This is a genomic window from Pseudomonas sp. LBUM1649, assembly GCF_059716155.1.
In genome coordinates this window covers 5426878-5484394 of record NZ_CP166807.1, presented here as the reverse complement: position 1 = coordinate 5484394, position 57517 = coordinate 5426878, and the positions used below count along the sequence as shown (strand labels likewise).

Below are 57517 nucleotides of genomic sequence, written 5' to 3'. Positions count from 1 at the left end.
GGCAGTGTTTCGCTATGGAGGGTCAGCGGAATCAATCCTTGCCCGAAGCGTGACCCCGGGCAAGGGTGGCTACGGAGTTACAGGTAGTCGACTTCCAGGGTGATGGAGCCGTCGATAGCGACTTCGTCAGTCAGGTCCAGGCCGTCGGCGCGGGCAATTGCGGTGGATATTTCAAGGTCCATTGTCACGTCCTTGACGGCTATCGGGGTGGTTGTGTCGCTAACGGAACCGACCGAGAGCAGGGGATTTTCAGGATCCATCCAGTGGTTACGCGTCCACGTTGTGCCGTCATCGTGAGAGCTCAAGGTCAATGCCGGGACGCCGTTTGCCAATGGATTCGCCATTTTTATGTAAAACCCCCCGAGCTTTTGATTGCCATTGATAAAGCCCAGACCGTAGCTGTAGCTGTTGATCGACGTACCAGGCCGGTTATCGACGGTGCGCAGTTTGATCGGCTGCTCTGCATCGCAGTTGATCGACAACTGCAGCGTCTCTTTTGGCAGGTTTGTAATGCGGTCCAGATTTAGATCTTTCGCCGAAGTCTTTCCATGATCAACGACGCCACCGTTGGACAGGGTCGGCGTGCAAGCACCCGGCGTGATGGTACCGGTGACGGTCAGGTCAGTGCTGGACACTGCCAGCGCATAAGGCGCAATGCTGATCAGCGTGGTGGCGGAGAGTGTTGCAAAGTATTTTTTTATCATTTTTCATTCACTTCTACGGTTGTTGTCCTGACGGCCCCGAGGTGCTCAAACGCGCCCCGGTTTCAGCAGGATCGGGTTGGTTGTTACAGGTAAATAATCTCGATCGTCCCTGCGCCATCGAGGTCGATGGCACTGCTCAAATCCAGGTTGTTGGTGGGGGCGATGACGGCATCGACGGTTACGGTGGTGCGAAGGTTTTGGATCAGCACCGGGCCGGCGTTGCTGCCGGGGTTGTCGGTAAAGCCCAGGTAACTGGTTTTGCCGAGGGGGAGCGGGTTGGCGCTGGCAGTGCTCCAGGCCACGCCGCTGGTAGTGGAGTCGGTTCTATAGAGGCGGGCGAAGCCGTCGGCACTGGCGTCGGCCGGGTCGACGTTCAGTGAATACAGGCCGATCTTGTTCTGGCGGCTGTCAGTTCCCAGGCCGTAGTAAATGTCGCTGGTGACCGTGGCCGAGCCTGAGCGGTTGTCATGCATGATCAGCGCGAATGAAGTGGGCGCGTCGCAACCAACCCTCAACGTCAACGACCTGGGCGGCAGGCGGTTGCTCTTGTCGGCGTTCAGGTCGTTTTTCGACAGGGTGCCGAAGTCGACCACGCCGCCGTTGGACAGCATGGGTTCGCAGGCCGCCGGGGCGAATCGGGCACGCAGGGTTGCATCTTGGGTGCGCCCGGCAGCGACGGCATCGAACACACCGGAAGTCTCCCAGGTGACCGCGTCACGCACCTGCATTCCTTGCTCTTGAACCCAGGCGCTCAGCTCAAGCTGTGCCGAGAAACGGCGGCCCTGTAACGACGCGCCGGATTGTATGGGAACAACGCCATGCCCCGGTCGCCAGATCAGGTTGGACGCCGTTTCCTTGGGGGGCTGGCCGGCACCGGCAATCAATCCGATATCGACCGATTTTCCATCGAGTACTGCGTCACGGATACGTACCTGATAGCTGCCGCGTTCGGCAAAGCGAAAACGTTCAGCCGTCGCAGCCGTGGCTCGATAAAACAGGCTCATGTCGATGGGCTGTGAACAACTCAGGTTCAGGCTCAACTGACGTTGGCCCAGGTTTCGCTCCGGTGCAGAATCGGGACGAATCGCCCGGTTCATCAACCCGTAATCCAGCACGGGCTGGCTCAGGTTGAACTGACAGTCATCAGTGGACGCCTCGGCCAACGAGGGGAGCGCGCTCAGCGCCATGGCAACGAGGGACAGCAGCCAATATCGGGTCAGATTCATTGCATTCATACTCAGAGCGCTCGGCACTTGGCGGAGACGGTTTCGTAATACGCGTTGGTGTCGGCGTCGGCCGGCAGCTCGAAACGCAGTTCGCAGCGATCCAGCCCCGGCGCACTTATCCACAACGATCGGGCGTCGAGGACGTTGGGCAAAAACACCAGGCCGCCGTCCTGCACCAGGGTGACGAACTCGCCATCTTCGGTATTCACAGCCGCGCCACGCGGCAGTGGTGCACCGTTGGCTGTGGTGACTTTGAGCAAGGCGCGGCGGGTCAGGCTGATGCCGAACTCGACGTTGTCGACGGCACCGCGTCCGGCGGAAATCACCGCCAGCCCGTTGTGAATGTCGGCGTTGCGCGGCAGGGTTTTGGTGTCGACTTCCACCGGGCTGCGGCCATAAGCCGCCACTTGCGGGACCACCGCCTGACCTCGCCAGTCAGTCCAGACCGGACCGCTGGGCGTCGTCACTTTGATCGCACCCATGTCGCCCACCGAGAGCAGGGCAAAGGTGTCGCTGACCGGGTAAGGCGACAGCGTCACGCCACCGCCGTGCAGTACCGCGCCGCCACGGGCGCTGGCCTGATAGCTGGATTGCTCGGCGTCGGAACGGGTGTAGTTCAGGTCCAGTTGGCTGTAGCGCGGCAACAGCGAAACTCCGGCAGTGGACTGCACCTGTTTATCCCGTGTGTCATGTTCGAAGCCGACCCGGTACGCCAGTTGATCGCTGACCTGTTCACTCAGGCCCACGCCGCTGCGGTATTCGCCACCGGAGTTGCGCACCCAGGTGCGTGCCCGGCGGTTCTCGCCCAAGGGAATGCTGAGGTTCAGGTAAATGCTGTCATCGCTGCGGTTTGCACCGCTGACTTGCCATTCGGCCGTTGCCGAGACAGAAACCCCACCGATGTAAGTGCCCCAGGAGGCCAGGGCGCGGCTGTTGCTTTGCCCGTCGAACGAGCTGGACCGACTGAAGCCACCGCTGAAGGCGCCCAGCCACGGGTGGGACCATGACAGGGCTGCGCTTTGCTGATCGCGATAACGGGATTTACTGTCGCCTGCGGTGTTGTCGAACACCGCGTCTTCCAGTTCACGGTAGCCAAGGGTTCGGTAAGAACTGCTGGCATTGAGCGCCCACTGCTCGCTTAAACGGTGCGATACGTTCAGGTCTGCCTGAAGTCCTTGACTGGCTTGCCGGCCAGCGGCGTCGGCGCCGGTCAGCGTGGCTTGAACCTGGGTGACGGGCGAGGGCAACAGCCCCACACCGGCACCTGCCGCGCGATAGTCGGCGGCGCCGGTCAGGCCTGCACTGAGCAACACTTGCGGGGTGAGCGCACCGCTCCAGCCGCCACTGATCACCCATGGATCGCCACCCTGTTCATCGCCAATACTGCGTACCTGGCCGGCCGCCAGCGAATAGCCGGGTGCCGGCAAACCTATGCCGAGCATCGCGGCAGGGATGGTAAAGCTGCGCTCGCTGCCATCGGTTTCCTTGACGGTGACTTCTACGTCGGAGCGGGTGTTGAGGCGTCGTACGTTGGTCAGGGCAAACGGCCCGGCGGGCACTACCGTGGAATGGATCAACGAACCGTTCTGCCGAACCTCGACCTGAGCCTGACTGTTGGCGATACCTTCGATGAGCGCGCTCTGTCCTTCGATCTGCAGCGCTTGCTCATTCAGCACTTGCACGCCGGTGATCTGCGCACCGGCCAGCACCGGGTTATACAGATTGATCTGACCCGCCTGCAGCACCGCCTCATGACTGGCGAAGGTGCGTTGGGCGTAGGCCGCGATATGGGTCGTGCGGGAAACGTCGTCCTGCCAGGTCTGTACCTGACGGCTGCGCACGATCCAGTCGCCGGCATTGAAGCCGAGTTCGGTGTTGGCCGAGGCATAGCGACTCGACTGATCGCCAAAACGGCTGTGCAGGCCGGTGACGTCGTAGTTGAGCAGACCGGCGACACCACCGGTTTGATAGCCGGTGAAATCCCGTGCCGTGGGACGTATCGCATCGGTAGGCACGACCAGGGCCAGGGAAAGGCTCGCCGGATCCGGTTCAATCACGGTCTGCGGCGAGGAGCCGAGGAAGTCGTGACACGGGCCATCGTCCAGCAAGCGGGTGGGCGCATTCAGGTTGGCCGCATCGAGTAACGGGCGATCGAAGCACACCGCGCCTTCGCGATTGAACGTGACGTCGACCCGGCCATGCCGCTGGCCGTTGACCGTGAGGGTGACCGGGTGCCTTCCGGCGGTGAATCGCGGCGCTTGCATCAGCGACGTCGCGAGTGCCGGGTCGATACCGCGCTGCTGCAACGTGTCTTTGTCGAACGACGACGGTATCAAAATATCACCGTAGACGTCGGGCACCATCAGCGCGTGGGTCAGCAGCAACGCCACCGTGGTTCGCCGCCGCAACAGGTGAGGGCGAGCGCTGACACGATTAACGGGCACGGCTTCGCCATCACGGTAAATTGATACTGTGTTCATCGGGTTCACTTGGGTTATGTCGGCGTGCCGGCCCGTTCGCTGTGGCTCAGACACGCCTGTGACGACGGTTGAAGTGCCGCCGCCTTGAATCAGGCGCTCACTGTTGCGTTGTGGACGCTCTCAGGGTGGGTTTCAGGATTTGATTGGCGCCTCGTAATGCGGCACGGCGAAACCGTAGACAGTCGCCGGTTGAAAGCGCACCTGAGTGGCGGCCCCTTCAGGCGCCTTGATGCTGATGTGCTCACCGGGCAACACATAGGTTTTGGGCAACATCACATGGCCCGCCGAAGGCAACAATTGCACTTCCTGGCCCAGACGCACGACGTAAGGCGTGTCGTTGCGCACGCTCAATTGACCGTCTTGCAGCGACCATTGCAGGTCGGTCCACGGTGTGCGATTGGGCGCCAGGCCTTTGGGATGAAGGATGACTGGCAGGTTCTGGCGCACGGTCACGCCAACCCGTGCCTGCCCGGCCTGGGCCGCAGGTTTGCCTTGGGGTATGCCTTCGAAGATCACCCGCTTCAAACGCTGAGTGAGCAAAGGTTTTTCTGTTTGAAGGATGAACCGCACCAATTGCGTTTTCGAGGCTTCTACCCGCGCCAGCGGCGGCGTCACGAACACCAGGGACTCGCTGTCCTCGGCGATGTCTTCGATGGTGACGTGCATCAATGCCAGGTTGGTATCGGTGTTGGTCACGGAAACAGAGGCTTCGCCGTCGGCCTCGTCGACGATCACCACGGAAGTATTCGGCACCATGCCGTCGGCCTGAGCCTGCACGGTCAGCAGGAGGGCGAGTGCACCGACGCCGTAATGGAGCAGGTGACGCGTACCGGTTGAAAATCTGGTCATGACGTGTCCCGTTGAAAGTGCGAGTAAATGAAGCCGGGATCTGCGGCCCATCAATAGTTCAGCTGCACGGTGACGTGCCCGTCGATGGGGATTTCGTCGGACAGCGTCAGGTCGTTCGCGCGAACGATGGTGGTAAAGGCCGTCAGACGGGCGTTCAGGTCTTTAATGGCGATCGGTGTGGTCTGGTCAGTCAAAGACGCAAACGAAGTCAGGCCGGCATGCCCCAGGTAGGAAGACACTCGCCAGTTGGCGCCATCGTTGAGGGACATGATGGTTTTCACCGGAGCCCCATCGGCTATCGCATCAAACAGCCCGAACGCAACGCTGCCCAGGTTCTGGTCGTCATTGATGACGCCTAGCCCGTGACTATTGGGGTGAAAAGCGGAAGAACCGTCGCGATTGTCGATGGTCGTCAGGGTAAACAGCGTGGCGGCTTCGCAATGCACATCGAGGTACAGCGTGCCGTTTTGCAGGCTGGTGGGCTTTTCCGAATTCAAGTCTTTGACCGTCACTTTGCCGTGGTCGACGACACCGCCACCGGACAGGCTGGGTGTGCAGGCGCTGGGAGTGATCAGTCCGGTGACGCTCAACTCGGTGCTGCTGGCGGCATGGGTTGCGGGGGCGCAGGCGATCAACAGGGGCGCCAGTAGAGCAAGGGAGTATCTATCCATGATGGGTCGTCCTTTGAGTGAGCGGGCAATGACGTGGTGGCTGGCGTTGCCCGCTAAATGACGGAGAGGGTTACATGTACTTGATCTGCAGCGTCGCAGAGCCGTCGAGTGTGACATCGTCGGTTAGGGTCAGGCCTTTAGCAGGCGCGATGTAAGCTTCTACGTCCACGTTCATCGCCAGCGTCTTGGTCGATACCGGAAACCAGCTTCCAGTCGAGGTGTCGCCGACTGCGGCCCAGCTACCAGGATCAAGCGGCAGAAAGGAATGGTTTCTCCACGTTTTGCCCTCATCGAATGAAACAATCACTCTTTTTGGGCCACTGTCAGTAATGGGGTTGGAGAAAGTCACTATGAACGAGCCGAGTTTTTCATCGGCACTGGTCTTACCCAGGCCGTATTCATAGGGGGTCGTCGCGGAACTGGAGCGGTTGTCGAGTAGCGTCAGTGCAAACGTTGTTGCGGCATCGCAACCCACATCCAACTGCAATTGTTTCATGCCCAAATGTGTGCGGCGGTCCTGGCTGAGATCCTTGGCCGATGTTTTGCCAAAATCGACGGCTCCGCCGTTGGATAGAACAGGGGTACAGGCGGCCGGAGTAATCACGCCAGTAACCGTCAGGTCGGTACTGGACGCCGCGAACGCCGACGATGCGCCGGTCAACAACAATGCAGCGGTCAGAAGGGATATACGTTTGTTCATGTGGAACGCTACCTCGATGAAAGATTGGCGGGCTGTGCCCAGTGTTGGTGGGCGCAATCTATCGATCGATGTAGCCAGGTGGAATGCAACTAATACGAAAACGGGCGGCTCGGCGTATGAAAGTGTGTTGGCCCAGTACAAAACGCTGCTTTGTAGTGTTGTCTGTAGTCCTTCTGCGTAACCCTTGTAGCCTGAAATCGTAGGGCAGTTCTTATTCTTTTATAGGATAAAGACCAACACCCCCAATGCGTTGGGCGAGGCGATTTTTCGCTCAAAATTGGTCGTTGTGGTGGGAACTGGACGGCGCTATTTTTCGCCCATTCCAGTCACCAAACAGGAAAAATCCGACAATGAGGGTAATTATTGCTGACGACCATCCCGTCGTTCGCATCGGCTTGCGGATGCTGATCGATCTGAGCAGGACGTGCGTGGTCGTGGGTGAGGCCGATGACCCGGACAGTCTTTTGCGCCTGCTCTGCGTCACGCCTTGCGATTTGTTGATCACGGACTTTTCGATGCCGGGCAATGAGCAGGCCGACGGCCTGAAAATGTTGGGCACGGTTCGACGGCGCTATCCTGCGACACCCATCATTCTGGTCACGATGCTTGCCAACGTCGCGACGTTGCGGGCAGCGTTCGCTCAGGGTGTGGTGGCAATTGTTGCCAAAGGCGCGTCGGCAACGGAACTCCCCAAGGCGATCAAAGCGGTGAAAGAAGGGCGGCGGTTTATCAGCCAATCCTTGCGCACGGCGCTGGTTCAGGCCGATGCGGGTGCCCAATCAAGTTCCCCGGCATTGTCGGCCAAAGAACATGAAGTCGTAAGAATGCTTGCCAGCGGCATGACCGTCAGTGAAATCGCCGGATACTTCAAACGCAGCGTTTCAACAATCAGCAAACAGAAAAACATGGCCATGCAACGGCTGGGCATTTCCTCGGATGTGGATCTTTTTGCCTACGCCCGTGAGAGCGGCATCGTGCAATGAGCAATCGATGCGCCGGTGCAGGTGGGGTATTCCCGTCACGAATGCCGGTGGTCTTGCGGGCATTTGCAGACTATCGTGCAGGAAAATTTGCGAACGTTCGGAGCCTGCCCATGAGTGATGCCCACAGCGCATTGATCACCCAGTTCTACCAAGCCTTCCAGCGGCTGGATGCCGAGGCCATGAGCGCCTGCTATACCGATGACGTGGTGTTCAGTGATCCGGCGTTCGGCGAGTTGCGCGGTCGCGACGCCGGCGACATGTGGCGCATGCTCACCACCCGGGCCAAGGATTTTTCCCTGACATTCGACAATGTGCGCAGCGATGAACGCACGGGCGGCGCCCATTGGGTGGCGACGTATTTGTTCAGCCAGACTGGCAACACCGTGGTCAACGATATTCAGGCGCGTTTTGTCTTCCGTGACGGCAAGATCTGCGAGCATCACGACAGCTTCGATCTATGGACCTGGTCACGTCAGGCCTTGGGTGTCAAAGGCCTGTTGTTGGGATGGACGCCACTGGTGAAAAACGCTGTTCGCGCTCAAGCGTTGAAGGGCCTGAAGGCTTTCCAGGCCAGTCGCTGATAAGATCGCCGCTTGTTTCCTTTCAAGTCTTGATCGTTACGTGAGCACCCTCAACGAAAAACCTGCCGACGCCGACTCACAGGTGACTAAGCCGTGGTTCGTCTATCTGGTTCGCGCGGCCAATGGTTCGCTCTACTGCGGAATCAGCGATGATCCTGTGCGACGCTTTGCCACTCATCAAAGTGGCAAAGGGGCGCGGTTCTTTCTTTCCAGCCCGGCCGTGGCGCTGGTCTATACCGAAATTTGCCGCGACAAAAGCGAGGCGCTGCGTCAGGAACGGTTGATCAAAAAACTCAAGAAAAGCGCCAAGGAATGTCTGGTGGCCAGTGCTACCGCCGACTTATCAATCTGATTGATCAGTTCCCATCAGGCAGATCTGTAGGCTGCCTGCCGATTGCGCGCTAAGCTGGGGTTCCTATTCGTGCGGCGGAGCCGAGCATGTCCGAGTTGATCCTGCATCATTACCCGACGTCCCCTTTCGCCGAAAAAGCCCGACTGCTGCTGGGTTTCAAAGGGTTGTCCTGGCGTTCGGTGAAAATCTCGCCGGTGATGCCAAAGCCCGATTTGACCGCGTTGACCGGCGGCTATCGCAAAACTCCAGTACTGCAGATCGGTGCAGATATCTATTGCGACACCGCATTGATCGCCCGTCGTCTTGAGCAGGAAAAAGCCTTGCCAGCATTCTTTCCCGAGGGGCAGGAAATGATCGCCGCGTCCTTCGCGGCGTGGGCCGATTCGGTGGTGTTCCAGCATGCGGTCAGCCTGGTGTTTCAGCCGGAATCGATAGCGGTTCGTTTTGCCAATTTACCTCCCGAAGCGATCAAGGCGTTTATCGCCGACCGGGCGGGCGTGTTCAGTGGCGGCAGTGCAACCCGCTTATCCGCCGAGCAGGCCAGGCATCAATGGCCGACGATCATGGCGCGCCTGGAGCAGCAACTGCAACGCGAGGAGGGCGATTATCTGTTCGGCGAGCCGTCGATTGCCGACTTCGCTCTGGCTCACCCATTGTGGTTCCTCAAGGCGACACCGGTGACCTCACCACTTGTGGATAACTATCCGGCGGTGTCGGCCTGGTTGGCGCGGGTGCTGGGTTTCGGTCATGGTGCCCCCAGCGAGATGACCTCTGAAGAAGCCCTGAACGTAGCCCGCAACGCCACGCCTGCTGCGCTGCCGGATGAAGCGTTCGATGATCCGAATGGTTTCAAGGCGGGTCAGCAGGTGGTGATCGCAGCCACTGATTATGGTGTTGACCCGGTGGCGGGTGAGTTGTTGTTTGCCGGTAACGAGGAATTGATTGTGCGTCGTGAGGATGAGCGCTGCGGCTTAGTGCATGTGCACGTTCCGCGGTTTGGATTCCGCATCGAGGCCCGCTGAAAACCTATACCTGCACACACAACTGTGGCGAGGGGATTTATCCCCGTTGGACTGCGCAGCAGTCCCTCTTTTGGAGCCGCTGCGCGGCCCAACGGGGATAAATCCCCTCGCCACAAGAGTCTATTGCCCTGAAGAAGTTATTTCAGGGCAGCCAGAATCGCATCCGGGTCGTACCCGCGAATCAGCGTCCCGTTCACATCGATGATCGGAATCCCGCCGCCGCCCAATGCCTCATAGGCCTTGCGCGCCACGGCATCTTTCTCGATGTCGAATTCCTTGTACGCAATGCCTTTCTGATCGAGAAAGCGCCGGGTCAGCTTGCAGTAGCCACACCACTCGGTGGCGTAAAGCACGACGTTGGCCTTGGCCTGGGTCTGCTCGGACACCACTTGCGACGGGTTGAACACCCGCTCGATCTTGCCCCAGTGCTGATAGACCACGACCACCAGCAGGATCAGCAGGAATTTCTTCAATACGCTTCCGAGCATCAGTTGCGGCGCTTGAGCTGATCGGTGAGCGAAGTGGGCAAGCCCTTGATGATCAGCGTGCCGGCTTCTTCGTCGTACTCGATTTTCGAGCCCAGCAAGTGCGCCTCGAAGCTGATGGAAAGACCTTCGGCGCGGCCTGTGAAACGGCGGAACTGGTTCAGGGTGCGTTTATCGGCAGGGATTTCCGGCGACAGTCCGTAGTCCTTGTTGCGGATGTGGTCGTAGAAGGCTTTCGGGCGTTCTTCGTCGATCAGTTCCGACAACTCTTCCAGGCCCATCGGTTCGCCGAGCTTGGCCTGGCTGCTGGCGTAATCCACCAGGGTCTTGGTTTTCTCGCGCGCGGAGTCTTCGGGCAGGTCTTCGCTTTCGACGAAGTCACTGAAGGCCTTGAGCAGGGTGCGGGTTTCGCCCGGGCCGTCGACGCCTTCCTGGCAGCCGATGAAGTCGCGGAAATACTCCGAGACTTTTTTGCCGTTCTTGCCTTTGATGAACGAGATGTACTGTTTGGACTGCTTGTTGTTCTGCCACTCGGACACGTTGATTCGCGCCGCCAGGTGCAACTGGCCCAGATCCAGGTGACGGGACGGGGTCACGTCCAGTTGTTCGGTCACCGCGACGCCTTCACTGTGGTGCAGCAGGGCGATGGCCAGGTAATCGGTCATGCCTTGCTGATAGTGGGCGAACAGGACGTGACCGCCGACCGAGAGGTTGGACTCTTCCATCAGTTTTTGCAGGTGCTCCACTGCCACGCGACTGAAGGCGGTGAAGTCCTTGCCGCCATCGAAGTACTCCTTCAGCCAGCCGCTGAACGGGTGCGCCCCGGACTCGGCATGGAAGAAACCCCAGGCCTTGCCTTGTTTGGCGTTGTAGCTCTCGTTGAGGTCGGCAAGCATGTTCTCGATGGCGCTGGACTCGGCCAGTTCCGAGTCACGAGCGTGGAGAACTGCGGGCGTGCCGTCGGGTTTTTTGTCGATCAGGTGGACGATGCAATGACGGATCGGCATGGGCTTCTCGGCTGATTGAAGACGGGAGGGCGCGCTCCCCGAAAAAGCGCTCAGTGTACCGCAACCACTGGTTTTGGCGCGGTGCGAACGGCAATTGTGGGGCGACCCGAGGTGCTTATGCGTTTTTTTGCCGATTTAGAGCAATAAAGCTGACCAATTGGGTAGCTAGAGGCGGATATTTCCCCGTCTCTGTGCTAGTTTTGCCCGGTCTTACGCGTAGTCACTGCGTTAAGCGTGCATTCAGCATTTGTCAGGTCGAACCAAACCCTGATTTCGGTATCTATAACCCCGATCCCGTGGTTATTTGGCCGAGGGTGCCAGATCCAGAAGATCGGGCTCGATGGCTGACACTGCACTCTGCAATCCATATGAATTTGATAGGGAAGGAACACTACATGGCTCTTACTAAAGACCAACTGATCGCCGACATCGCTGAAGCTATCGACGCGCCGAAAACCACCGCGCGTAATGCTCTGGACCAACTGGGCCAAATCGTTGCCGATCAGCTGGAAAACGGCGGCGAAATCACTCTGCCAGGTATCGGCAAACTGAAAGTGACTGAGCGTCCTGCCCGTACTGGCCGTAACCCTTCGACTGGCGCTGCCATCGAAATCGCTGCCAAGAAAGTGATCAAGCTGGTTGTGGCCAAAGGCCTGACCGACGCTGTTAACAAGTAAGACTTGTTAAAAAAAACCGTGCGCCGGAGCGATCCGGGCACGGTTTTTTTGTGTCTGCGATTTTTCGATTCAGCATCGGGTTATGGAGTGATGACGATATCCGTAGGGGACACTGCGAAGAAAATATTGTTCTCGCAGCTCACACGCAGGCGGGCCTTCAGGGTGTTTACCTGTGGAAGCCCTACAGTGGCACGCCCATTATTTGGCCGATTGGAGGCCAGTGGCTGCTCCAGATAATGGTAGCCCCCGTCGGTTGACAGATGTACTGCCACTCTCGGGCAGGAGACAGGGGCCCCCGGTGTCAGGATAGTTGTCGCCTCTCCGATTTTTCCTGAAAAAGCATATCGGGGGCGGAAAGAGACTGGTCGTGCCGTACTATTCACCTGAACGCAGAGCCGCATTACTCAAGATGCTGCTTCCCCCGCTGAACCTGTCGATGGCCGAGGTTTCCCGGCGCGAAGGGGTCAGCGAAATGTCTTTGTCCAACTGGCGCAAGCAGCTCAGTTCTGAAGGAAGTGCAGTGTCCGAAAACAAGCCGTTCACCGAGAACTGGTCAGCCGAAACCAAGTTTGCTGTCGTCCTTGAAGCCGCCGGTTTGTCCGAGATCGACCTGGGCGAGTATTGCCCCTGTGGATCCTGGGTACGGCAATCTTTCTACCTCTTTCCCACCTTCGCCGTCGGCCGAACGAACCTTCCCCTCTCTCCCGGTGATTTTGAACGAAAAACCACCCCAGCCAGGCGACCAGTATCCAGGCAAATCCCGCGATTTGAATTACATCCTGACAGTGCGAGATCGAACTCATGCACGGTGGTCTCCATGAATTTCGGAGCGTTCACCGGGTCCTCATGTCCTGCATACCCATAAGCCGTATGTTTTTTTAGTATGCCTGGCTCTACTTCCAGGATGCAGGTATTGCCGACTCCTCCTGCAGCACCCCCGTTAAATGTATTGAGCATGAAGCCCGTATCGTAAGCGGCTGCGCCAACCACTCTTTCCAGGAGTTTTCTGTTTGCTTCGTGCCAGTCAAAATCATTTGTAGGGTCCTCATCCGGATTGGTGAGTATCAGTTTGTCGTTTTCATCAATCAGCGTGAAATGCACGCCCATATCGACTTCAAACGTCCGATTCATCCGATTGACCGTGTTAACCACGCCCAGCAGGCCGTCTTCTACGGAACCGCCAAACGCCTGGGTGAATCCACTGGTTGCAGTAATTGCCACACGGAAGTTGTAGAGAATATTCCCCTTGGGCGTACCGGTTGGCTCCACGCGATGCGCTTTGCTTTGCGCGGTGGCGGGTGATGTCTTGTCTTCCGGGTCCATCGGTGACACCTGCGCAGGTATATCAGACTGACTGAAACTCCAGTATCGGGATGCGGCTAGTGCCTTTGGTAGTGTCTTGCTTTGTGCATCCCATGCGCGCTGCACCAGCCACTCATCCTGGCCGGTTGAAATGGCAGCGCGTAGCGAGTTGCCGGACAGGTCGAGGCTGACCAGCTGACCGTCGATATCGCTGCCCTTGAAACTGAGGATGTTCGGGAATTTTTCAGCAAGCTTGGCAGGCAGGACGCCTGAGTCGGCTAGCTTGAATCGGCTGAACCCGCCATTAGGTAGCGGCAGATCCACCTCAAGCGATGGATTGGGCGCCTTCCTGGCCGCTGAGAGTTGTCGGTGAAGGCCGGGCAGGTCAAGATCGATTTGTCGGTAGCGCGAGGGAATGGCAGACCCTTGGGTTGGCTGTGGCTGGGCTGCGATTGAACTGGCTGGCTTGATCTCGCGCCAGAATCCTTCGGTATCGCTGGCGACAGCGGGCAGCATCGAAGCGCTGCTCAGGCACAGGGCATATAAACATTTTCTGATCGGTGCAGCGAATGCTTGCAGGGGCATGTTGTGGGCTCCAGAAATTTTCTGATCGTCCATAACAATGCCGCTGAATTTTCCAGGCTTATACTGTCATAAATAACAGTTTGTGGTCTCCGGCAGCTCCTGCTTTTACCTCCTGAAGTACAAACGCCCCGATATTCGGGGCGTTTGTAGTCGGCAATATGGCAAACCAGCCTTCACTCAACTTTTACGAGCCCAGCGCTCGCGCCAGAGCTGCTGTTCGCTCTTGGTCTGGAAGGTCCAGGCGACGAAACGGCTTTTCTTTTGTCCCTGGGACATTTCCACGACCTGGCTCTCCAGCACGCCGGCCTTTTTCAGGGCGATCTCGATGGCAGGCAGGTTCGACGCCTTGGAAACCAAGGTGCTGAACCACAGCACCTTGTGCTGGAAATGCGCGCTCTCGGCGATCAGTTGAGTCACGAAGCGTGCTTCACCACCTTCACACCACAACTCTGCCGATTGTCCGCCAAAGTTAAGCACCGGCAGTTTGCGTTTCGGATCGACGCGGCCCAGGGCGCGCCATTTGCGCTCGCTGCCTTTGGTCGCTTCGTCCATCGAAGCGTGGAACGGCGGGTTGCACAGGGTCAGGTCGAAGCGTTCGCCGGGTTCGAGCAAGCCCAGCAGGATGTGCTTGGGATTAGTCTGCTGGCGCAACTGGATGGCCTTGTTCAGACCGTTGGACTGGACGATGGCTTTGGCCGCGGCTACCGCCGTCGGGTCGATTTCCGAACCGAGGAAGTGCCAGCGGTAGTCGCTGTAACCGATCAACGGATAGACGCAGTTGGCGCCCACGCCGATGTCGAGCACCTTGACCGGTGCGCCACGGGGAATTTCGCCGTCATTGACGCTGGCCAGCAGGTCCGCCAGGAAGTGCACGTAATCAGCACGGCCCGGAACCGGCGGGCAGAGGTAATCCGCCGGAATGTCCCAATGGGCGATGCCGTAGAACGACTTGAGCAGTGCCCGGTTGAACACTCGCACCGCGTCCGGGCTGGCGAAGTCGATGCTTTCCTTGCCGTACGGGTTGATGATCACGAACTTCGCCAGCTCCGGCGTGGTCTTGATCAGCGCCGGGAAGTCGTAACGACCCTGGTGGCGGTTGCGCGGGTGCAGGCTGGCCTTCTCGCGCGGTTCCACGGCTTTGGCCGGGGTCGCGGATACGGGCTTTTTACGCGCAGGTCTGGGTGTGCGGGGGGCGGTCATGGGTGTGGTCGATTCGGGTATGGCTAAAAGTGGCGGGTATTGTCCCACAGACGATGTCAGCACGGGGATCTGTAGGAGCAAGGCTTGCCCGCGATGGCGATTCCGAAGACGCCATCGCGGGCAAGCCTTGCTCCTACAGGGGGCTGTGGTGTTGGGAGAACGGCAGGCATAAAAAAGGGAGGCCGCATGGGCCTCCCTCGTTTATTGCGATTTGCCGTTACAGACTGGCAATCCGCGCATGCTGCTCGGCCAACTTGCCCAGAGCCTGTTCAGCTTCGGCCAGTTTGGCGCGTTCCTTGTCGATGACTTCGGCTGGCGCCTTGTCAACGAACCCGGCGTTGGACAGCTTGCCGCCGACGCGTTGCACTTCGCCTTGCAGGCGCTGGATTTCCTTGTCCAGGCGCGCAAGCTCGGCACCTTTGTCGATCAGGCCGGCCATCGGCACCAGCACTTCCATCTCGCCGACCAGTGCGGTGGCGGACAGCGGTGCCTCTTCGCCGGCGGTCAGCACGGTGATCGATTCCAGGCGTGCCAGCTTCTTCAGCAGCGCTTCGTTCTCGGTCAGGCGACGCTGATCTTCTGCACTGACGTTCTTCAGGAACAGCGGCAGCGGTTTGCCCGGGCCGATGTTCATTTCGCCACGGATGTTGCGGGTGCCAAGCATCAGGCCCTTGAGCCATTCGATGTCGTCTTCGGCGGCCTGATCGATACGTGCTTCATTGGCCACTGGCCAAGGTTGCAGCATGATCGTCTTGCCTTCGATACCGGCCAGCGGCGCGAGGCGCTGCCAGATTTCTTCGGTGATGAACGGCATGAACGGGTGTGCCAGGCGCAGGGCCACTTCGAGCACGCGAACCAGGGTACGACGGGTGCCGCGCTGACGTTCGACCGGTGCGTTTTCGTCCCACAGCACAGGCTTGGAGAGTTCCAGGTACCAGTCGCAATACTGGTTCCAGATGAACTCGTACAAGGCTTGCGCGGCCAGGTCGAAACGGAACTGGTCGAGTTGACGAGTCACTTCGGCTTCGGTGCGTTGGAGCTGCGAAATTATCCAGCGATCGGCCAGGGACAGCTCAAAGGCTTCGCCGTTCTGACCGCAGTCTTCGCCCTTGTCCAGCACGTAGCGGGCGGCGTTCCAGATCTTGTTGCAGAAGTTGCGATAGCCTTCGACGCGGCCCATGTCGAACTTGATGTCGCGACCGGTGGAGGCCAGCGAGCAGAAGGTGAAGCGCAAGGCGTCGGTGCCGTAGCTGGCGATACCCTCGGCGAACTCGTCGCGGGTCTGCTTCTCGATCTTCTTCGCCAGTTTCGGCTGCATCAGGCCGGAGGTGCGTTTCTGCACCAGCTCTTCCAGTTCGATACCGTCGATGATGTCCAGCGGGTCAAGGACGTTGCCCTTGGACTTGGACATCTTCTGGCCCTGGCCATCACGCACCAGACCGTGCACGTACACGGTCTTGAACGGCACCTGCGGTGTGCCGTCTTCATTCTTCACCAAATGCATGGTGAGCATGATCATCCGGGCAACCCAGAAGAAAATGATGTCGAAGCCGGTGACCAGAACGTCAGTGGAGTGGAATTTCTTCAGGAACTCGGTCTGTTCCGGCCAGCCGAGCGTGGAGAAGGTCCACAGGCCAGAGCTGAACCAGGTGTCGAGTACGTCGTTGTCCTGTTGCAGCGCGACGTCCGGGCCGAGGTTGTGCTTGGCGCGCACTTCAGCTTCGTCGCGACCGACGTAGACTTTGCCCGATTCGTCATACCAGGCGGGGATCCGGTGACCCCACCAGAGCTGACGGCTGATGCACCAGTCCTGGATGTCACGCATCCAGGAGAAGTACATGTTTTCGTATTGTTTCGGCACGAACTGGATGCGACCGTCTTCAACGGCGGCAATCGCAGGTTCGGCCAATGGCTTGGTCGACACGTACCACTGGTCGGTCAGCCACGGCTCGATGATGGTGCCGGAGCGATCGCCTTTCGGCACTTTCAGGGCGTGATCGTCGACGCTGACCAACAGGCCGGCGGCTTCGAACGCCGCGACGATCTGTTTGCGCGCTTCGAAACGGTCCAGGCCGGCATATTCAGCCGGGATCTTGCCGTCGATCGCTTCATTCAGGGTGCCATCGAGGTTGAACGCCTGAACGGCAGGCAGGACATTGGCGTTCTTGTCGAAGATGTTCAGCAGCGGCAGGTTGTGGCGCTTGCCGACTTCGTAGTCATTGAAATCGTGGGCCGGGGTGATTTTCACGCAACCGGTTCCGAACTCAGGATCGCAATAATCGTCGGCGATGATCGGAATGCGGCGGCCGACCAGCGGCAGCTCGACAAATTTGCCGATCAGGGCTTTGTAGCGCTCATCGTTCGGGTTAACCGCGACGGCGGAGTCGCCGAGCATGGTTTCCGGACGGGTGGTCGCGACGATCAGGAACGCGTTGCCTTCAGCAGTCTTGGCGCCATCGGCCAGCGGATACTTCAGGTTCCACAGGAAACCTTTCTCGTCGTGGTTTTCCACTTCAAGGTCGGAAATTGCCGTGTGCAGCTTGGTGTCCCAGTTGACCAGGCGCTTGCCGCGGTAGATCAGGCCGTCTTCGTGCAAGCGCACGAACGCTTCCTTCACGGCTTCCGAGAGGCCGTCGTCCATGGTGAAGCGCTCGCGGCTCCAGTCCACGGACGAGCCGAGACGACGGATCTGACGGCTGATATTGCCGCCGGACTGATCCTTCCATTCCCAGACTTTCTCGAGGAATTTGTCGCGGCCCAGGTCGTGGCGATTCTGGCCCTGGGCTTCGAGTTGACGCTCCACCAGCATTTGCGTGGCAATACCGGCGTGGTCGGTACCCGGTTGCCACAGGGTGTTGCGACCCTGCATGCGGCGGAAACGGATCAGGGCGTCCATGATCGCGTTGTTGAAGCCATGACCCATGTGCAGGCTGCCGGTGACGTTCGGCGGCGGGATCATGATGGTGTAGGACTCGCCCGCGCCTTGCGGGGCGAAGTAATTCTCTGACTCCCAGGTGTTGTACCAGGAAGTTTCAATGGCGTGCGGCTGGTAGGTCTTATCCATGCGCGGCGGGACCCTATTGGCATTAATTCAGGAAAAGCCGACGAGTATAGCGGGGCATGGGGCGCAGGGCGAGCGAGTGCGGACTTGTGGCGAGGGGATTTATCCCCGTTCGGCTGCGCAGCAGTCGTCAATGCTGCGAATGCGTATTGCGACTGAAATGCTGGGGCCGCTTCGCAGCCCAACGGGGCGGTGCGACGTTTCGCTAAATCCCCTCGCCACAAAAAGCCCCACATTGGGGCTGTGTATGGTTCAGTCGTTGTACTGGCTCAGCAACCGCTCCATCCTCGCGCTGAGGCGGCGTTTGATTTCGGTTTCGATGTGCGGCGCGAAGTCGTCGATCACGTCTTGCATGATCAATTGCGCGGCGGCGCGCAGTTCGCTGTCCAGGTAAAGCAAAGCGTCGGCGTTCTGGTTGGTGCTCGGCACGGGCTCGGCGGCGGGCTTGGGCGGTGTCGGCTCGACGGTCGGCGTGGGTTCGCTGACGGTGTCGAACAGCATCGGTATCTGTTCCTGATCAGCTTCTTCGACCGTGTCGGTCAGCAGAGGGGGTTGCAGGTTGTCATCGCCGAGCAGTTGGCGGATCGACTCGAGGTCGTCCAGCAGGTGCGCGGATTGTTGCAGCGGTTTTGGAGTGTCCATCGGAATGCTCAGAGTCGCTGTAAACGGTGATCTTGCAGAGGATAGCCCTGTTCGCGGTAGAAACGGAAACTCTCCCGCGCAGCCGTGCGTATCACCGGGTCTTCGACCACCACTTCCGCCACGCGGGCGAAACGTTGGGCAAAGGTCGGTACTTTCAGATCGAGATTGACCAACAGGTCCTGATGCTGACCGCAGTCATCGCCAACGCCCAGCACGATCAGGCTGTCCGGTTCGCTTTCGGCGGGGCCGTGGGGCACGAAGCTTTCACCCTTGAAAGCCCACAGGCGCGCATCGAGATCGTCACGCTGGGCCGCATCGCTGCAATGCAGGTAGACGCGATGGCCCATGCGCCAGGCTTTTTCGGTGAGCTTGCAGGCGAAATCCAGTCGCGCCGAAGGATCTGCGCTGGGCAGGATGTAAAAGTCGACTTTGGTCATTGCGGTTCCTGACCCTTGTGCGACGTCACCCGAAAGTGACGCCGCCCGGGATCATTGGTTTCAGGCTTTGGCGCGGTCCAGCAGGTATTGGGTCAGCAACGGAACCGGACGGCCAGTGGCGCCCTTGTCCTTGCCGCCGCTGGTCCATGCGGTGCCGGCGATGTCCAGGTGCGCCCAGTTCAGGTTCTTGGTGAAGCGCGACAGGAAGCAGGCGGCGGTGATGGTGCCGGCTTTCGGACCACCGATGTTGGCGATGTCGGCGAACGGGCTGTCCAGCTGCTCCTGGTACTCATCGAACAGCGGCAGTTGCCAGGCGCGGTCGTCGGCAGCCTTGCCAGCGCTCAGCAGTTGGCCGATCAGTTCGTCGTTGTTGCCCAGCAGGCCCGAGGTGTGGGAGCCCAGTGCAACCACGCAGGCGCCGGTCAGAGTGGCGATGTCGATCACCGCTTGCGGCTTGAAACGCTCGGAGTAGGTCAGGGCGTCGCACAGCACCAGACGGCCTTCGGCGTCAGTGTTGAGGATTTCCACGGTCTGGCCGCTCATGGTGGTGACGATGTCGCCCGGACGCGAAGCGTTGCCGCTGGGCATGTTCTCGGCGCAAGCCAGAATGCACACCAGGTTGATCGGCAGCTTCAGTTCGAGCACGGCACGCAGGGTGCCGAATACGCTGGCAGCGCCGCCCATGTCGTACTTCATTTCATCCATGCCGGCACCCGGCTTGAGGCTGATGCCGCCGGTGTCGAAGGTGATGCCCTTGCCGACCAGGGCGTAGGGCTTCTCGGACTTCTTGCCGCCATTGTATTGCATGACGATCAGGCGTGGCGGCTGGGCGCTGCCCTGGCCGACGGCGTAGAACGAGCCCATGCCCAGGGCCTTGATCTTCTTCTCATCGAGGACTTCAACTTTCAGGTCCTTGAATTGCTTGCCCAGGTCTTTGGCTTGCTCGCCGAGGAAGGTCGGGTGGCAGATGTTCGGCGGCAGGTTGCCCAGGTCGCGGGTCAAGGCCATGCCGTTGGCGATGGCTGTTGCGTGGGTCACGGCGCGTTGCACTTCAGCCTCGGCGGCCTTGATGGTCACCAGGGTGATTTTTTTCAGGGCGCGCGGCTCGGCTTTCTGGCTCTTGAACTGGTCGAACTGGTATTCGCCGTCCACCAGGGTTTCGGCCAGCAGGCGGGTCTTGCCGTAGCTGTCGCGGCCCTTGACCACGATTTCGTCCAGGGCCAGCACTGCGTCGCTGCCGCCCAGGCCTTTGAGTGTGTTGAGGATGCTGGCGATGATTTTGCGGAATGGGCGGTCACCCAGTTCTTCATCCTTGCCCACGCCGACCAGCAATACGCGTTCGGCTTTCAGGTTGGGCAGGCTGTGCAGCAACAGGCTCTGGCCAACCTTGCCTGCCAGGTCGCCGCGCTTGAGCACGGCACTGATGGCGCCAGCGCTGAGCTCGTCGAGCTGCTTGGCAACAGCGCCGAGCTTGCGGCCTTCGCCGACGGCAACCACCAGCGTGGCGGTTTTCAACGTTTGCGGGTTGACGCTTTTTACAACCAGTTCCATGTCCGGGTCCCTGAATTGATGGTCAATACGCAAGCGCTCGACAAGGTGCGGGCAGCGCTTGCTTATAAATAGAAAGGCGGCAGTTTGAACCTCGCCAGCGGCGCCTGACAACCCTCGGTTGTACAATTGTGGGAGCGAGCCTGCTCGCGAAAAACCTGAGGCCGCCGAGGGGTTTCAGACTTCCCGCGTTATCGTTGACGACCATCGCGAGCATGCTCGCTCCTACAACCCCGCACCATTGCGCAGTGACAGGCGCACCCAATCACAGGATAATGCGCCATCTTTTTTTCGGCAGCTCTGCGTAGCGGGCTGTCTGCTGTCTTTGCTTGTTTGGCCGCCTTAGCCTGACAACCCTGGAGTGTCTGGTTTGATTGTCTTCCGTTATCTATCCCGCGAAGTCCTGTTGACCTTGAGTGCCGTCAGTGCGGTGCTACTTGTCATCATCATGAGTGGACGCTTCATCAAGTACCTTGCGCAGGCAGCTTCCGGTCTACTGGATCCGGGCTCGCTGTTCCTCATCATGGGTTTTCGCCTGCCGGGATTCCTGCAGCTGATCCTGCCGCTTGGCCTGTTTCTCGGGATCCTGCTGGCGTACGGCCGCCTGTACCTTGAAAGCGAGATGACCGTGCTTTCGGCCACCGGCATGAGCCAGCAACGCCTGTTTCGCATGACCCTGTTCCCGGCCACCCTGGTTGCGCTGATCGTTGCCTGGTTGAGCCTGAGCCTGGCGCCACAGGGTGCCAATCAGTTCCAGTTGCTGCTGAACAAGCAGGATGCCCTGACCGAGTTCGACACCCTGGAGCCTGGCCGCTTCCAGGCCCTGCGCGATGGCACGCGGGTGACCTATACCGAGCAGTTGTCCGACGACCGCATCAATCTGGCGGGGGTCTTCATTTCGCAAAAGAACATCAATTCCGACAAGAAGGATCGCGGGATCTCCGTGCTGGTGGCCGAAAACGGCCGGCAGGAAATCCGCCCCGACGGCAACCGCTACCTGATCCTCGACAACGGCTACCGCTATGACGGCAATCCGGGGCAGGCCGATTATCGGGCGATCAAGTACGACGAATACGGCGTGCTGCTGCCCAAGCCGGACGTCAGCGACGAAGTGACCGACCGTGACGCCATGACCACGGGTTCCTTGCTGGGCAGCGACGACCTCCGTTCGCGCACCGAGCTGCAATGGCGCCTGTCCCTGCCGTTGCTGGTGTTCATCGTCACCTTGATGGCGGTGCCGCTGTCGCGGGTCAACCCGCGCCAGGGGCGTTTCCTTAAGCTGTTGCCGGCAATCCTTCTTTATATGGCTTACCTGACCATCCTGATTGCCGCCCGCGGCGCCCTTGAAAAGGGCAAGATCCCGCCGGCGCTCGGCTTGTGGTGGGTGCACGGGATATTCCTGGTCATTGGCCTGGGACTGCTCTACTGGGAGCCCTTGCGCTTGAAGATGGCGAGTCGCCGCAGCGCGCTGGAGGTGGCCCGTGGTTAAGCTCGATCGCTACATCGGTAGCAGCGTGTTCGTGGCGATCCTGGCGGTACTGGGGATCATTCTCGGCCTGGCCACGTTGTTCGCGTTCATCGACGAGATGGGCGACGCCAGCGATACCTACACCTTGGTCGACGTTCTGAGCTACGTGCTGCTGACTGCGCCACGCCGGCTCTACGACATGCTGCCGATGGCGGCCTTGATCGGTTGCCTGATTGGTCTCGGCAGCCTGGCCAGCAACAGCGAGCTGACCATCATGCGTGCTGCCGGCGTGTCCATCGGGCGGATCGTCTGGGCGGTCATGAAGCCGATGCTGGTGCTGATGGTGGTGGGGGTGCTGATTGGTGAATACGTTGCGCCGGCGACTGAAAGCACCGCCCAGGCCAACCGCTCGCTGGCCCAGGGCAGTGGCGACGCGCAAAGCGCCAAGCACGGTCTGTGGCATCGCCAGGGTGACGAATTCATCCACGTCAACTCAGTGCAACCCAATGGCCTGCTGTATGGCGTGACCCGCTATCACTTCGACAAGGAGCGGCACATGCTGTCGGCGAGCTTCGCCAAGCGCGCGGAGTTCGATAAGGATCACTGGCAGTTGTCCGATGTCACCACCACGGTATTCCACGAAAAGAGCACCGAAGTGGTTACCGCACCGGTCGAGCGCTGGGAGGTGGCGTTGAGCCCGCAATTGCTGAGCACGGTGGTCATGGCACCGGAATCGCTGTCGATCTCGGGGCTTTGGGGCTATATCCACTATCTGGCTGACCAGGGGCTGAACAATGGCCGTTACTGGTTGGCATTTTGGGTCAAGGTGTTGCAGCCGCTGGTCACCGCTGCCCTGGTGCTGATGGCGATCTCCTTCATCTTTGGTCCGCTGCGTTCGGTGACCCTCGGTCAGCGGGTGTTTACCGGTGTACTGGTGGGCTTCACCTTCCGTATTGCCCAGGATTTGCTGGGGCCTTCGAGCCTGGTCTTCGGCTTTTCGCCACTGTTTGCGGTGCTCGTGCCCGCCAGTGTCTGTGCCCTGGCCGGGCTGTGGTTGTTGCGTCGCGCCGGCTGATGGCGGCTGGTTCCTCGCTTCGCTGCTGATAAAAAACGCCCCTGTCGCAAGACCGGGGCGTTTTTGTACGGGCCGTCTGGCCTGCAAACGTGACGCTTGCGCCGTGGATCAGGTACAATTCCCGGCTATTTTTCGGCGGGCTATGCCTGCAGCCTTTTTGAGTGTTGATCCGTGAGTGATTTGAGTCATATCCGCAATTTCTCCATCATCGCCCACATTGACCATGGCAAGTCGACGCTGGCCGATCGCTTCATCCAGATGTGCGGCGGCCTGGCCGAGCGTGAAATGGAAGCCCAGGTACTGGATTCCATGGATCTTGAGCGTGAGCGCGGGATCACCATCAAGGCGCACAGCGTCACGCTGTATTACAAGGCTCGCGATGGTATCAACTACCAACTGAACTTCATCGATACCCCCGGTCACGTTGACTTCACCTATGAGGTGAGCCGTTCGCTGGCGGCCTGTGAAGGCGCGCTGCTGGTGGTCGATGCCGGTCAAGGTGTTGAAGCGCAGTCGGTTGCCAACTGCTACACGGCGATCGAACAGGGCCTGGAAGTGATGCCGGTGCTGAACAAGATCGACCTGCCACAGGCCGATCCGGACCGCGTCAAAGAAGAAATCGAAAAAATCATCGGCATCGATGCCACCGACGCGGTCACTTGCTCTGCCAAGACCGGTCTGGGCGTCGATGAAGTGCTTGAACGCCTGGTCGCCACCATTCCTGCGCCGACCGGCAACATCGAAGATCCGCTGCAGGCGTTGATCATCGACTCCTGGTTCGACAACTACCTGGGCGTCGTGTCCCTGGTGCGCGTGCGCCACGGTCGCGTGAAGAAGGGCGACAAGATCCTGGTCAAGTCCACCGGCAAGATCCACCTGGTGGACAGCGTTGGTGTGTTCAACCCGAAACACAGCGCTACCGTCGACCTGAAAGCCGGTGAAGTAGGCTTCATCATCGCCGGTATCAAGGACATTCACGGTGCGCCAGTGGGTGACACCCTGACCTTGAGCTCGACGCCGGACGTCGATGTACTGCCAGGTTTCAAGCGCATTCAGCCGCAGGTATACGCCGGCCTGTTCCCGGTCAGCTCCGACGACTTCGAAGATTTCCGTGAAGCCCTGCAAAAGCTCACCCTGAACGATTCGTCGCTGCAGTACACCCCGGAAAGCTCCGACGCCCTGGGCTTCGGTTTCCGTTGCGGGTTCCTCGGCATGCTGCACATGGAAATCATCCAGGAGCGCCTGGAGCGCGAGTATGACCTGGACCTGATCACCACGGCGCCGACGGTAATCTTCGAGCTGCTGCTCAAGACCGGCGAGACGATCTACGTCGATAACCCGTCGAAGTTGCCTGACCTGTCTGCCATCGAAGACATGCGCGAGCCGATCGTGCGCGCCAACATTCTTGTGCCGCAAGAGCACCTGGGTAACGTCATTACGCTGTGCATCGAAAAACGTGGTGTGCAGGTCGACATGCTGTTCCTTGGCTCTCAGGTACAAGTGACTTACGACTTGCCGATGAACGAAGTGGTCCTGGACTTCTTCGATCGCCTGAAATCCACCAGTCGCGGCTATGCTTCGCTGGATTACCATTTCGATCGTTACCAATCGGCTAGTCTGGTGAAACTGGACGTGCTGATCAACGGCGACAAGGTCGACGCGCTGGCGTTGATCGTGCACCGTGACAATGCGCACTACAAAGGTCGCCAGTTGACCGAGAAGATGAAAGAACTGATTCCGCGGCAGATGTTCGACGTGGCAATCCAGGCCGCCATTGGCGGGCAGATTGTGGCGCGTACAACCGTCAAGGCGCTCAGAAAGAACGTATTGGCCAAATGCTACGGCGGTGACGTCAGCCGTAAGAAAAAGCTGCTGGAAAAGCAAAAGGCCGGTAAAAAACGCATGAAGCAGGTCGGCAACGTGGAAATCCCACAGGAAGCCTTCCTTGCCGTGCTCAGGTTGGATAGTTAGGTCCTATGTCACTAAATTTCCCGCTGTTGCTGGTCATCGCCGTGTTCGTCTGCGGCCTGTTGGCGTTGCTTGATCTGTTGATCCTGGCACCGCGTCGGCGTGCCGCCATCGCCTCCTATCAGGGCAGCGTCAGCCAGCCTGACGGGGTGGTGGTCGAGAAGCTGAACAAAGAACCGCTGCTGGTCGAATACGGCAAGTCGTTCTTCCCGGTGTTGTTCATCGTGCTGGTGCTGCGTTCGTTCCTGGTGGAACCGTTCCAGATCCCGTCCGGCTCGATGAAACCGACCCTGGACGTCGGCGACTTCATTCTGGTGAGCAAGTTTTCCTACGGGATCCGCTTGCCGGTGATCGACAAGAAAGTCATCGAAGTCGGTGAGCCACAGCGTGGCGATGTGATGGTGTTCCGCTATCCGAGCGATCCGAACGTCAACTACATCAAGCGTGTAGTGGGGCTGCCGGGCGATACGGTGCGGTACACCGCTGACAAGCGTCTGTTCGTCAACGGTGAATCGATTGCCGAAAAGCTGGTCGGCTCCGAGCCGGGCACGCTGGGCAGCGCCGAGCTCTACAAGGAAAAACTCGGTGTCGCCGAGCACCTGATCCGCAAGGAAATGAGCCGCTACCGCGCAACGCCGGACCGTACCTGGACCGTGCCAGCCGGGCACTACTTCATGATGGGCGACAACCGCGACAACTCCAACGACAGTCGCTACTGGGATGATCCAGCCATTCCCAAGGATCTGCTGGGCATGGTTCCCGACAAGAATATCGTCGGCAAGGCCTTCGCGGTCTGGATGAGCTGGCCGGAACCCAAACTCAGCCACCTGCCGAATTTCTCGCGGGTTGGCCTGATCCAGTAATCAAACACGGCGCTGTTGAACACAGCGCCGAATGCATTTCTGGAGTCGGCACAATCGGCGTCAGATGCATGAAAACAACGATATTCAGGACGTTATTTTTGAACACAGCGTTAATTGTCCCAAGCCTGCGCCGACTCCCGGCGATGGCGGTGGAATCCAACCACGAACTCAGCGTGGGTAAACCGTGAGCGTCTCCTTAAGCCGTCTCGAGCGTCAGCTCGGCTACACCTTCAAGGATCAGGAACTGATGGTCCTGGCCCTGACTCACCGCAGTTTTGCCGGGCGTAACAACGAGCGCCTGGAATTCCTCGGTGATGCCATCCTCAACTTCGTTGCCGGCGAGGCGTTGTTCGATCGCTTCCCGCTGGCCCGCGAAGGCCAGCTGTCGCGTTTGCGCGCACGCTTGGTCAAAGGTGAGACCCTGGCCGTACTGGCCCGTGGTTTCGATCTGGGCGAATACCTGCGCCTGGGCTCCGGTGAATTGAAAAGCGGCGGTTTCCGTCGCGAGTCGATACTGGCCGATGCCCTGGAAGCGCTGATTGGTGCGATCTACCTGGACGCCGGCATGGAAACGGCACGCGAGCGCGTGCTGGCCTGGCTGGCCGGAGAGTTCGAAGGCCTGACGCTGGTCGACACCAACAAAGATCCAAAAACCCGCCTGCAGGAATTTCTGCAGTCCCGTGGTTGCGAGCTGCCGCGTTACGAAGTGGTGGATATCCAGGGTGAACCGCATTGCCGGACGTTCTTCGTCGAATGTGAAATCACCCTTTTGAATGAAAAAAGCCGAGGTCAGGGTGTGAGCCGTCGTATTGCCGAACAGGTAGCGGCCGCCGCAGCACTGATTGCCCTGGGTGTGGAGAATGGCAATGACTGATACAAACGCAACGCGCTGTGGCTATGTTGCCATCGTCGGCCGTCCGAACGTGGGCAAGTCCACGCTGCTCAACCACATCCTCGGCCAGAAGCTGGCGATCACCTCGCGCAAGCCGCAAACCACCCGTCACAACATGCTCGGCATCAAGACCGAGGGTGATGTGCAGGCGATCTACGTCGATACGCCCGGTATGCACAAGGGTGGCGAAAAGGCCTTGAACCGCTACATGAACAAGACCGCTTCGGCGGCGTTGAAAGACGTCGACGTGGTGATCTTCGTGGTGGATCGCACCAAGTGGACCGACGAAGACCAGATGGTCCTCGAGCGCGTCCAGTACGTGACCGGTCCGCTGATCGTGGCACTGAACAAGACCGATCGCATCGAAGACAAGGCCGAGTTGATGCCGCACCTGAGCTGGTTGCAGGAGCAGCTGCCGAACGCACAGATCATCCCGATTTCCGCGCAGCACGGGCACAACCTCGACGCGCTGGAGCGCGTGATCGCCGAGCACTTGCCGGAAAACGATCACTTCTTCCCGGAAGACCAGATCACCGACCGCAGCAGCCGTTTCCTTGCCGCCGAGCTGGTACGCGAAAAAATCATGCGCCAGATGGGCGCCGAGCTGCCGTACCAGATCACCGTTGAAATCGAAGAGTTCAAGCAGCAGGGCAAGACCCTGCACATCCATGCCCTGATCCTCGTCGAGCGTGATGGCCAGAAGAAAATCATCATTGGCGACAAGGGCGAGCGCATCAAGCGCATCGGCACCGAAGCGCGCAAGGACATGGAGTTGTTGTTCGACTCCAAGATCATGCTCAACCTGTGGGTCAAGGTGAAAGGCGGCTGGTCCGACGACGAACGCGCCCTGCGTTCGCTGGGCTACGGCGACCTGTAATACACCGCAGGACCCCCTGTAGGAGCGAGCATGCTCGCGATGGACTTGAAAACGCCGCGTTCATTCAGAAAGCACGCGTTATCGTTATCCACCATCGCGAGCATTCGAGCGTCGACCGGCTGCTCCTACAGGTCATTGAGAGCTTCATGTCCCAACCCATCGCCCAACCCGCCTACGTCCTCCATTCCCGCGCCTACCGCGAAAGCAGCGCCCTGGTGGACTTCCTCACGCCGCAAGGTCGGCTGCGGGCGGTGTTGCGCAGCGCGCGGGGCAAGGCCGGGACGCTGGCGCGGCCGTTCGTGCCACTGGAAGTCGAGTTTCGCGGGCGTGGCGAGCTGAAGAATGTCGGACGCATGGAGAGTGCTGGCATCGCCACCTGGCTCAGCGGTGAGGCACTGTTCAGCGGTCTTTATCTCAATGAGCTGTTGATTCGCCTGCTACCCGCGGAAGACCCTTTCCCTTCGGTTTTCGATCACTATGCCGCGACCTTGCTCGCCCTGGCCGAAGGTCGGGCGCTGGAGCCGTTGCTGCGTTCGTTCGAATGGCGCTTGCTGGATGATCTGGGCTACGGCTTTTCATTGATTGCCGATATCCACGACAAACCCATTGCACCCGACGGTCTCTACCGTTTGCAGGTGGATGCGGGGCTGGAGCGGGTCTACCTGCTGCAGCCCGGGTTGTTCAATGGCGCCGAACTGCTGGCCATGGCTGAAGCTGACTGGAGCGCACCGGGTGCATTGTCTGCGGCCAAGCGTTTGATGCGTCAGGCACTGGCCGTTCACTTGGGCGGTCGTCCCCTGGTCAGTCGCGAGCTGTTTCGCAAGCCGTAGTCTCCCCGTATGCTGTGCACCGAACTTTTTCTTATTCTGGAGCGCTTCCGTGACCACCAGCACCCGCATTCTCCTTGGCGTGAACATCGACCACGTTGCCACCCTGCGTCAGGCCCGGGGCACTCGCTACCCGGATCCGGTCAAGGCGGCACTGGATGCGGAAGAGGCGGGCGCTGATGGCATTACCGTGCACCTGCGAGAAGACCGCCGACACATCCAGGAGCGCGACGTGCTGCTGCTCAAGGACGTCCTGCAAACCCGCATGAACTTCGAAATGGGCGTCACCGAAGAAATGATGCAGTTCGCCGAGCGCATCCGCCCGGCGCACATCTGCCTGGTGCCGGAAACCCGTCAGGAGCTGACGACCGAAGGTGGACTGGACGTGGCAGGGCAGGAGGCGCGGATCAAGGCCGCGGTGGAGCGCCTGTCGAAGATCGGCTCTGAAGTATCGTTGTTCATCGATGCCGACGAACGGCAGATCGAAGCGAGCCGTCGCGTCGGTGCGCCAGCCATCGAATTGCACACGGGCCGTTATGCCGATGCCGAAACGCCGACCGAAGTGGCTGAAGAGCTCAAGCGCGTCGCCGACGGCGTAGCCTTTGGCCTGGCCCAGGGGCTAATCGTCAATGCCGGCCACGGTCTGCATTATCACAACGTCGAGGCCGTGGCCGCGATCAAGGGCATCAACGAATTGAACATCGGTCATGCACTGGTGGCCCATGCGCTGTTCGTTGGCTTCAAGTCGGCTGTTGCGGAAATGAAGGCGCTGATTCTGGCGGCTGCCAAGGCCTAAAAACCGACACAAAACACTGTGGGAGCGAGCTTGCTCGCGATAGCGGCCTGACAGTCACCATTTATGTGTCTGGAGGGGCCTCATCGTCGGAACGCCGCCCGGAGCAAGCTCGCTCCCACAATTGTTTGATGTCTGGGGTTAGAGTGGTGCAGGTTCCTGGGATGGCTTGGTCTTGTCGATCCCCGGCACATGCAATTTGCCCTCGGCCACCTGTTCACCCTCAAGCTGCGGCTGCGTAACCCAGGTCAGAATGTCGTAATAGCGACGGATGTTCGCCACAAAATGCACCGGCTCGCCGCCACGGGCGTAGCCGTAACGGGTTTTGCTGTACCACTTCTTCTCCGACAGGCGCGGCAGGATTTTTTTCACGTCCAGCCATTTGTCCGGATTCAACCCTTCCTTGGCCGCCAGCTTGCGGGCGTCGTCAAGGTGACCGCTGCCGACGTTGTAGGCGGCCAGGGCAAACCAGGTGCGATCCGGCTCCTTGATCGACTCGTCCAGCTGGTCCTTCATGTAGGCCAGGTACTTGGCGCCGCCCATGATGCTCTGCTTGGGATCGAGGCGGTTGGACACGCCCATGGCTCGCGCGGTGTTCTGGGTCAGCATCATCAGGCCGCGCACGCCGGTCTTGGACGTCACTGCGGGCTGCCATAACGATTCCTGATAACCGACTGCCGCCAGCAGGCGCCAGTCGACTTTCTCTTTCTTGGCGTACGCCTTGAAGTGCTGCTCGTACTTGGGCAGACGTTGCTGCAGGTGCTGGGCGAACGTGGTGGCGCCCATGTAGCCGAGTACGTCGACGTGCCCATAGTAGCGGTCCTTCAAGCGTTGCAGGGTGCCGTTTTTCTTGACCTTGTCGAGGTACTCGTTGATCTCGTTGAGCAGGCTGTTGTCGTCACCGGCCGCCACCGCCCAGCTCTGATTGCTGGCGTCACCCAGGTCGAAGGCGACCCGGATGTTGGTGAAGTACACCTGGTTCATCGCGACTTCATTGGAGTCGACCAGTGTCAGATCGATCTGACTTTCGTCGACCATGCGCAGGAGATCCACGACCTCGACCGCGTCGGATTCTTCGTATTCGATGCCAGGAAATTTCTGTTTCAGCTGTGCGAGCTGCTCGGCATGGGTGCTGCCCTTGAGCACCATGATCTTCTTGCCGACCAGATCCTTCGCGTCGGTAGGGCGCGACCGACCGTTGCGGTAGATGATCTGCGGAGTGACTTCCAGGTAGGGGTGGGAAAACCGCACCTGCTTTTTGCGTGCTTCGCTGCTGACCAGGCCGGCGGCCGCCAGCACCGGGCCATTGGGCTTGCCCACCTGATTGAACAGGTCGTCGAGGTTGTCGGCCGTCTCGATCTTGAGCTCGACCCCCAGATCGTCGGCGAAGCGCTTCACCAGCTCGTATTCGAAGCCGGTTTCACCGTTGCGATCCTGAAAGTAGGTGGCGGGGCTGTTACGGGTGACCACCCGCAGCACACCATCCTCCTTTACGCGCTCCAGTGTGTTGGGTTTATCAACACAGCCACTGAGCATCAGGAAGAGTCCGGTTGCGATCAGCCATTTGGCGTACCGCGGACGCAAAGCCGTTGGGGAAAACATTTGCGCAGTATACGCAAAGGACCACGAGCGCCATATATCGACAGCAAAGGGCTAGTCTGCTAAAGCTCGAAAAACCCGTGTAGACCCCGCAGGAATGGGCTCTTGCGACATTTTGTGTCAGTGAAAATATCCCGTGGCGATCAGTCCGATCTGCACCTGTGACCGTGCCGGATAGCCGGGCCGACGCCCGGGTGCAACCGCGCGTAGCGTTTCGGGTGCTGTCACGGGCTGTTTAGGCTAGAATGCACGGCCTCAAAGCACACCCCTTCCCGAGGCTGTCCCGAAGATGTTGATCCTGCGCGGCGCTCCTGCCCTTTCTGCCTTTCGCCACAGCAAACTTCTTGAGCAACTGAGCCAGAAGGTTCCGGCTGTCAGTGGCTTGTATGCTGAATTCGCTCACTTCGCCGAAGTTACCGACGTCCTGACCGGCGACGAACAGCAGGTGCTCGCGCGCCTTCTGAAGTACGGTCCAAGCGTTCCGGTTCAGGAACCGGCCGGTCGTCTATTCCTGGTGTTGCCGCGTTTCGGCACCATCTCGCCTTGGTCGAGCAAGGCCAGCGACATCGCTCGCAACTGCGGCCTGAGCAAGATCCAGCGCCTGGAGCGCGGCATTGCCTTCTACGTCGCCGGCCAGTTCAGCGATGCTGACGCCCAGCTGATCGCCGATGCATTGCACGACCGCATGACCCAGATCGTCCTGGGCAACCTGGAACAGGCCGCCGGCCTGTTCAGCCACGCCGAACCCAAGCCGTTGACCGCAATCGACGTGTTGGGTGGCGGCCGCGCCGCGCTGGAAAAAGCCAACACCGAGCTGGGCCTGGCGCTGGCCGAAGACGAGATCGACTACCTGGTCAACGCCTTCGTCGGCCTTTCGCGCAACCCGCACGACATCGAACTGATGATGTTCGCCCAGGCGAACTCCGAGCACTGCCGCCACAAGATCTTCAACGCCAGTTGGGATATCGACGGCGAGAGCCAGGAAAAAAGCCTGTTCGGCATGATCAAGAACACCTACGTGATGCACAGCGAAGGTGTCCTGTCGGCTTACAAGGACAACGCTTCGGTGATCGTCGGCTCCGTCGCCGGGCGTTTCTTCCCGGACCCTGAAACCCGCCAGTACGGTGCGGTGCAGGAGCCGGTGCACATCCTGATGAAAGTCGAGACCCACAACCACCCGACCGCGATTGCCCCGTTCCCGGGCGCATCCACCGGTTCCGGTGGCGAGATCCGCGACGAAGGTGCGACCGGTCGCGGCGCCAAGCCAAAGGCTGGCCTGACCGGTTTCACCGTATCCAACCTGCAGATCCCGGGCTTCGAACAGCCGTGGGAAGTGCCGTACGGCAAGCCTGAGCGCATCGTTACCGCGCTGGACATCATGATCGAGGGCCCGCTGGGCGGCGCTGCGTTCAACAACGAATTCGGTCGTCCGGCGCTGACCGGCTACTTCCGGACCTTCGAACAGTCGATCAGTACCCCGCACGGTGATGAAGTGCGCGGTTACCACAAGCCGATCATGTTGGCTGGCGGCATGGGCAATATCCGTGAAGAACACGTCAAGAAAGGCGAGATCGTCGTTGGCTCCAAGCTGATCGTGCTCGGCGGCCCGGCGATGCTGATTGGCCTGGGCGGCGGCGCGGCTTCCTCCATGGCCACCGGCACCAGCTCGGCGGACCTGGATTTTGCTTCGGTTCAGCGGGAAAACCCTGAGATGGAGCGTCGCTGCCAAGAGGTCATCGACCGTTGCTGGCAACTGGGCGACAAGAACCCGATCAGCTTCATCCACGACGTGGGCGCGGGCGGTCTGTCCAACGCCTTCCCGGAACTGGTCAACGACGGTGAGCGTGGTGGCCGCTTCGAACTGCGCAACATTCCAAACGACGAGCCGGGCATGGCCCCGCACGAAATCTGGAGTAACGAATCCCAGGAACGTTACGTTCTGGCCGTCGGTCCTGCGGATTTCGAGCGCTTCAAGGCGATCTGCGAACGTGAGCGTTGCCCGTTTGCGGTAGTCGGCGAAGCCACTGCCGAGCCGCAGCTGACCGTCACCGACAGCCACTTTGGCAACAGCCCGGTAGACATGCCGCTCGAAGTGCTGCTGGGCAAAGCCCCGCGCATGCACCGTTCGGTGGTGCGTGAAAACGAACTGGGCGACGATTTCGATCCGTCGACCCTGAACATCGCCGACTGTGTCGAACGTGTTCTGCATCATCCGGCCGTTGCGAGCAAAAGCTTCCTGATCACCATCGGCGACCGCACCATCACCGGCCTCGTGGCCCGTGACCAGATGGTCGGCCCATGGCAGGTTCCGGTGGCCGACGTGGCCGTCACCGCCACCAGCTTCGACGTCTACACCGGTGAAGCCATGGCCATGGGCGAGCGTACTCCGCTGGCACTGCTGGACGCTCCAGCGTCGGGCCGCATGGCCATCGGCGAAACCCTGACCAACATCGCGGCTTCGCGCATCGGCAAGATCTCTGACATCAAACTGTCGGCAAACTGGATGTCCGCCGCCGGTCACCCGGGTGAAGACGCGCGTCTGTACGACACCGTGAAAGCGGTCGGCATGGAACTGTGCCCTGACTTGGGTATCACCATTCCGGTGGGCAAGGACTCGATGTCCATGGCCACGCGCTGGAACGATGATGGCGTGGACAAGGCCGTGACCTCGCCAATGTCGCTGATCGTGACCGGTTTCGCGCCAGTGACTGACATCCGTCAGACCCTGACCCCGCAACTGCGCATGGACAAGGGCACCACCGACCTGATCCTGATCGACCTGGGCCGTGGCCAGAACCGCATGGGCGCCTCGATCCTGGCCCAGGTTCATGGCAAGCTCGGCTCGCAAGCTCCGGACGTCGATGACGCCGAAGACCTCAAAGCCTTCTTCGCAGTGATCCAGGGCCTCAACGCCGACGGTCACCTGCTCGCCTACCACGACCGTTCCGATGGTGGTCTGCTGACCAGCGTCGTGGAAATGGCCTTCGCCGGCCATTGCGGCCTGAGCCTGAACCTCGACGGCCTGGCGGAAACTTCCGCTGACATCGCCGCCATCCTGTTCAACGAAGAACTGGGTGCCGTGATCCAGGTTCGCCAGGACGCTACCCCGGACATCCTCGCGCAGTTCAGCGCTGCCGGTTTGGGCGATTGCGTGTCGGTGGTCGGTCAGCCGATCAACAACGGCGAGATCAGCATCACCTTCAATGGCGACACCGTGTTCGAAGGCCAGCGTCGTCTGCTGCAACGCCAGTGGGCCGAGACCAGCTACCAGATCCAGCGTCTGCGTGACAACGCCGATTGTGCCGATCAGGAATTCGACGTGCTGCTGGAAGAAGACAACCCGGGTCTGAGCGTCAAGCTCAGCTACGACGTCAACCAGGACATCGCCGCGCCTTACATCAAGAAAGGCATTCGTCCCCAGGTTGCCGTGCTGCGTGAGCAGGGCGTCAACGGTCAGGTGGAAATGGCGGCAGCGTTCGACCGCGCCGGCTTCAACGCGATCGACGTGCACATGAGCGACATTCTGGCCGGCCGTGTCGACCTGAACGAGTTCAAGGGTCTGGTCGCTTGCGGTGGCTTCTCCTACGGTGACGTACTGGGCGCCGGTGAAGGCTGGGCCAAGTCGGCGCTGTTCAACAGCCGTGCCCGCGATGCGTTCCAAGGCTTCTTCGAACGTAACGACAGCTTCACCCTCGGCGTGTGCAACGGTTGCCAGATGATGTCCAACCTGCACGAGCTGATCCCGGGCAGCGAGTTCTGGCCGCACTTCGTGCGTAACCGTTCCGAGCAGTTCGAAGCCCGTGTGGCGATGGTACAGATCCAGGAGTCGAACTCGATCTTCCTGCAAGGCATGGCCGGTTCGCGCATGCCGATCGCCATCGCTCACGGTGAAGGCCATGCCGAATTCGCCAGCGAAGAAGCGTTGCTGGAAGCCGATCTGTCCGGTTGCGTGGCGATGCGTTTCGTCGACAACCACGGCAAGGTCACCGAAAGCTACCCGGCCAATCCGAACGGCTCGCCGCGCGGGATCACCGGTTTGACCAGCCGCGACGGTCGCGTGACCATCATGATGCCGCACCCGGAGCGTGTGTTCCGCGCCGTGCAGAACTCGTGGCGTTCGGAAGACTGGAACGAAGACGCACCTTGGATGCGTATGTTCCGTAATGCTCGCGTGTGGGTTAACTAAGCGTCGTGTACAAGCTCAGCTTTTTTGTTCCCGACAGTCATGTCGACGTGGTCAAGAGTGCCGTATTCGCCGCCGGTGGCGGGCGGATCGGTGCTTACGACCACTGTGCATGGCAAGTGCTGGGGCTGGGCCAGTTTCGTCCACTGGACGGCAGTCAGCCGTTCATTGGTGAGGCGGGGCAGGTCGAGCAGGTCGAGGAATGGAAGGTTGAGCTGGTGGTGGCCGATGAGTTGATTGGCTCGGTGGTGGCGGCCCTGAAACAGAGTCACCCCTATGAGACGCCGGCTTATGAAGTGTGGCGGTTGGAGGATTTCTGATCCTTTGATCGCCGCCATAAAAAACCCGCTGATTCGTCAGCGGGTTTTTTATTGCCTTCATTTTCTGCACCCACAAAAAACCCGGCATGAAAGCCGGGTTTTTTAGGGCGTCGGACTTAAGCGGTGAAGGTTTTGCCTTCGAACTGCTCAGCCACGAATTTCCAGTTGACCAGGTTCCAGAACGCTTCGACGTACTTCGGACGCAGGTTGCGGTAGTCGATGTAGTAAGCGTGTTCCCAAACGTCGCAGGTCAGCAGCGGGGTGTCGCCGTTGGTCAGCGGGTTGCCGGCACCGATGGTGCTGGCCAGGCCCAGGGAACCGTCAGCCTTTTTCACCAGCCAGCCCCAACCGGAACCGAAAGTGCCGATGGAAGTCTTGCTGAACTCTTCCTTGAACTTGTCGAACGAACCGAAGGCTGCGTTGATGGCGTCGCCAAGCGCGCCGGTTGGTTGACCGCCAGCGTCCGGCGCCAGGCAGTTCCAGTAGAAAGTGTGGTTCCACACTTGAGCGGCGTTGTTGAAGATGCCGCCCGAGGAAGTCTTGACGATTTCTTCCAGGGTCTTGCCTTCGAACTCGGTGCCTGGCACCAGGTTGTTCAGGTTCACGACATAGGTGTTGTGGTGCTTGTCGTGGTGAAATTCCAGGGTTTCCTTGGAAATGTGCGGCTGCAGGGCATCGTGTGGGTACGGCAGCGGCGGCAATTCGAAAGCCATGATGATTCTCCTAATCAGGTCGGTTGCGGTGAGCGCAAGGCCGATCACGGGCGGCCAAACAAGCGCCGGGGAGTTTGTACTCTTTGCGGCGCAGGGAGTCGGATCATAGCACCGGGGTGGCTGCATAACCACGCAACAACTGTGTGGAATAGAGGTTCCAGAGCCTTTTGGAATAAATCAACCAGCACTGATCAGCTGCAATGCTACGGCGAACATCATCACCGCCACCAACAGGTCAAGAATACGCCAGGTGCTCGGCCGTGCCAGCCACGGCGCCAGCCATGCCGCGCCGAGCGCCAGGGTGAAAAACCACAACAATGAGGCACTCGCCGCGCCCACCACATAAGCGCCGGGTTCTGTCTGTTGTGCGCCTAGGGAGCCGATCAGCAAAACGGTGTCCAGATAGACATGCGGATTGAGCAGCGTCACCGCCAGCGCACTGAGCATCACCGCGCGCAACGAACGAACGGTCTGGTTTTCACCCTGTTGCAAGCTCTGTCTGGAACAGGCCCGACGTAACGCCTGGCTGCCGTACCACAACAGAAACGCCGCGCCGCCCCAACGGGCGATGGCCAACAGGGTCGGGTTCTGTGCCAGCACCGTCGCCAGGCCGAATACACCAGCGGCCACCAGCAAGGCATCGCAGGCCACGCAGAGTGCCGCCACCGGCAGGTGATGTTCGCGGCGCAGGCTTTGCGCCAGTACAAATGCGTTCTGCGTGCCGATCGCCATGATCAGGCCGAAGGCCACCAGCAGGCCATTGATATAGCTTTGCCACATGTTTTTTTACTCCGCGTTGGCTGCCAAAAGTTTCGCCAGCCATGTGGTGATCTCTGTGCAAGAGTTCTTGCTGGCCATTCTCCGGCAGGAACCTGTATAAGAAAAACCAATATTGCTGATCGCTCATTAGGAAAACTGATGTTCGACTATAAATTGCTTTCTGCCCTGGCCGCGGTGGTCGAGCAGGCCGGTTTCGAACGGGCAGCCCAGGTGTTGGGTTTGTCGCAATCGGCCATTTCCCAGCGCATCAAATTGCTCGAGGCGCGGGTCGGCCAACCGGTGTTGGTGCGGGGTACGCCGCCGTCGCCGACCGAGATCGGTCGGCGTTTGCTCAACCACGTGCAGCAGGTGCGTCTGCTTGAGCGGGATTTGCAGACGCTGGTGCCGGCGCTGGACGAAGAGGGGCTGCCGGAACGCCTGCGGATCGCCCTGAATGCCGACAGCCTGGCTACCTGGTGGGCCGAGGCGGTGGGGGATTTTTGCGCGCAACAACACCTGTTGATGGATCTGGTGGTCGAGGATCAAACCGTCGGCCTCAAACGCATGCGAGCAGGCGAAGTCGCGGCTTGCCTGTGTGCCAGCGAGCGCCCGGTAGCCGGTGCGCGCAGCGTATTGCTCGGAGCGATGCGTTACCGGGCATTGGCCAGCCCGGCCTTCATTGCACGGCACTTTCCTCAAGGCGTGCGTGCCGATCAGTTGGCCCGGGCCCCGGCGCTGGTGTTCGGCCCGGACGACTTCCTGCAGCATCGCTACCTTGCGTCCCTCGGCGTCGATGGCGGTTTCGAACACCATCTGTGCCCATCGTCTGAAGGCTTCATCCGCCTCACCGAAGCCGGACTTGGCTGGGGCCTGGTGCCGGAACTGCAAGTGCGCGAGCAACTGGAGCGCGGCATTTTGCTGGAGCTTTTGCCAGATAAACCGATCGACGTGCCGCTGTACTGGCATCATTGGCGCAATGGCGGTCAGTTGCTGGGGTTGCTGACCGAGCAATTGGTGCAGGCGTCCAGGCAATGGTTGGTGCCGTTGGACTGACAGGCAGCGTCAAGACCTCACGCAATACGCAAAAAACGAAATATTCGGAGCACTACATGAAGATTCTGGTCACCGGCGCAAGCGGCTTCATTGGCGGACGCTTTGCGCGTTTCGCTCTGGAGCAGGGCCTGGACGTGCGGGTCAACGGTCGCCGGGCCGAAAGTGTCGAGCATCTGGTGCGCCGTGGCGCCGAGTTCGTCCAGGGCGATTTGAGCGACCCGCTGCTGGCACGCGACCTGTGTTCCGAGGTTGAGGCCGTGGTGCATTGCGCCGGTGCCGTTGGCCTGTGGGGGCGTTATCAGGACTTTCATCCAGGCAACGTCCAGGTCACCGAGAACGTGGTCGAAGCCTGCCTGAAACAGCGGGTCCGGCGCCTGGTGCATTTGTCGTCGCCGTCGATTTATTTCGATGGCCGCGATCACCTGGGGCTGACCGAAGAGCAGGTGCCCAAACGCTTCAAGCACCCATACGCCGCGACCAAGTACCTGGCCGAGCAAAAAGTCTTCGGCGCCCAGGAGTTTGGCCTCGAAACCCTGGCGCTGCGCCCGCGTTTCGTGACGGGGGCGGGTGACATGAGCATCTTCCCGCGCTTGCTCAACATGCAGCGCAAGGGGCGCCTGGCGATCATCGGCAACGGTTTGAACAAGGTCGATTTCACCAGCGTGCACAACCTCAATGAAGCGTTGCTCAGCAGTTTGCTGGCCAGCGGTTCAGCCTTGGGCAAGGTGTACAACATCAGCAACGGAGCGCCGATCCCGCTGTGGGACGTAGTCAATTACGTCATGCGCAAAATGGAAGTCCCACAAGTGACGCGCTACCGTTCCTACGGCCTGGGCTACACCGTCGCGGCGCTCAATGAGGGGTTTTGCAAGTTGTGGCCGGGACGTCCCGAGCCGACCCTGTCGCGACTGGGCATGCAGGTCATGAAGAGAAATTTCACCCTGGATATCAGTCGCGCCCGGCATTATCTGGACTACGACCCCAAGGTCAGTCTCTGGACGGCGCTCGATGAATTCTGCGCCTGGTGGAAGGCTCAGGACATTCGCTGAAATCGGCTTCACTGATCCGAGCTTCGGGTTCAGGGTCAATCGGTGCGGCCATGGGGGTTATACTGCGCCGCATCAAGCCATCACCGCGTTTCACAAAGGTTGACTCAATGTCCATGCGTAACGATGCCAACGATGACTTCGACGATGTACCGAGCCTGCGTGCAGACATCCTCGATGACGATGATTTCCCGAAGAACGCTCGCGCCGCCGTGCATTCGCGCACGCCGCCAGTGGTCAAGGTCAAGGCGGCGAGCACCGGCCCGTTGTGGGCACTGGTCGGCGCCTTGGTCTTTGCCTTCGCGGGCCTTGCCTGGTGGAGCTTCCAGCAGATTTCGTTGATGGAGCAACAGCTGGTGGCGACCCAGGAAAGCTTTGCGCGAATCAGTGAAGAAGCGGCGGGGCGCTTGCAGGATATTTCCGGCAAGGTCGTCGCCAGCCAGACCAACGTCAGCACCGACAGCGAAGCGCTGAAGCTGCAAATCAGGCAGCTGCAAAGCCAGTTGCAGGATCAGGGCAAGCAACAACAGGGCGTCGCCGGCCAGGCCTCGGACCTGGACAAGCGTCTGGCGCAGATGACCGCGCAGACCAGTGATCTGGATAAGCGCGTGGCACAGATGACCGCGCAAACCAGCGATCTGGACAAGCGCCTGGCCCAGATGGCCGCCCAGGACACCGAGCAGCAAAAGGCCAATGCACAAGTGCAGGAGCAGGTCAAAGCCTTGGGCAGTGAACTGACCACGCTGAAAAACACCCCGGCGGACACCGAAAAATTCGACGCACAGCTTAAAAGTCTGGGCGCCGACATCACGGCGCTGAAGAAACAGGGCAATCCGAACGCCGCCATCGACCGCCTGGAACAGGACATCGTGGTCCTCAAAAGCCAGCAGGACAACCGTCCAGGCGCCCCTCAAGGCGCAAACATGGCTGAGTTCGATGCTTTCCGCAGCCAGGTCACCCGCACCATCAACAGCTTGCAAGCGCAGATCCAGAACCTGCAACAGCAGCTGCGCGCTCGCCAGTAGGCCCTGCCTCATTCCCGGTTTGCCGGGAATGATCCCCTTGTGCACAAGTTAGCCTGGCTGGGCTCGGCAGCTCCTGCTTTGGAATGCGTACCCTGTAGGAGCTGCCGCAGGCTGCGATCTTTTGCTTTACCGGACCTTGTCTGCCCGCCCGCGCAAAATCATGTTCGGCATGGCAATCGCCGCCGCCAGCCCCAGCAGCGACACCGCCGCACTCACCATCAGCAAATGCCGGAACGTCAACGACAGTTCCGCGCGCAAGGCATCCTGTGCATCCCCCGGCGCTGCGTTCAATCCGTCCAGCAGAACATTCCCCGAATGACCTTCGGCCATCAGCGCAGAGCCAGCCAGATGGGCGAAGCTCGAATCCTGCAACAACGCCAGCAACAGTGCCGACATCAATGCCACGCCCACCGCACCGCCCAATGAGCGGAACAGGTTGGTGGTGCTGGTGGCAACGCCGATGTCACGCTGGTCCACCGAGTTCTGCGTGCCCACCAGGGAGGTCGGAAACTGCATGCCCGAGGCGATCCCGCAGAACAGCATGAACAGGCTGCTCAGCAAAAAGGCCTGGGGCGGGCTGAACGCCATGCCCAGAATCGACAGCGGCATCAGCAGGGCGCCGCTCAGAATCATCGGCTTGTAGCGCCCGGTCACCGAGGTACGGCGCCCGGCGAAATACGCACCGATTGGCAAGCCGATGGCCAGAGGTAGCAGGTGCAGGGCGGCGCTGTCTGCACCGGCACCGGTGACACTCTGGAAGCGCAGTGGCATCAGCACGATCAACGAGATGGACTGGAAGCTGGTGAAGAAAATCGTGCACCAGCACAGGATTGCATTACGGTTGGCGAACAGGTGCATCGGTAGCAATGGCTCCGACGCACGTCGTTCATGCAGCACGAACAAGCCCAGCACAGCTGCCGCACAAGCCAGCAACCCCAATACCTCGGCACTGCGCCAAGAGTGGCCCTGACCGAACTGGGTGATGCCCAGCAGCAACGCCGTCAGCCCGATGATCATCAACAGGGTACCGAGGTAGTCGATCACCGGCTTGCGTTGCGGAATCGGCAAGCCCACCAGCGTGCGATTGGCCACCAGCCACGCCCCCAGGCCCAGCGGCAAATTGATCAGGAAGACCCAGCGCCAGGACAGGTATTCGGTCATGTACCCACCGAGCACCGGGCCGGCTACGCTGGCCACCGCATACATGCTGCTGAAGTAGCCCTGATAGCGGCCGCGCTCGCGGGGCGGCACGATGTCGCCGATGATCGCCTGACTGACCGAGATCATTCCACCGGCACCGATCCCCTGGAGAATTCGCGCCAGCACCAGCTGCTCCATGCTCTGGGCCATGCCGCAGAACAGCGACGCCACGGTGAACAGGCCCATGCCGAACAGCATCAATTTGCGCCGGCCATACAGGTCGCCCAATTTGCCGTAGATCGGCACCGCCACCGTCATCGCCACCATGTAGCCGGAAATCACCCAGGCCAGCAGGCTGACGTCCTTGAATTGCGCGGAAATGGCCGGCATCGACACGGCAACGATGGTCTGGTCCAACGCACCGAGGAAAATCGCCAGCATCAGCGCGATCAGCACGCTGCGGATGGCCGGTTTGGGCAATTCAGGCTGATGGAGATTGGTCACGGGCAAACCTGCGGCAGTAATTGACCCGCCAGAGGCAAGGCGAGCGGGATGCTCGCCAGTGTAAGTCGATAGGTGGCTATTCGATAGCCTCATAGGGAAGACCGACGTAATTTTCCGCAATGGTGCTGCGACCCGCTTCGGAGTCGACGAAATAGTCCAGCTCCGATTCGGCAATGCGCTGGCTAAAGGCGTCGTGATCATCGAAGCGGTGCAACATCGACGTCATCCACCAGGAAAACCGCTCGGCTTTCCACACCCGGCGCAGGCAGACCTCGGAGTACTTCTCCAGCAAATCGACCCGGCCTTCGCGGTAAACCTTGAGCAGGATATTGAACAGCGTGCTGACATCGCTGGCCGCCAGGTTCAAGCCCTTGGCGCCGGTGGGCGGGACAATGTGCGCCGCGTCGCCGACCAGGAACATCCGCCCGTACTGCATCGGTTCGACCACGAAACTGCGCAACGGCGCGATGCTTTTTTCGATGGACGGACCTGTCACCAGCTTGTCCGCCAAGGCTGGCGGCAGGCGCAACTTGAGTTCATCCCAGAAGCGTTGGTCGGACCAGGCCTCGACCTTTTCGTCAGCCGGTACCTGCAGGTAATAACGGGTGCGCGTTGCCGAACGCATGCTGCACAAGGCAAAACCGCGCGCGTGGCGGGCGTAGACCAGTTCTTCGTGGACAGGCGGGGTATCGGCGAGAATCCCCAGCCAGCCGAACGGGTAGACCCGTTCGAAAACCTTCAAGCATTCGTGGGGAATCGACTGCCGCGCCACGCCATGGAACCCGTCGCATCCGGCAATATAGTCGCAATCGAGTCGCCAGCTTTCGCCGTCCTTTTCGAATGTCACGAACGCTTCGTCGGTTTTCATGCCGTGGGGAACGACATTGGCGGCCTGGTAAAACGTTTGCAAACCTTCGACCTGACGAGCGGCCATCAGGTCGCGGGTGACTTCGGTCTGACCGTAGATCATCACCGTCTTGCCACCGGTCAGTGCTTGCAGATCGATATGCACCTGACGGCCATCCAGCGCCAGTTCGAAGCCACCGTGGACCAGCCCTTCGGCGTCCATGCGCTGACCCACACCGGCCTGGCGCAACAGCTCTACCATGCCCTGTTCGAGAACCCCGGCACGGATTCGCCCGAGCACATAATCCGGGGCCTGGCGTTCGACAATGACCGTGTCGATGCCTGCCTTGTGCAACAACTGACCGAGCAGCAAACCGGACGGACCGGCACCGATAATGGCGACTTGGGTTTTCAACGTTTTCATTGTTTTTATGGCTCGCAAGCTACACGCGACCAAGGTCGGTGAATGATTTTTATGGATCGAGTGCTTGCATTTTTCCCTTGCGGGTTCGTCAATTGAAGGTGAAAACTGAGCGGATAGCTGTACATTCTGCCAATCGGTGCGATTATCGCCCGTCGTCCATTCCGAAACCTGGATTGAAGTGATGAACAAGCCTGACCTGCCTTCGATTCCGGTGTTCAAGCTCTACGGTGAAAGCCTGGATTGGCCGACCCCGGACTTGCTGCACTGTGAAACCATTTCCAAACGCAGTCGCGAACATCAATGGGAAATCAAACCCCACCGCCACGCCGATTTATGCCAGTTGCTCTTCGTGTTCAAAGGTCAGGCAGAGCTTGAAATCGAAGGCAAACGTTCGCAACTGACTGAGCCGGCGATCCAGATCCTGCCGCCGCTGTCGGTGCATGGCTTCCGGTTCAGCGAAGATGTCGAGGGTTTCGTGGTCACCCTCGCGGCACCGCTGATCGCGCATCTTCAGGTGCAATTGGGGCATTCGGTGAATGCCCTGGCCCAGGCCGAGAGCTACCCGGCGGATAAAGACGCCGAGTACCTCAACAGTCTGTTCAGCGCGTTGCAGAACGAATACACCAGCCATCAACCGGCGCGGGAAATGCTCATGCATTCGCTGGTCAGCGTAATCATGGTGTGGGTCAGCCGTCAGGTGATCCAGCGCCGGTCAGCCAGTCAACGACCGCAGCGGGCGCGGGAATACCTCAATGGCTACATCCAGTTGGTGGAAGAGACCTATCGCCAGCACGTCAAGGTTGAAGACTTGGCCCATCGGCTGGGGATTTCGGTCTCTCACCTCAATGGCACCTGCCGTGAGCTGGCGGGGCAACCGGCGTTGCAGATCATGCACGAACGGCAGTTGCTGGAGGCCAAGCGCCTGCTGACCTACACCAGCATGACCATCTACGAAATGTCCGACGTGTTGGGGTTCTCTGATCCGACCAACTTCACGCGCCTGTTCCGACGCCGCGTGGGAATCTCGCCAAAGGCGTTCCGCGACCGCTTGAAGGCCGATCAGGACAACGAGGCCTGACCCCTTCGTTACCGCAGGGCGTTAAGGGTCGCGTTGTGCGGAATGCAGCGCTCGAAATTGCAGCTGGCGGCCTCCCGGGGCAAGTTGCGCAACTGCTCGACACGCCAGGCGGCAGCGCCATACAGCCCCAGCGTGACCGCGCAGGTGATGAAGATGGCGAGGTACCTTCTTGTTTTGATGTTCATGGCGTAGACCTCTGAACGAATACCCTTCGGTACTACCTTGAGCATAGGTCAGGGTCGGTGAGTTGCCAGTCACACGGGCCACGCTTGTAACGCGGTATTCAACACGCTGATGACCCCCTGTAGGAGCGAGCATGCTCGCGATGAACCTGAGAACGCCGTGGGGTATCAGGTTCCCAGCGTCATCGTTGGCGACCATCGCGAGCATGCTCGCTCCTACAGGGAACGGTGTTACAGGCCGATATCCCACTCCGGTTCTTCGGGAAACCTCACCACCAGAAAATCCAGCAAGCTGCGCAGCGCCGACGGCATGTGTTTGCGTGAGGCGTACACCGCGTACACGTTCATCTGTCGTGGTTCGGCCTGGGGCAGCAGGCGGACCAGCTCACCGCTGTGGATGTGCACGCCGGCCTGATAAGTGGGGAGCATTGCCACGCCGGCACCGGCCATCGCCGCACGCATCAAGGTGCTGGCCTCGTTGGCGCTGATGTTGCCCTGCACCGGCACCGAGACTTGCTCGCCGTCCTGTTCCAAATGCCACAGGCTTTTGCCGAAGTAGGAGTGGGTCAGGCAATTGTGCTGACTCAGGTCCTCGACCCTTTGCGGCGTCGAGTGTTCGCGCAGATAAGCGGGCGATGCGCAGATCACCGAGCGGCACACCGTCAACCGACGGGCGATCAGGTTCGGGTCCAGGTCATTGCTGGTGCGGATGGCCAGGTCGATGCGCTCATCCACCAGGTTCACCGTGCGGTCAAGCATCTGCATGTCGATGCTGACACCCGGGTAGCGCTTGACGAATGCCGTCATGGCATCGGCCAATTGCGCCTGGCCGAACGAGGTGCTGACGCTGATTCGCAGCAGGCCGCGTGGTGCATCGTCCGGGACGCTAACGGCGGCTTGCATGTCCGTGGACAGGTCGAGCATCTGCCGGCATCGGGGCAGCATTTCACTGCCGGCGGCGGTCAGGCTCAATTTGCGTGTGGTGCGGTGCATCAGCCGTGAGCCGACCCAGTTTTCCAGTTCCGCCAGATAGCGCGAAACCACCGGCCGTGACAGCTCCAGATGATCGGCGGCGGCCGATTGGCTACCGAGATCGACCACCGTGACGAACACCCGCATTGCTTGTAGACGATCCATGATTTGACCGATTTCAGAAACAAACTATGTTCAATCATCGCATTTTTTGCACTGAAGCAAGCAACTAAGCTCTGTTCCCATATCGGCCTACCCTGGCCAGCAAACAACGGAGCAACAGATGATCGGTTTCCCCACACTCAAACGCGTTTTGCTGGCGAGCGTCGCCCTCGGTTTCGCCGCCCACGCAGCCGCGTCGACATTGACGCTGGATGTCTATAACCCCGGCGCCAAAGCGATATTCCCGGTGACGTCGGTGCTGGTCAGCGGCGAGAAAGAGGCGATCCTGGTGGATGCCCAGTTCGGCAAGTCCCAGGCCGCGCAAGTGGTGGAAAAAATCCGTGCCAGCGGCAAGCAACTGACCACCATCTACATCAGCCACGGCGACCCGGATTACTACTTCGGCCTCGATACCCTGACCGCAGCATTCCCCAAGGCCAAAGTGCTCGCTTCGCAGCCGACCGTTGATCACATCAAGCAAACCGTCGACGGCAAACTGGCGTTCTGGGGCCCGAAATTGGGTGCGGATATTCCGGCCAGAACCATCGTGCCGGAGGTGCTCAAGGGCGACAGCCTGATGCTCGAAGGGCAGAAACTGCAGGTGGTCGGCCTTGAGGGCAAACAGCCGGATCGCAGCTTCGTGTGGATTCCATCGATCAAGGCGGTGGTCGGTGGAGTGGTCGTGGCAGAAAACATCCACGTGTGGATGGCCGACACCCAGACTCCGCAGTCCCATGCCGATTGGTTGGCTACGCTGCACTCGATCGAAACCCTGAAGCCGAAAACCGTCGTGCCGGGTCATTACCTCGGTCAGAGCGCCCGTTCCCTGGCCGCCGTGCAGTTCACCGCCGATTACATCAAGGCCTTCGACGAAGAAACCGCCAAGGCAAAAGATTCGGCGGCACTGATCGCGGCGATGAAAAAACGCTTCCCGACACTGGGCGAAGAAAGCTCCCTGGAGCTGAGCGCGAAGGTCGCCAAGGGCGAGATGAAATGGGGTGAATGATGTTGGCGAGGGGGCTTTTGTGGCGAGGGGATTTATCCCCGTTCGGCTGCGCAGCAGTCGTCAAACCATTGCATGCGGTTTGACTTTGAAAAGCTGGGGCCGCTTCGCAGCCCAACGGGGATAAATCCCCTCGCCACAAAAGCGCTTTCGCCATCGAGATGTGCAATGACCCGACCCAATCCAACTGGAGAATGCTATGAGCAAAATCGCAATCATCGGTGCTACCGGTCGTGCCGGTAGCCAACTGCTGGAAGAAGCGCTGCGTCGCGGTCACAGCGTTACCGCCATCGCCCGTGACACCTCAAGGATCGGCGCGCGTGATGGTGTGGTGAGCAAGGCTGTCGATGCGCTGGATGGGGCAGCGTTGCAAGCGGCAATCGCCGGGCATGACGTGGTGATCAGCGCGGCGCATTTCGCGACACTGCCTGCCAGTGCCGTCATTGGGCCGGTGAAGCAGGCCGGGGTCCAACGCCTACTGGTGGTGGGCGGTGCCGGTTCTCTGTTGTTGCCGGACGGTACCCGGGTGATCGATAGCGCAGGCTTCCCGGCGGAGTACAAGGCAGAGGCGGGCGCGGGTGCCGAGTTCCTGGAAAACCTGCGTCAGGAAAAGGCGCTGGACTGGACCTTTGTGTCGCCGTCGTCGGAGTTTGTCGAAGGTGAGCGTACGGGGACTTTTCGGGTCGGCAAGGATGATTTGCTGGTGAGCAGCGCGGGGCGTAGCTGGATCACGTTCGCCGATTATGCGATTGCGATGCTCGATGAAGTGGAGGCGCCGAAGCATTCGCGGCAGCGGTTTACCGTCGGGTACTGACCTCACCGATCTCCTGTAGGAGCGAGCATGCTCGCGATGGAGGTCGGGACACCGCGTTGAATCAGGTAGCCCTCGTCATCGTTGACGACCATCGCGAGCATGCTCGCTCCTACAAGTGTTCGATTACCGTGCCTGCGCCTGCTCCACCAACCACCCCATCAACTCGCGCAACTTCGCCGAAGGCCCGGGTTTTTCCGGGAAAACCAGGTAATACGCCAACCCGGTTTTCACCTTCAATTCAAAGGGCATGACCAGCCTCCCGGCACTCAAGTCATCGCCGATCAACGACCAGTCACCGATCGCCACCCCCGTTCCCTGGGACGCCATCGACATGGCCAGGTCCAGCGTTTCAAAATGCTGACCCTTGCTCACATTGCTCAAGCGAATATCCGCAGTGGCCAGCCACGCCTTCCAGTCCCGTTCATCCCGGGTCGGGTGCAGCAGCATGTGCTGCTCCAGATCTTCCGGCGATTGGAGCGGCACCGAACCTTCAAGCAACGGCTTGGAACACACCGGCGTCAGTTGCTCATCGAAGAGCTTTTGCGACACCAGTGAGCCATCCGGCGGCGCGCCATACATCACTGCCGCATCGAACTGCTCGCGATGAAAATCCACGCCGTGCTTGACCGTGGTGGTGAGCTCCACCGGCACGTCCGGGCGTTCTCTTTGCCACTGCAACAGCCGTGGCAACAACCAGCGCATGACGCAGGTCGGGGCCTTGAGCTGCAGGGTTTCGCGCTTCTCGCCGATCTGCTCAACGGCTTCGTCGATCAAGCCGAAAATCTGCTGGACCCGTGGTAACCACTCGCGTCCCTCGGCGGTCAGGTCCAGGCCTCGGGCCTGGCGAATGAACAGCTCATAACCCAGATGATCTTCCAGCCCGGCGATCTGCCGGCTCACGGCGCCCTGGGTGATGTGCAGTTGCTCGGCGGCCCGGGTGAAGTTGCAGCACTGCGCGGTAATCAGAAAGGTGTGCAGCGCCGGCAGGGGAGGCAATCGTTTCATTAAGATCCAAGGTATGACGTGAGGACATGGCTAGTATGATTTTTTATCCATTGTTGCGGCTACGTGTCGCCCGTTCCAATGAGGCCATCCCTGGACCTGCGAATCCATCATAAACACTGTGCAGGCCCGGCGTCTCAAACGAACAAGAAGGGCAATCAAATGGCGACGTGCGGCGAAGTATTGGTCAAGTTACTCGAAGATTACGGAGTCGAGCAGGTGTTCGGCATTCCTGGCGTTCATACCGTGGAGCTGTATCGCGGGCTGGCCCGTTCGAGTATCAACCACGTCACCCCGCGTCACGAGCAGGGCGCCGGCTTCATGGCCGACGGCTACGCCCGCACCAGCGGCAAGCCGGGTGTATGCTTTATCATCACCGGCCCTGGCATGACCAACATCACCACGGCGATGGGCCAGGCTTATGCCGACTCGATCCCGATGCTGGTGATCTCCAGCGTACAGACCCGCAACCAGCTGGGCGGCGGTCGCGGCAAGCTCCACGAGTTGCCGAACCAGAGCGCACTGGTCGGTGGCGTGGCGGCGTTCTCCCATACCCTGATGTCGGCGTCCGAATTGCCGGGCGTGCTGGCCCGTGCCTTCGCGCTGTTCCAGGCCGGTCGTCCGCGTCCGGTGCACATCGAAATTCCGTTGGACGTACTGGTTGAAGAAGCCGACGACCTGCTCACCAGTGTACCGGTAAACATCGACCGCGCCGGTGCCGCACCGTCCGCCGTGAGCCGCATGACCGAGCTGCTGGCCGGTGCCAAGCGTCCGCTGATTCTTGCTGGTGGCGGCGCCATCGACGCCGCCGCCGAACTGACCGAACTGGCCGAACTGCTGGACGCCCCTGTCGCCCTGACCATCAATGCCAAAGGCATGCTCGAATCCGCTCACCCGTTGCTGATCGGTTCGACCCAGAGCCTGGTCGCGACCCGCGCGCTGGTCGCCGAGGCCGACGTGGTGCTGGCCATCGGTACCGAACTGGCCGAGACCGACTACGACGTTACCTTCGCCGGTGGTTTCGAGATTCCTGGCAAGCTGCTGCGCGTCGACATCGATTCGGACCAGACCGTACGCAACTACCCGCCGCACGTGGCCTTGGTAGCCGACTCGCGCAATGCCGCCCAGGCCTTGCTCAGCGCGTTGTCGCACAAGTCGCTGGCCGAGCGCCGCAACGATTGGGGCCAGGTGCGCGCCGCCCACCTGCGTGAAGAATTGGCTGCCACCTGGGATGCGCCGACCCTGGCCCAGACCCGTTTCCTGGAAACCGTCCTGCACGAACTGCCGAACGCTGTATTTGTCGGCGATTCGACCCAACCGGTGTACACCGGCAACCTGACGTTCAACCCGGAACGCCCGCGTCGCTGGTTCAACTCGTCCACAGGGTACGGCACCCTCGGTTACGCCTTGCCCGCGGCGATTGGTGCCTGGTTGGGCGGCACCGTTGAAGGTGGCGCACGTCCTCCAGTGGTGTGCCTGATCGGCGACGGCGGCCTGCAATTCACCCTGCCGGAACTGGCCAGCGCCGTTGAAGCGCGCACGCCGGTGATCGTGTTGCTGTGGAATAACCAGGGTTACGAAGAGATCAAGAAGTACATGGTCAACCGCGCCATCGAGCCGGTCGGCGTGGACATCTATACCCCGGACTTCGTCGGTGTGGCCAAGGCTTTGGGCTGCGCCGCCGAGGCGGTCAATGGTGTCGAACAACTGCGTACGGCATTGCGTGTCGCCACCGATCGTCAGGGTCCGACCTTGATTGAAATCGATCAGACCGAGTGGACGAAGGCGGTGTCGAAGTGAGCTTTTCTACGATTTTTCCGACGACTTTGGATGGCCTGTTCATCGATGGTAAATGGTCGGCCGGCAACGAACACTTGCGTGTGATCAACCCGGCCACCGAAGCCCTGTTGACCACGGTGAATGGCGGCGATGAACGCGCCGTCGATCAGGCTGTCAGCGCAGCGACCAAAGCCTTTGCCGACTGGTCGATAACCAGCGGCGCCGAGCGCGGCGCCATCTTGCGCAAAATCGCCGCTGGTGTGCAGGCCAGTCGTGACCAGTTGATGCACTTACAGTCGAGCAACAACGGCAAGCCATTGTTCGAAGCGGCCATCGACGTCGATGACGTGATCGCCACGTTCGAATATTACGCGGGTCTGGCCGAAGGGCTGGACGCGAAACAGGACAGCCCGGTAGAACTGCCGACTGACGATTTCAGTGCGCGCCTGCGTCGTGAACCTTGCGGTGTGGTCGGCCTGATCGTGCCGTGGAACTTCCCGATGGTCACCACCGCGTGGAAGCTCGCCCCGGCCCTGGCTGCCGGTTGCTGCGTGGTGCTCAAGCCCTCGGAAGTGACGCCGCTGCCGGAGCTGGAACTGGCGACGATCATTGCCCAAGCCGGCTTGCCTGCCGGTGTGTTCAACCTGGTGTGCGGCACCGGCCTGGCCGTTGGCGCACCGCTGTCGGCGGACCCGCGTATCGCCAAGGTGTCGTTCACCGGCAGCAACGCGGTCGGCGTGCAGGTCATGCAGCGTGCAGCGGAATCCGTCAAGGGCGTGAGCCTGGAACTGGGCGGCAAATCTTCCTTGCTGGTGCTGGCCGATGCCGATCTCGACCTGGCGGTGGAAGTGGCCTGCGGTGGCGGTTTCTTCAACGCCGGGCAGATGTGCTCCGCCACCAGCCGCGTGCTGGTTGCCGATGAGTTGGCCGATGAATTCCTCAGTCGTGTGAAGGCCCGCGCCGAAGCCATTCGCGTGGCCGACCCGTTCGACCCGAGCGTGGAAATGGGCGCGCTGGTCAATCAGGCGCAATACCAGCGCGTGCTCGGCCACATCGATCGCGGTTTGAGCGCTGGCGCCAAACTGGTTTGCGGCGGCAATCGTCCGGCAGACCTGCCGCGCGGATATTTTTTGCAGCCGACCGTTTTCACTGAAGTGCCCCTCGACAGTGCGCTGTGGTGTGAAGAGATTTTCGGCCCGGTGATTTGCGTGCGCCGTTTCGCCTCTGAGGCCGAAGCGATTGCCCTGGCCAACGACAGCCAGTTCGGTCTGGTTGCCAGCGTGGTCACGCGCAATGCCGAGGCAGCGGATCGCGTCGCCAACGCTTTGCAGGCGGGGCTTGTGTGGATCAACGCGCCGCAAGTGATCTTCCCGCAGACCGCCTGGGGCGGCTACAAGCAGAGCAGCATCGGCCGCGAATTGGGGCCATGGGGCTTGCAGGCATTCCAGGAAATCAAACACGTGATTCGGGCCGTCTGAAGGCACGAAAAAGGTTCGCGCATGCCTCGCGATGAGGCATGCGCCCGCGTCATGGCTTCAATGAGTTTTTATCGATAGTCAGGTGTTTTACACGACCTCAGGATGAACCCGTCGGCTCAGCTCACACCTCGTAAAAACGCGGAGTTGAAGCTGGTCTGGCCGCGCGGATGCAACGGTTGCGACCAACCTAATACTTAAAAAAACAAAGGGAGTCCGTAATGGGCGAGCACGATCTGAACAGACGTCAATTCATCAAGACCGTGGGCGTAGCCTCGGTTGCCGCGGCGGCCATGAGCCTGCCGTTCGTCAAGGCCAATGCCAGCGACACCCGCTTTCAAGGCAAGACCCTGCGCCTGCTGACCTGGTCCGACGACACCGGCCTGGCGGCACTGCGCAACATCGCCGCGACCTTCGAAGACAAATACGGCTGCAAGGTCATCGCCGACCGCACTGGCAGTACTTCGGAAATGGTCGCCAAACTCAAGGCCGGCGGTGATCGTCCGCAGTACGACATCATCACCCTGGCCGGTGTCGGCGCCGAAGGTCTGGCCGCCGCCAACCTGCTGGAAAAACCCGACCTCAACCGCATTCCCAACCTGGTCGACGTACCGGAGAAATACCGTACCGGCGCCAATGGCCACGGCATCGGTTACCTGCTCTGGTGCAACAGCCTGGTCTACAGCACGCGCACCATCAAGGAAGCCCCGAACAGCTACGCCGCCCTGTGGGACGCCGACCTGTCGCCGAACATCTTCCTGCCGCCGCCGAACTGGACCGAGGCCATGGACCTGATCATCATCGCCGCCAAACTGGCCGGTGGTGACGAGCACAACATTGAGCCGGGCTTCAAAAAACTCGCCGAGCTCAAGGATCGTGTGGTGACCCTGGGCGAAAACCCGAACCAGATTGCCGAGCTGTTCCGCACCGGTTCCCTGGACATGGGCGGTCTTTACGCCCCGGCGTTTTTCCCGAAACAGATCCGCGATCCGGCCTACGGCCTGGGCGCCACCTTCGGCATGAAGGAAGGTTTCTACACCGACCTGATGCTCTCGGTGATGCCGAAGAATCGTCCGGGCGATACCGACCTGACTTACGCTTTCATCAACCACTCCCTGGACCCCTTGGTGCAGGGCAAGATGGCTGAAGACATCTACAACGGCCCGGTCAACGCCAAGGCGATCATCTCCGCCGAAGCGCGCAAGAGCCCGTACATTCTCACGCCGGAGCAGATTGCCGAGAAGGCGATCATGCACGACAACGCCTTCCTGGCCACCGTGCATGACCAATGGATTCGTCGTTACACGGAAATCTTTTCTTCCTGAACGTGTGACGAACACAGGATCTTCAACCACTGAAGATCCCCTGTGGGAGCGAGCTTGCTCGCGATTGCTGACTGTCATTCAACATTGATGTCGACTGATACACCGCTATCGCGAGCAAGCTCGCTCCCACAGGGGGCGAAGTGGTTTTGAGGACTGTGTTCGTCAGCTGCTTTCCATTGACGAGAACATTGCTATGGAACACCAACCTCTGACCCATCCGGTGAGCATCGCCCCTGTGCGCGCCAACCGCGGTGTTTCGCCGACAGCCCGTGCCTGGTTTTTCCTCACGCCATCGATGCTGTTTCTGGGCGTGCTGATCGCCGCCAGCCTTTTGGTGTTGCGCATGAGCGTGGGCACCAAAGGCGCGGAATGGTCCGGTTTCAGCCTGGCCAGTTACGCCCAATTGCTCGAACCCTACTACCTCAAATCCCTGATGCTGACCCTGCGCCTGGCGCTGATCAGCGCGGTGATCGCGGTGGTGCTGGCGATCCCGGTGGCCTACACCATGTCCCGTCTGACCTCGCCCTTTGTGCGCCGGATCTTCCTTGCCGCGGTGCTGTTGCCGTTGCTGGTCAACCTGTTGCTGCAAAGCTACGGCTGGCTGGTGATTCTCGGCCCGGGCGGCATGCTCAACCAGGCACTGATGGGCCTGGGCCTGATCAAGCGCCCGATCATGCTGCTGTACAACCAGAACGGCGTACTGATGGGTCTGGTGCAAACCGCTTTCCCGCTGGCCGTGCTGCCGATTGCCAGCGCCATGCGCGGCGTCGCCCGCAGTTACGAAGAGGCCGCCGCCACCCTCGGGGCCAGTCGCCTGCAGGTGTTCCGCCAGGTGGTGCTGCCGATGAGCCTGCCGGGGATCATCACCGGTGCGACGCTGGTGTTCGCCTACAACGCCAGCAGCTTCGTCGTGCCGCTGCTGCTCGGTGGCCGACGGGTGCCGATGCTGGCGGTGATGGTCCATGACCAGATCGCACCGCTGATGAACTGGCCCGCCGCATCCGCCGCTGGGGTGGTGCTGATCGTCACGACCCTCGCGATCATGACCCTGTCCGAATACATCACTGGCCGTCGTCGGCGCATGCTGGAGGCTTCGCAATGAGTACCCTGATCAAGAAGCGCCAGTCACTGATGCCGGGCGATACCGGCAAGTTCGCCGGCATCCTCTCGGGCTTCATTCTGCTGCTGGCGGTGCTGCCGATCCTGACCATGATCGTGATGTCGTTCAGCGGCGCGTCGAACCTCGACTTCCCGCCGAGCAGCTACAGCCTGCAATGGTACAAGGCCGCCTGGCACACCTTCGTGTCGCCGGATGCCAGCGATGTGCTGAGCCTGGGCACGGCCATGACCACCAGCCTGATGGTGGCGTGCCTTACCATGGTCTTCGCCACGCTCATCGCGGTGCCGGCAGCCTATGCGCTGACCCGTTGTGAATTCCGTGGCAAGGCCGTGGCACTGCAACTGATGTCGTTGCCCCTGGTGTTCCCGATGGTGGTGCTGGGCCTGGCGTTGCTGCTGGTGTTCGACAGCCTGCCGTTCCAGATGACCACCTCACGGCTGGTGATCGCCCACGTGATCCTGGCGTTGCCGTTCGTGGTGAAGAACTGCACGGCGGCCATGCTTTCGATTGGCAGCGAAGTCGAGGAGGCCGCGCAAATGCTTGGCGCTTCCCCGCTGCGGGCGATTGTCGACGTGGTGGTGCCGTTGATGAAGTCGGGGATCCTGGCGGGCATGCTGCTGGCCTTCATCGTCTCGTTCAACGAATTCACCGTGACCTATTTCCTCTACACGATCGACGTCATGACCGTGCCGATCTGGATGTACAGCCGCACCGTGTCTTCGCTCGACCCAACCGTATTTTCGTTTGCCGTGCTGATCGTGCTGATCGACTTCGTCCTGATCTGGGCGCTGGAGAAGCTGGTCGGTGAAGGTGGCGTTTCGTTCTGATTTCTTGAGGTGATTCTTATGTCTGGTCTGATTCTGGAAAACGTCGAGAAACATTACGGCTCGGCCTGCGCGGTAAAAGATGTGAACCTGCATTTGCCCGAGGGCAAACTGGTGTGTTTCCTCGGCCCTTCGGGTTGCGGCAAAACCACGTTGCTGCGGATGATCGCCGGCCTGGAAACCCTGAGCGGTGGCGAGATTCGCCTGGACGGCGAGGACATCGGCCATACCCCGGCGCACCTGCGTAATTTCGGCATGGTGTTCCAATCCCTGGCGCTGTTCCCGCACATGACCGTGGGGGAAAACATTGCTTATCCACTGAAACTGCGCGGCGTCAGCAAGGCTGATCAGCAGGCGCGGGTGGTGGAGTTGCTGGAATTGATTCAGCTGCAACCCATGATCGACCGGCCGGTGGCGAAACTGTCCGGCGGCCAGCGTCAGCGCGTGGCGATTGCCCGGGCGATTGCCAATCACCCGAAAATCCTCTTGCTCGACGAACCGCTGTCGGCGCTGGACGCCAAGCTGCGCGAGTCGATGCAAGTGGAAATCCGCCAGCTGCAACAGCGCCTGAACATCACCACCATCATGGTCACCCACGATCAGCGTGAGGCCATGACCATGGCTGATATCGTCGTCGTGCTGGGTGAGCATAAAGTGCAGCAGGTGGGTACGCCGATCGAGATCTACCGTCACCCGGCCAACGAGTTCGTTGCGGACTTCATCGGTTCGGGCAACATCTTCCCGGCCACGGCGCTGGGCAATGGCAAGGTCAGCCTGCCGGGCGGCGATGCGTTGCAAGTGCCGATCTGCAGCAGCATTGTGGTCGGTGAAAAAGTGAAGATGCTGATTCGCCCGGAAGACCTGCAACTGTCGGCGCCGCAGGCGACGGCGGGTAACCGCTTGCTGGGCAAGGTAACGTTCGTGCGGGATATCGGCGCGACCATCGAGACCACGGTTGAGTGTTCCGGGGTGTCGTTTACGGCGTTGAGCACGCCGTGTCAGGGGATTGGCTTGAGCATTGGGCATCCGGTGTCGGTGACGTTGCCGGCTGAGGCGTGTCGCGTTCTCGGCGCCTGACTGACTGGCCCTTTCGCGAGCAGGCTCGCTCCCACAATGGATCGGCGTGCCCCAGCCCCCTGTGGGAGCGAGCTTGCTCGCGATGGGGCCGGCACTGCTTGCAAAAAAGTCAGCTCAAACCGACAACCGCAACCGCGCCAAATCCCGCAACGGCGGCGCCCCGAACAACCGGCTGTACTCACGGCTGAATTGCGAAGGGCTTTCATACCCGACCCGATACCCCGCAGCCGAGGCCTCCAACCCTTCGGCCAGCATCAAGCGCCGCGCCTCTTGCAGGCGCAATTGCTTCTGATACTGCAACGGGCTCATCGCCGTCATCGCCTTGAAGCGGTGATGCAAGGTCGACACGCTCAGGTTCACTTCCTTTGCCAAATCATCGATACGCAACGGCTGCTCATAATTGCCGTTGAGCCACTTGATTGCCTGGCTGATGCGATGACTATGACTGTTGGCAATGGCGATTTCATACAGCCTGTGCCCCTGCTTGCTGCGTAACAACCGGTAGAGAATTTCCCGGCGAATCAGCGGCGCGAGCATGGCGATGTCTTTCGGTGTGCCGAGCAGTCGCGCCAGGCGCAGCACGGCGTCGAGCATTGCGCTGTCGAGCCGTTCGACATACAGCCCGCGCCCGGTTGGCCGGGTGGGTACGCCGAGGGGGCCGGCGTCGGCGATCAGCGCGGTGATTTCCGCGGGGTCGATGTCCAGCCGCAAGGCCAGAATCGGTTCCTCGGTCGAGACATTGACCACCCGCCCGCTCAGCGGCATCGAGACCGAGACCACCAGGTAGTTCAGCGGGTCGTAATTGAAGTACTCGTTAGCCAGCTGAACTTCCTTGCGTCCCTGGGCCATGATGCACAGCGCCGGTTGCGCCAGAACCGGGGCAAACTCGTGGGACTGGCTGTGGCGCGACATGAACAATGAGCCGATGGCAGTGGCATAATTGCCATCTTCCGCGGTGTTGCGACGGATGATCGCCGCCAGTTCCGCGCGCTGTTTTTCCATGTTGGCGTCCAGCGGGGCTTGTTGCGGGTGTAAAAAGTGATCGAGAGACGACATGCAAGGCATCCTCGGCAGGGCACGGGTGATGGGGCAGAGCATAAGTTTGTGCAAGCAACAGCGGTAGACACATCCTGCCTGATGCTTGCCTGATTCTGCACGGGTTTGTTTCCTTGCTCTGTCAAGGCAGGACGTAGCCCTGAGCTCTTGCTTGAAACTCGTATGGCAGACCCTGACAGTGTTTTTCACATTGTTACGGTTAGCCCACGCACAATCGCAGGATTGTGCAACGCACCGGCAGGAATCGACTAACAACACAGGCACAGAGGCCTTTAACCTTTGATCCTGTCGCAGCCTGTCCCCTGGCTGCCACGCGACTTCCCCGGAGGGTTGAACATGTCGAAGCAGATCCCCGTCAGTCATATGGCCTTTGTCCGGGCGCACGCCGGGCGTTCTCAAGAGCTGGGAGTGCGCCTGAGCGCGCTGATCGAGCCATCCCGCGCCGCGCCAGGCTGCCTGAGCTTTGCCTTGCAGCACTCGCAATGCGACCCGCAGTTGTGGCTGGTGTCCGGTTTCTGGGTCAACCAGCAGGCCATGACCGCGTACTTCAGCACGCCGGCCATGGAGGTTTTTGCCGAGCTGGTGCAGGAACTGGTGGTCGACAGCCTGGATTTTCACACCTTCAAGGATGTGTCGGCGGCGCAGGCGTTGCGTCGGTCCGGAGCAGCGGTACACAAACTGGCCGGTTGAGGGTTTAATGGCAGCATTCTCAACCAGCCAGGATGCGCGACATGGCACGCAAAGCCTTTGAACACTTCGAA

General features: G+C 60.3%; 52 protein-coding genes and 1 pseudogene (1 of these 53 cut by a window edge). 30 read left to right on the top strand and 23 right to left on the bottom strand.

Going from position 1 to position 57517, the window contains the following annotated elements; translation table 11 throughout:
* Positions 1-77: 77 nt before the first annotated feature.
* The 6 genes from ACA058_RS25355 to ACA058_RS25330 form a co-directional block, all read right to left on the bottom strand.
* Positions 78-704, bottom strand: a complete 627-nt coding sequence (locus tag ACA058_RS25355) for a DUF1120 domain-containing protein (protein WP_497636411.1) — start codon at positions 702-704, stop codon at positions 78-80.
* A gap of 83 nt (positions 705-787) precedes the next feature.
* A complete protein-coding gene (locus tag ACA058_RS25350; protein WP_497636410.1) occupies positions 788-1930 on the bottom strand; it encodes a DUF1120 domain-containing protein in 1143 nt (380 codons plus the stop codon).
* 11 nt (positions 1931-1941) lie between these two features.
* Positions 1942-4410, bottom strand: coding sequence for a fimbria/pilus outer membrane usher protein (locus tag ACA058_RS25345; protein WP_497636409.1), 2469 nt, complete (start codon positions 4408-4410; stop codon positions 1942-1944).
* A 132-nt stretch (positions 4411-4542) separates the two neighbouring features.
* Positions 4543-5259, bottom strand: coding sequence for a fimbria/pilus chaperone family protein (locus ACA058_RS25340; protein WP_497636408.1), 717 nt, complete (start codon positions 5257-5259; stop codon positions 4543-4545).
* A gap of 50 nt (positions 5260-5309) precedes the next feature.
* Complete coding sequence (locus ACA058_RS25335) at positions 5310-5930, bottom strand: DUF1120 domain-containing protein (protein ID WP_497636407.1); 621 nt, start codon at positions 5928-5930, stop codon at positions 5310-5312.
* A gap of 70 nt (positions 5931-6000) precedes the next feature.
* Positions 6001-6630 (bottom strand): DUF1120 domain-containing protein, encoded by a 630-nt coding sequence (locus ACA058_RS25330; RefSeq protein ID WP_497636406.1) that lies wholly within the window; start codon positions 6628-6630, stop codon positions 6001-6003.
* A 350-nt stretch (positions 6631-6980) separates the two neighbouring features.
* Here ACA058_RS25330 and ACA058_RS25325 point away from each other — a divergent pair, with 350 nt between their 5' ends.
* The 4 genes from ACA058_RS25325 (at position 6981) to ACA058_RS25310 (ending at position 9568) form a co-directional block, all read left to right on the top strand.
* Entirely contained in the window at positions 6981-7613 is a 633-nt protein-coding gene (locus tag ACA058_RS25325) for a response regulator (protein WP_497639999.1), read from the top strand.
* Between the two features lie 110 nt (positions 7614-7723).
* Positions 7724-8194 (top strand): nuclear transport factor 2 family protein, encoded by a 471-nt coding sequence (locus ACA058_RS25320; RefSeq protein ID WP_497636405.1) that lies wholly within the window; start codon positions 7724-7726, stop codon positions 8192-8194.
* A 40-nt stretch (positions 8195-8234) separates the two neighbouring features.
* Positions 8235-8546: a GIY-YIG nuclease family protein gene (locus ACA058_RS25315; protein WP_497636404.1), complete on the top strand. Its 312-nt coding sequence runs from the start codon at positions 8235-8237 to the stop codon at positions 8544-8546.
* Between the two features lie 86 nt (positions 8547-8632).
* Complete coding sequence (locus ACA058_RS25310) at positions 8633-9568, top strand: glutathione S-transferase family protein (protein ID WP_497636403.1); 936 nt, start codon at positions 8633-8635, stop codon at positions 9566-9568.
* Between the two features lie 137 nt (positions 9569-9705).
* On the opposite strand, the gene ACA058_RS25305 is transcribed toward ACA058_RS25310, so the two are convergent.
* Positions 9706-10056: a glutaredoxin family protein gene (locus ACA058_RS25305; protein WP_497636402.1), complete on the bottom strand. Its 351-nt coding sequence runs from the start codon at positions 10054-10056 to the stop codon at positions 9706-9708.
* Positions 10056-11060 carry a nucleoid-associated protein YejK gene (yejK, locus tag ACA058_RS25300; RefSeq protein WP_497636401.1) on the bottom strand — a complete coding sequence of 335 codons (1005 nt, stop codon included), beginning with the start codon at positions 11058-11060 and terminating at the stop codon, positions 10056-10058. The genes ACA058_RS25305 and yejK overlap by 1 nt, the downstream gene beginning before the upstream one ends.
* Positions 11061-11455: 395 nt before the next feature.
* Between yejK and ACA058_RS25295 the strand changes: the two genes are divergently transcribed.
* Together ACA058_RS25295 and ACA058_RS25290 are read left to right on the top strand one after the other, a co-directional pair.
* Complete coding sequence (locus tag ACA058_RS25295) at positions 11456-11737, top strand: HU family DNA-binding protein (RefSeq protein WP_007905514.1); 282 nt, start codon at positions 11456-11458, stop codon at positions 11735-11737.
* Between the two features lie 367 nt (positions 11738-12104).
* Positions 12105-12362 (top strand): annotated as a pseudogene (locus tag ACA058_RS25290) (transposase); the annotation flags it as partial.
* A 29-nt stretch (positions 12363-12391) separates the two neighbouring features.
* Here ACA058_RS25290 and ACA058_RS25285 read toward each other — a convergent pair.
* The 6 genes from ACA058_RS25285 to ACA058_RS25260 form a co-directional block, all read right to left on the bottom strand.
* Complete coding sequence (locus tag ACA058_RS25285) at positions 12392-13624, bottom strand: reprolysin-like metallopeptidase (protein ID WP_497636400.1); 1233 nt, start codon at positions 13622-13624, stop codon at positions 12392-12394.
* A 177-nt stretch (positions 13625-13801) separates the two neighbouring features.
* On the bottom strand, positions 13802-14824 hold the full coding sequence (gene rlmF / locus ACA058_RS25280) for a 23S rRNA (adenine(1618)-N(6))-methyltransferase RlmF (RefSeq protein ID WP_497636399.1): 1023 nt from the start codon (positions 14822-14824) through the stop codon (positions 13802-13804).
* Between the two features lie 217 nt (positions 14825-15041).
* On the bottom strand, positions 15042-17888 hold the full coding sequence (locus tag ACA058_RS25275) for a valine--tRNA ligase (protein ID WP_497636398.1): 2847 nt from the start codon (positions 17886-17888) through the stop codon (positions 15042-15044).
* Between the two features lie 249 nt (positions 17889-18137).
* On the bottom strand, positions 18138-18527 hold the full coding sequence (locus ACA058_RS25270; protein ID WP_497636397.1) for a DNA polymerase III subunit chi: 390 nt from the start codon (positions 18525-18527) through the stop codon (positions 18138-18140).
* Between the two features lie 8 nt (positions 18528-18535).
* Positions 18536-18964: a DNA polymerase III subunit chi gene (locus ACA058_RS25265; protein ID WP_497636396.1), complete on the bottom strand. Its 429-nt coding sequence runs from the start codon at positions 18962-18964 to the stop codon at positions 18536-18538.
* A 60-nt stretch (positions 18965-19024) separates the two neighbouring features.
* Positions 19025-20515, bottom strand: coding sequence for a leucyl aminopeptidase (locus ACA058_RS25260; protein ID WP_497636395.1), 1491 nt, complete (start codon positions 20513-20515; stop codon positions 19025-19027).
* A gap of 367 nt (positions 20516-20882) precedes the next feature.
* Between ACA058_RS25260 and lptF the strand changes: the two genes are divergently transcribed.
* The 8 genes from lptF to pdxJ all read left to right on the top strand — a co-directional run bounded on the left by lptF (position 20883) and on the right by pdxJ (position 29278).
* Positions 20883-22001 (top strand): LPS export ABC transporter permease LptF, encoded by a 1119-nt coding sequence (gene lptF, locus ACA058_RS25255; RefSeq protein ID WP_497636394.1) that lies wholly within the window; start codon positions 20883-20885, stop codon positions 21999-22001.
* Positions 21994-23055, top strand: coding sequence for an LPS export ABC transporter permease LptG (gene lptG, locus ACA058_RS25250; protein WP_497636393.1), 1062 nt, complete (start codon positions 21994-21996; stop codon positions 23053-23055). Before lptF ends, lptG begins: the two co-directional genes overlap by 8 nt.
* Before the next feature lie 171 nt (positions 23056-23226).
* Positions 23227-25026 carry a translation elongation factor 4 gene (lepA, locus tag ACA058_RS25245; RefSeq protein ID WP_497636392.1) on the top strand — a complete coding sequence of 600 codons (1800 nt, stop codon included), beginning with the start codon at positions 23227-23229 and terminating at the stop codon, positions 25024-25026.
* A 5-nt stretch (positions 25027-25031) separates the two neighbouring features.
* The gene (gene lepB, locus ACA058_RS25240) at positions 25032-25886 is read left to right on the top strand and encodes a signal peptidase I (protein ID WP_497636391.1); all 855 of its coding nucleotides are present in this window, start codon (positions 25032-25034) and stop codon (positions 25884-25886) included.
* 184 nt (positions 25887-26070) lie between these two features.
* On the top strand, positions 26071-26760 hold the full coding sequence (gene rnc, locus ACA058_RS25235) for a ribonuclease III (protein ID WP_497636390.1): 690 nt from the start codon (positions 26071-26073) through the stop codon (positions 26758-26760).
* A complete protein-coding gene (era, locus tag ACA058_RS25230; protein ID WP_093214366.1) occupies positions 26753-27655 on the top strand; it encodes a GTPase Era in 903 nt (300 codons plus the stop codon). Before rnc ends, era begins: the two co-directional genes overlap by 8 nt.
* Positions 27656-27801: 146 nt before the next feature.
* Positions 27802-28485: a DNA repair protein RecO gene (recO, locus tag ACA058_RS25225; protein ID WP_497636389.1), complete on the top strand. Its 684-nt coding sequence runs from the start codon at positions 27802-27804 to the stop codon at positions 28483-28485.
* A gap of 49 nt (positions 28486-28534) precedes the next feature.
* Positions 28535-29278 carry a pyridoxine 5'-phosphate synthase gene (pdxJ, locus tag ACA058_RS25220; RefSeq protein WP_497636388.1) on the top strand — a complete coding sequence of 248 codons (744 nt, stop codon included), beginning with the start codon at positions 28535-28537 and terminating at the stop codon, positions 29276-29278.
* Positions 29279-29416: 138 nt separating this feature from the next.
* Here the strand turns inward: pdxJ and mltF are convergent, their stop codons facing one another.
* The gene (mltF, locus tag ACA058_RS25215) at positions 29417-30877 is read right to left on the bottom strand and encodes a membrane-bound lytic murein transglycosylase MltF (protein WP_497636387.1); all 1461 of its coding nucleotides are present in this window, start codon (positions 30875-30877) and stop codon (positions 29417-29419) included.
* Between the two features lie 286 nt (positions 30878-31163).
* Between mltF and purL the strand changes: the two genes are divergently transcribed.
* On the top strand, positions 31164-35060 hold the full coding sequence (gene purL, locus ACA058_RS25210) for a phosphoribosylformylglycinamidine synthase (RefSeq protein ID WP_497636386.1): 3897 nt from the start codon (positions 31164-31166) through the stop codon (positions 35058-35060).
* Positions 35061-35065: 5 nt separating this feature from the next.
* On the top strand, positions 35066-35377 hold the full coding sequence (locus ACA058_RS25205) for an NGG1p interacting factor NIF3 (protein WP_497636385.1): 312 nt from the start codon (positions 35066-35068) through the stop codon (positions 35375-35377).
* Between the two features lie 116 nt (positions 35378-35493).
* Here ACA058_RS25205 and ACA058_RS25200 read toward each other — a convergent pair whose 3' ends face one another.
* Both ACA058_RS25200 and ACA058_RS25195 read right to left on the bottom strand, forming a co-directional pair.
* A complete protein-coding gene (locus ACA058_RS25200; RefSeq protein WP_497636383.1) occupies positions 35494-36090 on the bottom strand; it encodes a superoxide dismutase in 597 nt (198 codons plus the stop codon).
* Positions 36091-36267: 177 nt separating this feature from the next.
* On the bottom strand, positions 36268-36870 hold the full coding sequence (locus ACA058_RS25195; RefSeq protein WP_033043445.1) for a LysE/ArgO family amino acid transporter: 603 nt from the start codon (positions 36868-36870) through the stop codon (positions 36268-36270).
* Positions 36871-37008: 138 nt separating this feature from the next.
* Between ACA058_RS25195 and ACA058_RS25190 the strand changes: the two genes are divergently transcribed.
* The 3 genes from ACA058_RS25190 (at position 37009) to ACA058_RS25180 (ending at position 39973) form a co-directional block, all read left to right on the top strand.
* Entirely contained in the window at positions 37009-37902 is an 894-nt protein-coding gene (locus tag ACA058_RS25190; RefSeq protein ID WP_497636381.1) for a LysR family transcriptional regulator ArgP, read from the top strand.
* 56 nt (positions 37903-37958) lie between these two features.
* The gene (locus ACA058_RS25185) at positions 37959-38951 is read left to right on the top strand and encodes an NAD-dependent epimerase/dehydratase family protein (RefSeq protein ID WP_497636380.1); all 993 of its coding nucleotides are present in this window, start codon (positions 37959-37961) and stop codon (positions 38949-38951) included.
* A gap of 107 nt (positions 38952-39058) precedes the next feature.
* Entirely contained in the window at positions 39059-39973 is a 915-nt protein-coding gene (locus tag ACA058_RS25180) for an ATPase (protein WP_497636379.1), read from the top strand.
* A 126-nt stretch (positions 39974-40099) separates the two neighbouring features.
* On the opposite strand, the gene ACA058_RS25175 is transcribed toward ACA058_RS25180, so the two are convergent.
* Positions 40100-41617 (bottom strand): MDR family MFS transporter, encoded by a 1518-nt coding sequence (locus tag ACA058_RS25175; RefSeq protein WP_497636378.1) that lies wholly within the window; start codon positions 41615-41617, stop codon positions 40100-40102.
* Between the two features lie 76 nt (positions 41618-41693).
* Entirely contained in the window at positions 41694-42878 is a 1185-nt protein-coding gene (gene pobA, locus ACA058_RS25170; protein WP_497639998.1) for a 4-hydroxybenzoate 3-monooxygenase, read from the bottom strand.
* Between the two features lie 190 nt (positions 42879-43068).
* Between pobA and ACA058_RS25165 the strand changes: the two genes are divergently transcribed.
* The gene (locus ACA058_RS25165; RefSeq protein ID WP_497636377.1) at positions 43069-43965 is read left to right on the top strand and encodes a helix-turn-helix domain-containing protein; all 897 of its coding nucleotides are present in this window, start codon (positions 43069-43071) and stop codon (positions 43963-43965) included.
* An 8-nt stretch (positions 43966-43973) separates the two neighbouring features.
* Here ACA058_RS25165 and ACA058_RS25160 read toward each other — a convergent pair whose 3' ends face one another.
* Positions 43974-44150: a hypothetical protein gene (locus ACA058_RS25160; RefSeq protein WP_020799474.1), complete on the bottom strand. Its 177-nt coding sequence runs from the start codon at positions 44148-44150 to the stop codon at positions 43974-43976.
* A 228-nt stretch (positions 44151-44378) separates the two neighbouring features.
* Positions 44379-45284 carry a LysR family transcriptional regulator gene (locus tag ACA058_RS25155; RefSeq protein ID WP_497636376.1) on the bottom strand — a complete coding sequence of 302 codons (906 nt, stop codon included), beginning with the start codon at positions 45282-45284 and terminating at the stop codon, positions 44379-44381.
* A 118-nt stretch (positions 45285-45402) separates the two neighbouring features.
* On the opposite strand from ACA058_RS25155, the gene ACA058_RS25150 reads away from it, so the two are divergent.
* Together ACA058_RS25150 and ACA058_RS25145 are read left to right on the top strand one after the other, a co-directional pair.
* A complete protein-coding gene (locus ACA058_RS25150; protein WP_497636375.1) occupies positions 45403-46287 on the top strand; it encodes an MBL fold metallo-hydrolase in 885 nt (294 codons plus the stop codon).
* 196 nt (positions 46288-46483) lie between these two features.
* Complete coding sequence (locus tag ACA058_RS25145; RefSeq protein WP_497636374.1) at positions 46484-47098, top strand: NAD(P)-dependent oxidoreductase; 615 nt, start codon at positions 46484-46486, stop codon at positions 47096-47098.
* Between the two features lie 123 nt (positions 47099-47221).
* On the opposite strand, the gene ACA058_RS25140 is transcribed toward ACA058_RS25145, so the two are convergent.
* The gene (locus ACA058_RS25140) at positions 47222-48103 is read right to left on the bottom strand and encodes a LysR substrate-binding domain-containing protein (RefSeq protein ID WP_497636373.1); all 882 of its coding nucleotides are present in this window, start codon (positions 48101-48103) and stop codon (positions 47222-47224) included.
* Between the two features lie 159 nt (positions 48104-48262).
* On the opposite strand from ACA058_RS25140, the gene ACA058_RS25135 reads away from it, so the two are divergent.
* The 6 genes from ACA058_RS25135 to ACA058_RS25110 all read left to right on the top strand — a co-directional run bounded on the left by ACA058_RS25135 (position 48263) and on the right by ACA058_RS25110 (position 55700).
* Entirely contained in the window at positions 48263-49900 is a 1638-nt protein-coding gene (locus tag ACA058_RS25135) for a 5-guanidino-2-oxopentanoate decarboxylase (protein ID WP_497636372.1), read from the top strand.
* Positions 49897-51357, top strand: coding sequence for an aldehyde dehydrogenase family protein (locus ACA058_RS25130; RefSeq protein ID WP_497636371.1), 1461 nt, complete (start codon positions 49897-49899; stop codon positions 51355-51357). Before ACA058_RS25135 ends, ACA058_RS25130 begins: the two co-directional genes overlap by 4 nt.
* Positions 51358-51575: 218 nt before the next feature.
* Complete coding sequence (locus tag ACA058_RS25125) at positions 51576-52679, top strand: extracellular solute-binding protein (RefSeq protein WP_497636369.1); 1104 nt, start codon at positions 51576-51578, stop codon at positions 52677-52679.
* A 193-nt stretch (positions 52680-52872) separates the two neighbouring features.
* Complete coding sequence (locus ACA058_RS25120) at positions 52873-53781, top strand: ABC transporter permease (protein WP_497636368.1); 909 nt, start codon at positions 52873-52875, stop codon at positions 53779-53781.
* Positions 53778-54626 (top strand): ABC transporter permease, encoded by an 849-nt coding sequence (locus tag ACA058_RS25115; RefSeq protein ID WP_497636367.1) that lies wholly within the window; start codon positions 53778-53780, stop codon positions 54624-54626. The genes ACA058_RS25120 and ACA058_RS25115 overlap by 4 nt, the downstream gene beginning before the upstream one ends.
* Before the next feature lie 18 nt (positions 54627-54644).
* Entirely contained in the window at positions 54645-55700 is a 1056-nt protein-coding gene (locus tag ACA058_RS25110) for an ABC transporter ATP-binding protein (RefSeq protein ID WP_497636366.1), read from the top strand.
* Between the two features lie 114 nt (positions 55701-55814).
* Here ACA058_RS25110 and ACA058_RS25105 read toward each other — a convergent pair whose 3' ends face one another.
* Complete coding sequence (locus ACA058_RS25105; protein WP_497636365.1) at positions 55815-56756, bottom strand: AraC family transcriptional regulator; 942 nt, start codon at positions 56754-56756, stop codon at positions 55815-55817.
* A 336-nt stretch (positions 56757-57092) separates the two neighbouring features.
* Between ACA058_RS25105 and ACA058_RS25100 the strand changes: the two genes are divergently transcribed.
* Both ACA058_RS25100 and ACA058_RS25095 read left to right on the top strand, forming a co-directional pair.
* A complete protein-coding gene (locus tag ACA058_RS25100; protein ID WP_497636364.1) occupies positions 57093-57446 on the top strand; it encodes a putative quinol monooxygenase in 354 nt (117 codons plus the stop codon).
* Between the two features lie 41 nt (positions 57447-57487).
* Positions 57488-57517, top strand: partial view of a hypothetical protein gene (locus tag ACA058_RS25095; RefSeq protein WP_497636363.1) — the 5' portion only. The gene runs 201 nt beyond the window's last position; 30 of the gene's 231 nt are visible here — the first part of the coding sequence; it begins with the start codon at positions 57488-57490; its stop codon lies beyond the right edge, outside the window.

Bases quoted from the DNA above. Each gene is read 5' to 3' on its own strand.
- ACA058_RS25125 (WP_497636369.1), top strand. From the start codon at position 51,576: ATGGGCGAGCACGATCTGAACAGACGTCAATTCATCAAGACCGTGGGC.
- ACA058_RS25275 (WP_497636398.1), bottom strand. From the start codon at position 17,888: ATGGATAAGACCTACCAGCCGCACGCCATTGAAACTTCCTGGTACAAC.
- era (WP_093214366.1), top strand. From the start codon at position 26,753: ATGACTGATACAAACGCAACGCGCTGTGGCTATGTTGCCATCGTCGGC.
- yejK (WP_497636401.1), bottom strand. From the start codon at position 11,060: ATGCCGATCCGTCATTGCATCGTCCACCTGATCGACAAAAAACCCGAC.
- ACA058_RS25345 (WP_497636409.1), bottom strand. From the start codon at position 4,410: ATGAACACAGTATCAATTTACCGTGATGGCGAAGCCGTGCCCGTTAAT.
- ACA058_RS25145 (WP_497636374.1), top strand. From the start codon at position 46,484: ATGAGCAAAATCGCAATCATCGGTGCTACCGGTCGTGCCGGTAGCCAA.
- ACA058_RS25265 (WP_497636396.1), bottom strand. From the start codon at position 18,964: ATGACCAAAGTCGACTTTTACATCCTGCCCAGCGCAGATCCTTCGGCG.
- ACA058_RS25340 (WP_497636408.1), bottom strand. From the start codon at position 5,259: ATGACCAGATTTTCAACCGGTACGCGTCACCTGCTCCATTACGGCGTC.
- ACA058_RS25105 (WP_497636365.1), bottom strand. From the start codon at position 56,756: ATGTCGTCTCTCGATCACTTTTTACACCCGCAACAAGCCCCGCTGGAC.
- mltF (WP_497636387.1), bottom strand. From the start codon at position 30,877: ATGTTTTCCCCAACGGCTTTGCGTCCGCGGTACGCCAAATGGCTGATC.
- ACA058_RS25155 (WP_497636376.1), bottom strand. From the start codon at position 45,284: ATGGATCGTCTACAAGCAATGCGGGTGTTCGTCACGGTGGTCGATCTC.
- ACA058_RS25200 (WP_497636383.1), bottom strand. From the start codon at position 36,090: ATGGCTTTCGAATTGCCGCCGCTGCCGTACCCACACGATGCCCTGCAG.
- ACA058_RS25180 (WP_497636379.1), top strand. From the start codon at position 39,059: ATGTCCATGCGTAACGATGCCAACGATGACTTCGACGATGTACCGAGC.
- ACA058_RS25310 (WP_497636403.1), top strand. From the start codon at position 8,633: ATGTCCGAGTTGATCCTGCATCATTACCCGACGTCCCCTTTCGCCGAA.
- ACA058_RS25110 (WP_497636366.1), top strand. From the start codon at position 54,645: ATGTCTGGTCTGATTCTGGAAAACGTCGAGAAACATTACGGCTCGGCC.
- ACA058_RS25160 (WP_020799474.1), bottom strand. From the start codon at position 44,150: ATGAACATCAAAACAAGAAGGTACCTCGCCATCTTCATCACCTGCGCG.
- ACA058_RS25100 (WP_497636364.1), top strand. From the start codon at position 57,093: ATGTCGAAGCAGATCCCCGTCAGTCATATGGCCTTTGTCCGGGCGCAC.
- ACA058_RS25270 (WP_497636397.1), bottom strand. From the start codon at position 18,527: ATGGACACTCCAAAACCGCTGCAACAATCCGCGCACCTGCTGGACGAC.
- ACA058_RS25320 (WP_497636405.1), top strand. From the start codon at position 7,724: ATGAGTGATGCCCACAGCGCATTGATCACCCAGTTCTACCAAGCCTTC.
- ACA058_RS25120 (WP_497636368.1), top strand. From the start codon at position 52,873: ATGGAACACCAACCTCTGACCCATCCGGTGAGCATCGCCCCTGTGCGC.
- ACA058_RS25330 (WP_497636406.1), bottom strand. From the start codon at position 6,630: ATGAACAAACGTATATCCCTTCTGACCGCTGCATTGTTGTTGACCGGC.
- ACA058_RS25150 (WP_497636375.1), top strand. From the start codon at position 45,403: ATGATCGGTTTCCCCACACTCAAACGCGTTTTGCTGGCGAGCGTCGCC.
- ACA058_RS25325 (WP_497639999.1), top strand. From the start codon at position 6,981: ATGAGGGTAATTATTGCTGACGACCATCCCGTCGTTCGCATCGGCTTG.
- ACA058_RS25355 (WP_497636411.1), bottom strand. From the start codon at position 704: ATGATAAAAAAATACTTTGCAACACTCTCCGCCACCACGCTGATCAGC.
- ACA058_RS25295 (WP_007905514.1), top strand. From the start codon at position 11,456: ATGGCTCTTACTAAAGACCAACTGATCGCCGACATCGCTGAAGCTATC.
- ACA058_RS25115 (WP_497636367.1), top strand. From the start codon at position 53,778: ATGAGTACCCTGATCAAGAAGCGCCAGTCACTGATGCCGGGCGATACC.
- recO (WP_497636389.1), top strand. From the start codon at position 27,802: ATGTCCCAACCCATCGCCCAACCCGCCTACGTCCTCCATTCCCGCGCC.
- ACA058_RS25185 (WP_497636380.1), top strand. From the start codon at position 37,959: ATGAAGATTCTGGTCACCGGCGCAAGCGGCTTCATTGGCGGACGCTTT.
- ACA058_RS25195 (WP_033043445.1), bottom strand. From the start codon at position 36,870: ATGTGGCAAAGCTATATCAATGGCCTGCTGGTGGCCTTCGGCCTGATC.
- ACA058_RS25135 (WP_497636372.1), top strand. From the start codon at position 48,263: ATGGCGACGTGCGGCGAAGTATTGGTCAAGTTACTCGAAGATTACGGA.
- rlmF (WP_497636399.1), bottom strand. From the start codon at position 14,824: ATGACCGCCCCCCGCACACCCAGACCTGCGCGTAAAAAGCCCGTATCC.
- ACA058_RS25260 (WP_497636395.1), bottom strand. From the start codon at position 20,515: ATGGAACTGGTTGTAAAAAGCGTCAACCCGCAAACGTTGAAAACCGCC.
- lepB (WP_497636391.1), top strand. From the start codon at position 25,032: ATGTCACTAAATTTCCCGCTGTTGCTGGTCATCGCCGTGTTCGTCTGC.
- ACA058_RS25335 (WP_497636407.1), bottom strand. From the start codon at position 5,930: ATGGATAGATACTCCCTTGCTCTACTGGCGCCCCTGTTGATCGCCTGC.
- ACA058_RS25285 (WP_497636400.1), bottom strand. From the start codon at position 13,624: ATGCCCCTGCAAGCATTCGCTGCACCGATCAGAAAATGTTTATATGCC.
- ACA058_RS25350 (WP_497636410.1), bottom strand. From the start codon at position 1,930: ATGAATCTGACCCGATATTGGCTGCTGTCCCTCGTTGCCATGGCGCTG.
- ACA058_RS25190 (WP_497636381.1), top strand. From the start codon at position 37,009: ATGTTCGACTATAAATTGCTTTCTGCCCTGGCCGCGGTGGTCGAGCAG.
- ACA058_RS25165 (WP_497636377.1), top strand. From the start codon at position 43,069: ATGAACAAGCCTGACCTGCCTTCGATTCCGGTGTTCAAGCTCTACGGT.
- ACA058_RS25140 (WP_497636373.1), bottom strand. From the start codon at position 48,103: ATGAAACGATTGCCTCCCCTGCCGGCGCTGCACACCTTTCTGATTACC.
- purL (WP_497636386.1), top strand. From the start codon at position 31,164: ATGTTGATCCTGCGCGGCGCTCCTGCCCTTTCTGCCTTTCGCCACAGC.
- ACA058_RS25305 (WP_497636402.1), bottom strand. From the start codon at position 10,056: ATGCTCGGAAGCGTATTGAAGAAATTCCTGCTGATCCTGCTGGTGGTC.